The sequence below is a fragment of the Rhizobium sp. 2MFCol3.1 genome, from assembly GCF_000377565.1.
In the GTDB taxonomy this organism is placed as follows: Bacteria; Pseudomonadota; Alphaproteobacteria; order Rhizobiales; family Rhizobiaceae; genus Rhizobium.
Window position 1 is genome coordinate 57,672 of sequence record NZ_KB898364.1, and the last position, 54,966, is coordinate 112,637.

Annotated in this window: 58 protein-coding genes; 23 read left to right on the plus strand and 35 right to left on the minus strand. The window is 62.2% G+C overall.

What is annotated here, in order from left to right:
- The first annotated feature begins 243 nt into the window (after nt 1-243).
- The 6 genes from D460_RS0121090 (at nt 244) to D460_RS0121115 (ending at nt 4,864) form a co-directional block, all read left to right on the plus strand.
- Complete coding sequence (locus tag D460_RS0121090; protein ID WP_018900578.1) at nt 244-1,020, plus strand: transporter substrate-binding domain-containing protein; 777 nt, start codon at nt 244-246, stop codon at nt 1,018-1,020.
- A 108-nt stretch (nt 1,021-1,128) separates the two neighbouring features.
- Nucleotides 1,129-1,932, plus strand: coding sequence for an ABC transporter permease (locus tag D460_RS0121095; RefSeq protein ID WP_018900579.1), 804 nt, complete (start codon nt 1,129-1,131; stop codon nt 1,930-1,932).
- Entirely contained in the window at nt 1,929-2,759 is an 831-nt protein-coding gene (locus tag D460_RS0121100) for an ABC transporter permease (RefSeq protein WP_018900580.1), read from the plus strand. Before D460_RS0121095 ends, D460_RS0121100 begins: the two co-directional genes overlap by 4 nt.
- A gap of 158 nt (nt 2,760-2,917) precedes the next feature.
- The gene (locus D460_RS0121105) at nt 2,918-3,184 is read left to right on the plus strand and encodes a USG protein (RefSeq protein ID WP_018900581.1); all 267 of its coding nucleotides are present in this window, start codon (nt 2,918-2,920) and stop codon (nt 3,182-3,184) included.
- An 82-nt stretch (nt 3,185-3,266) separates the two neighbouring features.
- Nucleotides 3,267-4,082 carry a methyltransferase gene (locus tag D460_RS0121110; RefSeq protein ID WP_018900582.1) on the plus strand — a complete coding sequence of 272 codons (816 nt, stop codon included), beginning with the start codon at nt 3,267-3,269 and terminating at the stop codon, nt 4,080-4,082.
- A 95-nt stretch (nt 4,083-4,177) separates the two neighbouring features.
- On the plus strand, nt 4,178-4,864 hold the full coding sequence (locus tag D460_RS0121115; protein WP_018900583.1) for a glutathione S-transferase family protein: 687 nt from the start codon (nt 4,178-4,180) through the stop codon (nt 4,862-4,864).
- Nucleotides 4,865-4,881: 17 nt separating this feature from the next.
- Here D460_RS0121115 and D460_RS0121120 read toward each other — a convergent pair whose 3' ends face one another.
- From D460_RS0121120 to D460_RS0121140, 5 genes are all read right to left on the minus strand, one after another.
- A complete protein-coding gene (locus D460_RS0121120; RefSeq protein WP_018900584.1) occupies nt 4,882-5,700 on the minus strand; it encodes an ATP-binding cassette domain-containing protein in 819 nt (272 codons plus the stop codon).
- 10 nt (nt 5,701-5,710) lie between these two features.
- Complete coding sequence (locus D460_RS0121125; protein WP_018900585.1) at nt 5,711-6,559, minus strand: ABC transporter permease subunit; 849 nt, start codon at nt 6,557-6,559, stop codon at nt 5,711-5,713.
- A gap of 102 nt (nt 6,560-6,661) precedes the next feature.
- A complete protein-coding gene (gene ssuD / locus D460_RS0121130; protein ID WP_018900586.1) occupies nt 6,662-7,837 on the minus strand; it encodes an FMNH2-dependent alkanesulfonate monooxygenase in 1,176 nt (391 codons plus the stop codon).
- A 32-nt stretch (nt 7,838-7,869) separates the two neighbouring features.
- On the minus strand, nt 7,870-8,832 hold the full coding sequence (locus D460_RS0121135; protein WP_018900587.1) for an aliphatic sulfonate ABC transporter substrate-binding protein: 963 nt from the start codon (nt 8,830-8,832) through the stop codon (nt 7,870-7,872).
- Nucleotides 8,833-9,026: 194 nt separating this feature from the next.
- Complete coding sequence (locus D460_RS0121140) at nt 9,027-9,992, minus strand: aliphatic sulfonate ABC transporter substrate-binding protein (RefSeq protein ID WP_018900588.1); 966 nt, start codon at nt 9,990-9,992, stop codon at nt 9,027-9,029.
- A gap of 260 nt (nt 9,993-10,252) precedes the next feature.
- On the opposite strand from D460_RS0121140, the gene D460_RS0121145 reads away from it, so the two are divergent.
- A complete protein-coding gene (locus tag D460_RS0121145; protein WP_018900589.1) occupies nt 10,253-11,122 on the plus strand; it encodes an NAD(P)-dependent oxidoreductase in 870 nt (289 codons plus the stop codon).
- Entirely contained in the window at nt 11,119-11,811 is a 693-nt protein-coding gene (locus D460_RS0121150; protein ID WP_018900590.1) for a DNA alkylation repair protein, read from the plus strand. Before D460_RS0121145 ends, D460_RS0121150 begins: the two co-directional genes overlap by 4 nt.
- A gap of 2 nt (nt 11,812-11,813) precedes the next feature.
- On the opposite strand, the gene D460_RS0121155 is transcribed toward D460_RS0121150, so the two are convergent.
- The 3 genes from D460_RS0121155 to D460_RS0121165 form a co-directional block, all read right to left on the minus strand.
- Nucleotides 11,814-12,302: an Lrp/AsnC family transcriptional regulator gene (locus D460_RS0121155; RefSeq protein WP_018900591.1), complete on the minus strand. Its 489-nt coding sequence runs from the start codon at nt 12,300-12,302 to the stop codon at nt 11,814-11,816.
- Between the two features lie 65 nt (nt 12,303-12,367).
- On the minus strand, nt 12,368-13,003 hold the full coding sequence (locus D460_RS0121160; RefSeq protein ID WP_026283367.1) for a uracil-DNA glycosylase family protein: 636 nt from the start codon (nt 13,001-13,003) through the stop codon (nt 12,368-12,370).
- Nucleotides 12,997-13,536, minus strand: coding sequence for a thermonuclease family protein (locus tag D460_RS0121165; protein ID WP_018900593.1), 540 nt, complete (start codon nt 13,534-13,536; stop codon nt 12,997-12,999). Before D460_RS0121165 ends, D460_RS0121160 begins: the two co-directional genes overlap by 7 nt.
- Before the next feature lie 105 nt (nt 13,537-13,641).
- On the opposite strand from D460_RS0121165, the gene D460_RS0121170 reads away from it, so the two are divergent.
- Entirely contained in the window at nt 13,642-15,177 is a 1,536-nt protein-coding gene (locus D460_RS0121170; protein WP_026283368.1) for a HAMP domain-containing sensor histidine kinase, read from the plus strand.
- Between the two features lie 6 nt (nt 15,178-15,183).
- Here the strand turns inward: D460_RS0121170 and D460_RS0121175 are convergent, their stop codons facing one another.
- The 3 genes from D460_RS0121175 to cobT form a co-directional block, all read right to left on the minus strand.
- The gene (locus D460_RS0121175; RefSeq protein ID WP_018900595.1) at nt 15,184-16,284 is read right to left on the minus strand and encodes a hypothetical protein; all 1,101 of its coding nucleotides are present in this window, start codon (nt 16,282-16,284) and stop codon (nt 15,184-15,186) included.
- A gap of 115 nt (nt 16,285-16,399) precedes the next feature.
- Nucleotides 16,400-16,780, minus strand: coding sequence for a diacylglycerol kinase (locus D460_RS0121180; protein ID WP_018900596.1), 381 nt, complete (start codon nt 16,778-16,780; stop codon nt 16,400-16,402).
- A gap of 135 nt (nt 16,781-16,915) precedes the next feature.
- Nucleotides 16,916-17,938, minus strand: a complete 1,023-nt coding sequence (gene cobT, locus D460_RS0121185) for a nicotinate-nucleotide--dimethylbenzimidazole phosphoribosyltransferase (protein WP_018900597.1) — start codon at nt 17,936-17,938, stop codon at nt 16,916-16,918.
- 138 nt (nt 17,939-18,076) lie between these two features.
- Between cobT and D460_RS0121190 the strand changes: the two genes are divergently transcribed.
- The 4 genes from D460_RS0121190 to D460_RS37100 all read left to right on the plus strand — a co-directional run bounded on the left by D460_RS0121190 (nt 18,077) and on the right by D460_RS37100 (nt 20,078).
- Nucleotides 18,077-18,859, plus strand: a complete 783-nt coding sequence (locus D460_RS0121190; RefSeq protein ID WP_018900598.1) for an adenosylcobinamide-GDP ribazoletransferase — start codon at nt 18,077-18,079, stop codon at nt 18,857-18,859.
- A gap of 19 nt (nt 18,860-18,878) precedes the next feature.
- Nucleotides 18,879-19,088, plus strand: a complete 210-nt coding sequence (locus D460_RS0121195) for a DUF1289 domain-containing protein (protein ID WP_018900599.1) — start codon at nt 18,879-18,881, stop codon at nt 19,086-19,088.
- Nucleotides 19,085-19,786, plus strand: a complete 702-nt coding sequence (locus D460_RS0121200; RefSeq protein WP_018900600.1) for a TIGR02281 family clan AA aspartic protease — start codon at nt 19,085-19,087, stop codon at nt 19,784-19,786. The genes D460_RS0121195 and D460_RS0121200 overlap by 4 nt, the downstream gene beginning before the upstream one ends.
- Nucleotides 19,787-19,946: 160 nt before the next feature.
- Nucleotides 19,947-20,078 carry a hypothetical protein gene (locus tag D460_RS37100; RefSeq protein WP_280741331.1) on the plus strand — a complete coding sequence of 44 codons (132 nt, stop codon included), beginning with the start codon at nt 19,947-19,949 and terminating at the stop codon, nt 20,076-20,078.
- Here the strand turns inward: D460_RS37100 and D460_RS0121205 are convergent.
- The 9 genes from D460_RS0121205 to D460_RS0121245 form a co-directional block, all read right to left on the minus strand.
- Nucleotides 20,060-20,821 (minus strand): ABC transporter permease, encoded by a 762-nt coding sequence (locus D460_RS0121205; RefSeq protein WP_018900601.1) that lies wholly within the window; start codon nt 20,819-20,821, stop codon nt 20,060-20,062. The two genes, D460_RS37100 and D460_RS0121205, sit on opposite strands and share 19 nt — an antisense overlap.
- Complete coding sequence (locus D460_RS0121210) at nt 20,818-21,744, minus strand: ABC transporter ATP-binding protein (protein WP_018900602.1); 927 nt, start codon at nt 21,742-21,744, stop codon at nt 20,818-20,820. The genes D460_RS0121205 and D460_RS0121210 overlap by 4 nt, the downstream gene beginning before the upstream one ends.
- Nucleotides 21,745-21,907: 163 nt before the next feature.
- Entirely contained in the window at nt 21,908-22,156 is a 249-nt protein-coding gene (locus tag D460_RS0121215; protein ID WP_018900603.1) for a hypothetical protein, read from the minus strand.
- A 77-nt stretch (nt 22,157-22,233) separates the two neighbouring features.
- The gene (locus D460_RS0121220; protein WP_018900604.1) at nt 22,234-23,514 is read right to left on the minus strand and encodes an extensin family protein; all 1,281 of its coding nucleotides are present in this window, start codon (nt 23,512-23,514) and stop codon (nt 22,234-22,236) included.
- Between the two features lie 287 nt (nt 23,515-23,801).
- The gene (locus D460_RS0121225; protein WP_026283371.1) at nt 23,802-24,038 is read right to left on the minus strand and encodes a hypothetical protein; all 237 of its coding nucleotides are present in this window, start codon (nt 24,036-24,038) and stop codon (nt 23,802-23,804) included.
- Nucleotides 24,039-24,209: 171 nt separating this feature from the next.
- Nucleotides 24,210-24,383 (minus strand): hypothetical protein, encoded by a 174-nt coding sequence (locus D460_RS36040; RefSeq protein WP_155947803.1) that lies wholly within the window; start codon nt 24,381-24,383, stop codon nt 24,210-24,212.
- A 138-nt stretch (nt 24,384-24,521) separates the two neighbouring features.
- Nucleotides 24,522-26,180, minus strand: coding sequence for an alpha/beta-hydrolase family protein (locus tag D460_RS0121235; protein WP_018900607.1), 1,659 nt, complete (start codon nt 26,178-26,180; stop codon nt 24,522-24,524).
- 70 nt (nt 26,181-26,250) lie between these two features.
- Nucleotides 26,251-27,279 carry a linear amide C-N hydrolase gene (locus tag D460_RS0121240; protein ID WP_051110815.1) on the minus strand — a complete coding sequence of 343 codons (1,029 nt, stop codon included), beginning with the start codon at nt 27,277-27,279 and terminating at the stop codon, nt 26,251-26,253.
- Nucleotides 27,280-27,367: 88 nt separating this feature from the next.
- Nucleotides 27,368-28,192, minus strand: coding sequence for a hypothetical protein (locus D460_RS0121245; RefSeq protein WP_245267776.1), 825 nt, complete (start codon nt 28,190-28,192; stop codon nt 27,368-27,370).
- A 237-nt stretch (nt 28,193-28,429) separates the two neighbouring features.
- Between D460_RS0121245 and D460_RS0121250 the strand changes: the two genes are divergently transcribed.
- The 3 genes from D460_RS0121250 (at nt 28,430) to D460_RS33445 (ending at nt 29,687) form a co-directional block, all read left to right on the plus strand.
- Nucleotides 28,430-28,816: an acyl-CoA thioesterase gene (locus D460_RS0121250; RefSeq protein ID WP_026283372.1), complete on the plus strand. Its 387-nt coding sequence runs from the start codon at nt 28,430-28,432 to the stop codon at nt 28,814-28,816.
- Nucleotides 28,817-28,897: 81 nt separating this feature from the next.
- Nucleotides 28,898-29,344, plus strand: coding sequence for an SRPBCC family protein (locus D460_RS0121255; protein ID WP_018900611.1), 447 nt, complete (start codon nt 28,898-28,900; stop codon nt 29,342-29,344).
- Between the two features lie 4 nt (nt 29,345-29,348).
- Nucleotides 29,349-29,687 carry a metalloregulator ArsR/SmtB family transcription factor gene (locus D460_RS33445; protein ID WP_018900612.1) on the plus strand — a complete coding sequence of 113 codons (339 nt, stop codon included), beginning with the start codon at nt 29,349-29,351 and terminating at the stop codon, nt 29,685-29,687.
- Nucleotides 29,688-29,705: 18 nt separating this feature from the next.
- On the opposite strand, the gene D460_RS0121265 is transcribed toward D460_RS33445, so the two are convergent.
- The 3 genes from D460_RS0121265 to D460_RS0121275 all read right to left on the minus strand — a co-directional run bounded on the left by D460_RS0121265 (nt 29,706) and on the right by D460_RS0121275 (nt 32,948).
- Nucleotides 29,706-30,878 carry a DUF1501 domain-containing protein gene (locus D460_RS0121265; protein ID WP_018900613.1) on the minus strand — a complete coding sequence of 391 codons (1,173 nt, stop codon included), beginning with the start codon at nt 30,876-30,878 and terminating at the stop codon, nt 29,706-29,708.
- A gap of 10 nt (nt 30,879-30,888) precedes the next feature.
- Nucleotides 30,889-32,466 carry a DUF1800 domain-containing protein gene (locus D460_RS0121270; protein WP_018900614.1) on the minus strand — a complete coding sequence of 526 codons (1,578 nt, stop codon included), beginning with the start codon at nt 32,464-32,466 and terminating at the stop codon, nt 30,889-30,891.
- A 128-nt stretch (nt 32,467-32,594) separates the two neighbouring features.
- Nucleotides 32,595-32,948 (minus strand): DMT family protein, encoded by a 354-nt coding sequence (locus D460_RS0121275; protein ID WP_018900615.1) that lies wholly within the window; start codon nt 32,946-32,948, stop codon nt 32,595-32,597.
- A 226-nt stretch (nt 32,949-33,174) separates the two neighbouring features.
- Between D460_RS0121275 and D460_RS0121280 the strand changes: the two genes are divergently transcribed.
- Nucleotides 33,175-34,461: an MFS transporter gene (locus D460_RS0121280; RefSeq protein WP_018900616.1), complete on the plus strand. Its 1,287-nt coding sequence runs from the start codon at nt 33,175-33,177 to the stop codon at nt 34,459-34,461.
- Here D460_RS0121280 and D460_RS0121285 read toward each other — a convergent pair.
- The gene (locus D460_RS0121285) at nt 34,458-35,621 is read right to left on the minus strand and encodes a GGDEF domain-containing protein (protein ID WP_245267777.1); all 1,164 of its coding nucleotides are present in this window, start codon (nt 35,619-35,621) and stop codon (nt 34,458-34,460) included. The genes D460_RS0121280 and D460_RS0121285 overlap by 4 nt on opposite strands.
- Before the next feature lie 166 nt (nt 35,622-35,787).
- Nucleotides 35,788-37,038: an MFS transporter gene (locus tag D460_RS0121290; protein ID WP_018900618.1), complete on the minus strand. Its 1,251-nt coding sequence runs from the start codon at nt 37,036-37,038 to the stop codon at nt 35,788-35,790.
- 525 nt (nt 37,039-37,563) lie between these two features.
- Between D460_RS0121290 and D460_RS0121295 the strand changes: the two genes are divergently transcribed.
- The gene (locus D460_RS0121295) at nt 37,564-38,988 is read left to right on the plus strand and encodes a hypothetical protein (protein WP_018900619.1); all 1,425 of its coding nucleotides are present in this window, start codon (nt 37,564-37,566) and stop codon (nt 38,986-38,988) included.
- Between the two features lie 516 nt (nt 38,989-39,504).
- Here D460_RS0121295 and dusA read toward each other — a convergent pair.
- Nucleotides 39,505-40,536 (minus strand): tRNA dihydrouridine(20/20a) synthase DusA, encoded by a 1,032-nt coding sequence (dusA, locus tag D460_RS0121300; RefSeq protein ID WP_037111803.1) that lies wholly within the window; start codon nt 40,534-40,536, stop codon nt 39,505-39,507.
- Between the two features lie 317 nt (nt 40,537-40,853).
- Between dusA and D460_RS0121305 the strand changes: the two genes are divergently transcribed.
- The gene (locus D460_RS0121305; RefSeq protein WP_018900621.1) at nt 40,854-41,567 is read left to right on the plus strand and encodes a fumarylacetoacetate hydrolase family protein; all 714 of its coding nucleotides are present in this window, start codon (nt 40,854-40,856) and stop codon (nt 41,565-41,567) included.
- Between the two features lie 113 nt (nt 41,568-41,680).
- On the plus strand, nt 41,681-42,211 hold the full coding sequence (locus tag D460_RS0121310; RefSeq protein ID WP_018900622.1) for a gamma carbonic anhydrase family protein: 531 nt from the start codon (nt 41,681-41,683) through the stop codon (nt 42,209-42,211).
- On the opposite strand, the gene D460_RS0121315 is transcribed toward D460_RS0121310, so the two are convergent.
- From D460_RS0121315 to D460_RS0121325, 3 genes are read right to left on the minus strand one after another with little or no spacing between them, the layout of a single operon-like run.
- Nucleotides 42,212-42,610 (minus strand): Fur family transcriptional regulator, encoded by a 399-nt coding sequence (locus tag D460_RS0121315; protein WP_018900623.1) that lies wholly within the window; start codon nt 42,608-42,610, stop codon nt 42,212-42,214.
- A complete protein-coding gene (locus tag D460_RS0121320; RefSeq protein WP_018900624.1) occupies nt 42,607-43,425 on the minus strand; it encodes an iron chelate uptake ABC transporter family permease subunit in 819 nt (272 codons plus the stop codon). The genes D460_RS0121315 and D460_RS0121320 overlap by 4 nt, the downstream gene beginning before the upstream one ends.
- Nucleotides 43,418-44,395, minus strand: a complete 978-nt coding sequence (locus tag D460_RS0121325; RefSeq protein WP_018900625.1) for a metal ABC transporter ATP-binding protein — start codon at nt 44,393-44,395, stop codon at nt 43,418-43,420. The genes D460_RS0121320 and D460_RS0121325 overlap by 8 nt, the downstream gene beginning before the upstream one ends.
- A 101-nt stretch (nt 44,396-44,496) precedes the next feature.
- On the opposite strand from D460_RS0121325, the gene znuA reads away from it, so the two are divergent.
- From znuA to D460_RS36455, 3 genes are all read left to right on the plus strand, one after another.
- A complete protein-coding gene (gene znuA, locus D460_RS0121330) occupies nt 44,497-45,540 on the plus strand; it encodes a zinc ABC transporter substrate-binding protein ZnuA (RefSeq protein ID WP_018900626.1) in 1,044 nt (347 codons plus the stop codon).
- A gap of 93 nt (nt 45,541-45,633) precedes the next feature.
- Entirely contained in the window at nt 45,634-46,839 is a 1,206-nt protein-coding gene (locus tag D460_RS0121335; protein WP_018900627.1) for a GTP-binding protein, read from the plus strand.
- Nucleotides 46,836-47,009, plus strand: a complete 174-nt coding sequence (locus tag D460_RS36455; RefSeq protein WP_018900628.1) for a hypothetical protein — start codon at nt 46,836-46,838, stop codon at nt 47,007-47,009. The genes D460_RS0121335 and D460_RS36455 overlap by 4 nt, the downstream gene beginning before the upstream one ends.
- Before the next feature lie 47 nt (nt 47,010-47,056).
- Here the strand turns inward: D460_RS36455 and D460_RS0121345 are convergent, their stop codons facing one another.
- From D460_RS0121345 to D460_RS0121370, 6 genes are all read right to left on the minus strand, one after another.
- Nucleotides 47,057-47,374 carry an RcnB family protein gene (locus D460_RS0121345; protein WP_018900629.1) on the minus strand — a complete coding sequence of 106 codons (318 nt, stop codon included), beginning with the start codon at nt 47,372-47,374 and terminating at the stop codon, nt 47,057-47,059.
- A 160-nt stretch (nt 47,375-47,534) separates the two neighbouring features.
- Nucleotides 47,535-49,148, minus strand: a complete 1,614-nt coding sequence (locus tag D460_RS0121350) for a glycoside hydrolase family 43 protein (protein WP_018900630.1) — start codon at nt 49,146-49,148, stop codon at nt 47,535-47,537.
- Between the two features lie 228 nt (nt 49,149-49,376).
- Nucleotides 49,377-50,408 (minus strand): L-glyceraldehyde 3-phosphate reductase, encoded by a 1,032-nt coding sequence (mgrA, locus tag D460_RS0121355; RefSeq protein WP_018900631.1) that lies wholly within the window; start codon nt 50,406-50,408, stop codon nt 49,377-49,379.
- A gap of 104 nt (nt 50,409-50,512) precedes the next feature.
- Nucleotides 50,513-51,646, minus strand: a complete 1,134-nt coding sequence (locus D460_RS0121360) for a Gfo/Idh/MocA family oxidoreductase (protein WP_018900632.1) — start codon at nt 51,644-51,646, stop codon at nt 50,513-50,515.
- Between the two features lie 8 nt (nt 51,647-51,654).
- A complete protein-coding gene (locus D460_RS0121365) occupies nt 51,655-52,416 on the minus strand; it encodes a sugar phosphate isomerase/epimerase (RefSeq protein WP_018900633.1) in 762 nt (253 codons plus the stop codon).
- Between the two features lie 41 nt (nt 52,417-52,457).
- The gene (locus D460_RS0121370) at nt 52,458-54,923 is read right to left on the minus strand and encodes a glycoside hydrolase family 2 protein (protein WP_018900634.1); all 2,466 of its coding nucleotides are present in this window, start codon (nt 54,921-54,923) and stop codon (nt 52,458-52,460) included.
- Nucleotides 54,924-54,966: the final 43 nt, after the last annotated feature.

The following is a 54,966-nucleotide window of genomic DNA, read 5'->3' on the forward strand; positions in this document are numbered from 1 at the left end:
AACTGAGCACGCCAGGATTCGTTCCATGGTCTTAAGAATTGCCGCATTAACCCGGTATGAATATGACGGTCTGCAAACGTTCAGCTTCGCCATAGTTGCGATGCACGACAAGGCAGTGAAAGCAGTTGCAATCCGCGTAAAAAAGGTTTGATTATCGCGGCAAGGCGTTGCAAAGCAGCGTCCTGCTTCATGCCACCAAAAAAACAAAGGGATGGCATGCGGTAACCAACAGAGAGGACTCACATGCATATCTCCACCCGTTTTCTCGCAGCCGCCTCGATCGCCGCGATGTCTCTTTTCGCGGGCTCGGCAATGGCCGATGGCGAGAAGTATGTCATCGGCACGGACTCGACCTACCCGCCCTTCGAATATGTTGACGCAAGCGGCCAGTTCCTCGGCTTCGACATGGACATCGCCCGTGCGCTCTGCACCCAGATGAAGGCAGACTGCACCATCGTCAGCAGCGACTGGGACGGCATCATCCCCGGCCTCAACGCCAAGAAGTTCGACATGATCATCTCGTCGATGTCGATCACGCCGGAGCGTTCGAAGCTCGTCGACTTCACCAACAAGTACTACAACACCCCGCCGGCAATCGCCGTGCCGAAGGACTCCACCGTCACCGACGTTGCTGGCCTGAAGGGCAAGACGATCGGCGCGCAGACCTCGACCACGCACGCCAACTACGCTGAAAAGCACCTCGCCGACACCGAACTGAAGCTCTACCCGACGGCTGACGAGTACAAGCTCGACATCTCGAACGGCCGCGTCGATGCCGTCATCGACGACGTCGTCGTTCTGTCGCAGTGGGTCAAGTCGGATGCCGGCGCATGCTGCAAGATCCTCACGACCCTGCCGGTCGACAAGGAAATCAACGGCGTTGGCGCTGGTATCGCAGTTCGCCAGGGCGATCCGCTCCGCGAAAAGCTGAACGCAGCGATCGTGGCGATCCGTGCCGACGGCACCTACAAGAAGATCCAGGACAAGTATTTCGATTTCGACGTCTACGGCGCCGAATAAGCTGTAGTCCTGAAACAAATGCGATGGCGGGAGGCTTGCCCTTCCGCCATTTTTGTTTGACAAAGAGTGCAATATCAAGGCGGCAAAAGCCGCGAGGGGAAACTTGGCATGGGCGGATTGTCCTCCGCACTGGGTTCGCTCTGGACCTGGATTGGATATGTGTTTGACCCGCTATGCGGACCCGTCGGCATTTTCACATGGCTCGGCCAATCGACGATTCTGGCCTGTGGCGACACGGGCTGGGGCGATGAGATCGCCGCCGGCCTGAAGGTCACGGTCGCCGTCGCCCTCGTGACGCTCCCAATCGGCCTTCTGATTGGCTTCATGGTGGCGCTTGGCCAGCAATCGGAAGAAAAGGCGGTACGCCTTGCCGCCGGCATCTACACCACGATTTTTCGCGGCCTGCCCGAACTGCTGACGCTGTTCATCATCTATTACGGCATGCAGATCCTGCTCCAATCGCTGCTTGCCTGGTTCGGCTATGACGGCCGCATCGAGATCAACGCCTTCGTCTCCGGCGTCATCGCTCTATCTGTCGTGTTCTCGTCCTATTGCTCGGAAGTGCTCCTGTCGGCCTTCCGCGCCATCCCCAAGGGCCAGTACGAAGCCGGCGACGCGCTCGGCCTGCATCGCGGCCGCACGATGGTGCTGATCATCCTGCCACAGCTGGTGCGCATCGCCCTGCCCGGCCTCGTCAATCTCTGGATGATCCTCTTGAAGGACACGTCCTACGTCTCGATCATCGGCCTTGCCGACGTGCTGCGCCAGACGGGCGTTGCGGTGAAGGTCACCAAGGAGGCGTTTCTGTTTTACACACTGGCCTGCGGCATCTATCTCGGGCTTGCCATCATTTCCTCGTTCGGCCTGCGCTATATCGAACGTTGGGCGAAGCGCTCGGAGATTAGCCGATGAGCCACGCAGAGGTCCTGATCCCCCCGCAGCCGGCCCCGAAAAACCTCGATAAGCCGCTGACGCTTGCCCGCGTCATGGGTTGCCTCGTCGTCGGCCTGTGGATCATTCTCGCCATCGCGCTGATCGGCATGATCATCGAGGGCTGGGATGTCGAGAAATTCACCCGCTACGGCCCGCGCTATCTGCACGGATTGATGACGACGATCGTGCTGGTTGCAGTCTCCGTCGTCTGCGGCGCAGTTCTCTCCGTTCCGCTCGCTTTCGCCCGCATGTCGAAGAACAAGGTCATCAACGGGCTCGCCTTCTGCTACGTCTACGTCTTCCGCGGCACGCCGCTGCTCGCACAGCTCTTCCTGATCTACTACGGCCTCGGCCAGTTCCGGCCGCAGTTGGAATCCGTTGGCCTCTGGTGGTTCTTCCGCGACGCCTGGTATTGCGGCCTGTTCTCGATGACCATCAACACCGCCGCCTATCAGGCCGAGATCCTGCGCGGCGCCATCGAGAGCGTACCGCGCGGCCAGCATGAGGCCGCTTCCTCGCTCGGCATCCACAAGATCATCGCCTTCCGCAAGATCGTGCTGCCGCAGGCGCTGATCGTCGCGCTGCGCCCCTATGGCAACGAGATCATTCTCCTGATCAAGGGATCGGCCGTCGTCGCCATCATTACCGTGCTCGATCTCATGGGCGAGACGCGCTACGCCTTCTCGCGCACCTTCGACTACCAGACCTATCTCTGGGCGGCGATCTTCTATCTTGCCATGGTCGAAAGCCTGAGGCACCTGTGGAACTGGATCGAGCGCCGCCTCACCCGCCACCTGAAGCGATAAGTATCTTGGCAGCACTCTCGACGGAGAGCTGCCAAGCTATTGAAAATAAATAGTGATGTCCATTTTCTTGTAGCCTTTTCGCAAGCTTCGCGTAACCATGTCATGTTCTCATTTAAACGGACGCTAATAAGCGCCGAATGGGAACAGCGAGGCATCAAATGCACAAGGACATGGAAAGACAGCTTCAGGGTTACGGCCTGACGACGGCCCAGATCCTCTACCGCATGCCGGATCATCACGCGATCCTGCAGACCTACATCTGGCAGGATTATGATCTTGCCCCCGACTTTCCTGAAATGCGCGGCTTCCTGAAGTTCTGGCAGGAGACGTTGGACGGACCGCTGCACTCGGTGCGCTACATTCACCGCAAGCTGATCTCGGCCACGGAGTGGCGCGCGCTGAAAGGCGAGTTCATCATCAACTGAGCAGCCGCCATCAACGTCGCCATTGCAAAACCGGGCTGCGCGCCTTAGAGGCAGGGCAACAAACGAACGATGGTGAGCAGACATGGCCCAGAAGATCGACGAAGAGGCACTCGCGGAAGCCTATAACCGCGCCCTTTCCCTGGAAAAGGCCGGCGACGTCGATGCCGCCGTGAAGGCCTACGAGGAAGTCCTGGCGATCGATCCCGAGGATCACGGTGGCGCTGCCGTCCGCATTGCCGCCATGGGCCGCGGCGAGACGCCGGCGAAGGCACCGGACGCCTATGTCGAAACCCTCTTCGACCAGCACGCCGAAGTCTTCGAGGACGTTCTCGTCGAGCAGCTCGGCTATCACGTGCCGATGCTGGTGCGCCAGCGGCTGCAGGCGCTGAACCTCGGCCCCTTCAAGCGGCTGCTCGATCTCGGCTGCGGCACCGGGCTGACCGGCGGCACGCTGCGCGATCTCTGCGAGGAGATGACCGGCATCGATCTCTCGGAGAACATGGTCGAGATCGCCCATGAGAAGGATCTCTACGAAACGCTGTTCGTCGCCGAGGTCGAGGACTTCCTCGACGACAATGACGAAGACCCCTTCGACATCATCACCGCCACCGACGTCCTGCCCTACCTGGGCGGCCTCGAGCCCCTGTTCTTCGGCGCCGCCGAGAACCTGACACCGGGCGGCCTCTTCATCTTCTCCTCGGAAACGCTTGCCCCGGAAAAGCTCGCCGGCCGCGCCTACATGGTCGGCCCTCACCAGCGCTTCGCGCACTCCGAGGCCTATGTCCGCGAACGCCTCGACGCCACAGGCTTCGAACTGATCGAGATCACCAACATCAACGTCCGCATGGAAGAAGGCCAGCCGACGCCAGGGCACCTGGTGATTGCGAAGCTGCGCTAAAGCGCCCGCAGGCGGATAATCGCTTGCCGCTTACATGACGACATGCTGATATCGCGCCATTCGAAATCTCCGAATGGCGCGAAGGATACGTTCTCATGACACTTGTCCTGCATCAGCATCCGCTTGCCTCCTTCTGCCACAAGGTGCTGATCGCGCTTTACGAAAGCGTCACGCCATTCGAGCGAGTGCTCGTCAATCTGGGCGACGAAGCCTCGCGCACGGCCTTTCTGGCGCTCTCGCCGCTCGGCAAGATGCCGGCGCTAGAGGATACGGGCCGCAACCGAACGGTTTTCGAGACCTCCATCATCATCGAATATCTCGACCGCTATCATCCCGGCAGCGCGCGGCTGATCCCCGACGATTTCGACGCGGCGCTCGATGTACGCCTATGGGATCGCTTCGCCGATCATTACATTCAAGAGCCGATGCAGCAGATCGTCAGCGAGCGGATGCGGGCGAACGGAAGCGAGGCCCGGGCGGAAGAGGCGCGTCAAGCGCTCAGGCGCGCTTATGCCGTGATCGAGGACAAGCTGGCGGGCGACGGCTGGATCACTGGTGCGAGCTTCACCATGGCCGATTGCGCAGCCGCACCCGGCCTGTTCTACGCCGAAACGCTGGTGCCATACGGCAGCGACTTGCCCAAGCTTGCAGCCTATCACGCGCGCCTGATGGAGCGCCCGTCAGTGGCCCGGGTGCTTGAGGAAGCCATGCCCTATTTCAAATATTATCCCTACAAGGAAAACCTGCCCGCCCGCTTCAGGCCGAGCGACTCCGAGGCCTGAAGCGCACCCGTCACCAATCAGTGACCGCCATCCGTTCCGAGAATGGCCGATAGCAGCCGCCCCTCGAGTTCCGCCAGATCGGCATTGCCGTGACGCCGCGGATGCGGATGGGGAATGGCGAGGTCGAGCGACACCCTGCCCTCATCGAGTACGATCACCCGGTCCGCCAGATGCACGGCCTCGCTGACATCATGCGTGACGAGCACGGCCGTGAAGCCCAGCTCGCGCCAGACCCGCGCCAAGAGCTCCTGCATGCTGATCCGGGTCAGCGCATCGAGCGCGCCGAGCGGCTCGTCGAGCGCCAAGACACCCGGACGGCTCACCAATGCGCGGGCAAGCGCCACGCGCTGCCGCTGTCCGCCAGATAGCCGCGCCGGCCACTCGCCGGCCTTCTCCGCCAGCTGCACTTCCGAAAGCACGGCCTCGACCTCCCGCGCCGCCACCCGCCGGTCGACCTTGTCGCCAAGCCCGACCGCGACGTTATCGGCAACATCAAGCCACGGCAGTAGCCGCGGCTCCTGGAAGACGATACGCGCATTGGCCTCGCCGCCATCAGGCGTGTCGAAATTAAGCTCGCCCGACGTCGGCGCGTCCAGGCCCATGAGAGTGCGCAAAAGCGTGCTCTTGCCGCAGCCGCTCTTGCCGATCACGGCAACGAACTGCCCGGCCGGAATGTGGAGGTTGATCCCCCGCAGCACTCTGTTGGCGCCGAAGCTCTTGTCCAGCCCTTTCAGGGTGATCGCGGCGGCACCGCTGCGCGCGGGCCTATGTGCGTCGTGCGAATATTCCGGCGCATCGGCAACGCCCTGGAAGCGCTCATGTGCGTTGAGGGTCATGGCCTCTCTCCTACTTCTGATAGACCGGGTTCCACCTGAGCGCCCGGCGCTCGAGCGAACGGGCCACCACATCGGCGAACTTGCCGAGCAGCGCGTAGATGACGAGCGCCAGCACGACGACATCGGTCATCATGAACTCGCGAGCATTATTGGCCATGTGGCCGATCCCTGACGACGCGGCGATCGATTCCGAGACGATCAGCGTCAGCCACATAATGCCAAGCGCATAGCGCAGCCCGACGAAGATCGACGGAAGCGCGCCGGGAAAGACCACCTTGCGAAACAGCGTCCAGTTGCTCATCCCATAGACCCGGCCCATCTCGATCAGATCGCGATCGACATTGCGCACGCCGTGATAGGTATTGAGATAGACCGGAAACAAAACGCCGAGCGAGGTCAGGAACAGTTTCGACTCTTCGCCGATACCGAACCACAGGATGACCAGCGGGATCATCGCCAGATGCGGAATGGTGCGCAGCATCTGCAGCGTCGTATCGGTCAGTTGCTCGGAGAGCTTGGAGACGCCATTGGCGATCCCGAGCAGAAAGCCGATCGCCCCACCGACGACGAGCCCGGCAAAGGCCCGGCCGGCGCTGACGAGGATATCATGCGGCAGCTGCCCTGAGAGCGTCGTCGACCAGAAAGCCACGGCGACGTCGGCTGGCGACGGCATGATGCGTGACGATATCCAGCCCAGCGAACAGCCAAGTTGCCATGCCGCGATGATGGCAAGCGGGACCAGATAGGGCAGCAACCGATCGCGCCCCGGCACCGGCAGCCGGAAACCTGGCTTCGGAGCCGTCCTGCCCGCTGTCCGCTCCGTCAGCGCGCGGCCGATCGGCGTATCGAATGTCGACATGAAGTTCTTCCTCGCCTCTGTGTTGCCGCGGCTTCAAGCCCGCTGGCAGCCATGCGTCCATTGAAGCGCTGCCAGCGTGTCGAGGGCAGCGCATCCGTTCGATCAGGATCCGGAGACCACCTTGAGATTGCCGCCATGGCTGCCGCCGCCGAAGACCTGGCGCTTGCCGAAGTCGCTATCGAACCCATGGCGCTGCTCCTTGCGGGTGATGCCGAGTTCAGGGAACAGCAGCTCGGCGACGCGATAGGCCTCTTCCAGATGCGGGTAGCCGGAGCCGATCACCGTATCGATGCCGACATCCTGGTATTCGCGGAGCCGCGCGGCCACCGTCTTCGGTGAACCGACCAGAGCCGTGCCGGCGCCGGCGCGCACCAGCCCGACACCGGCCCAGAGGTTCGGCGACACTTCGAGCTTGTCGCGGCGGCCGCCATGCAGCGCCGCCATGCGCTTCTGGCCGACGGAATCGGACTCGTTGACGAAGCGCTGCTGCGCCTCCTGGATCGTCTCGTCGTCGAGCTTGGAGATCAGCCGGTCGGCCGCGGCCCAGGCCTCCTCGTCGGTCTCGCGCACGATGAAATGCAGGCGGATGCCGAAGCTGACCTCGCGGCCCTTCTCTGCAGCGGCGGCGCGCACCTTCTGAACCTTTTCCGCCACCTGCGCCGGCGGCTCGCCCCATGTCAGGTACTTGTCGACGCGCCCGACCGAGAAATCGATACCGGCATCCGAGGAGCCGCCGAAATAAAGCGGAGGACGCGGGTTCTGCACGGAGGGGAAGCCGAGGCGCGCATTGGTCGCCTTGATGTACTTGCCGTCATAGCTGGCGACACCCTTCTCCAGCAGTTCCTCGAACACCGTGAAGAACTCGTCGGCATGAGCGTAGCGCTCGTCATGCGCCAGCGTGATACCGTCGCCCGCAAGCTCGCCCGGACTGCCGCCGACGACGATGTTGAGCAGCAACCGCCCGTTCGAGATGCGGTCGAGCGTTGTCGTCAACCGCGCGTAATAGGCGGGCGATGCCGTGCCGGGACGGATGGCGACGAGGAATTGCAGCTTCTCCGTCTTGGTGGCAAGTGCCGCAGCCGTCACGAAGGATTCCTCGCAGGAGACCCCGGTGGGCAGAAGCACGCCGGAATAGCCGAGACGATCGGCGGCTTGAGCGATCTGCGTGAGATAGTCGAATTCCGGCGCGCGGTTCAGATCGTTGGAGCCGAGATAGGCGCCGTCTCCCGATGTCGGGATGAACCAGAGAAAATTGATGGGATCGTGCTTGTTGCTCATGGAAATGATCCTCTTGATCTCGAAAATTCGGGTCAGCTAGCGGGATGCCAGACGATATCGCTGACGGTCAGTTGCTTCGGCACGACGCCGAGCTTGTAGAAGTCGTCGGCAAGCGCCTGCTGGTAGGTGAGTGCTTCGTCCGGAACGAGCGAAACCTTGCCGAGATCGGCCTGGCTGCGCGTCAGCGTCACACGGGTGATATCGGCGGGAACACCGGTGATTTCGGCCAGTGTCTTCACGGTCCCATCGAGGTCCGCCTGCGCCGCCGCGCCGACCTTGGCGAGTTCATCGATCACATCGGCAATGACGTCGGGATGCGCTTCGGTGAAGGTACCGTTGCCGAGGAAGTAGCCCCAATTGTCGAGCAGACCCTCGGATGTGGTGACCACGCGCGTCTGCGGATCGGCCTCGGCCACGGCGAAGAACGGATCCCAGATCGCCCAGGCGTCGATCGCCCCGTTCTTGAAGGCAGCACCCGCGTCAGGCGGCGGCAGGTCGATTTCGGTAATGTCGGAAAGCTGGAGCTCCGCCTTCGCGAGCACCTTCAGCGCGAAGTTATGGGCGCTGGAGCCGCGCTTGTAGGCGACCTTCTTGCCCTTGAGATCCTCGATCGTCTGGATCGGCGAATTCTTGTGAACCAGCAATCCATGAAACGCCGCCGGCCCGCGATAGGTGCCGACATAAAGCAGATTGCCGCCGGCGGCCTGCGCGAAGAGTGGCGGCACGTCGCCGGTCACGCCGAAATCCAGCGCATCGGCGCCAACGGCCTCGAGCAAAGGCGGCCCGGAGGTGAATTCGTTCCACTCGACGGTCACGCCCTTGGCGGCCAGCCGCTTTTCCAATGCGCCGGTGCGCCGCGCCAGTGCCAGCACGCCGAACTTCTGCCAGCCGATCCTGATCGTCGTGTCAGCGGCTTTTGCCGTCCGCACCTGAGGCAAAATCGTGGTCGCGGCAGCAGCCCCCAAAAGGCCGAATGTCTGTCTGCGGGTGAACATGCTGGGCTCTCTCCTCATGGCCGCGCTTTGCGCTCTCAGGCCGTTTTCATGAGGCAATGATTTCATAGACTACCAATTAGATCGACATTATAAATTTTTTAGTCTAAACCAATCTGAGGAATAATTTTCCATATTCGCGGCACGAACCAACAGCCCGTGCCGCGACGTCACGACGCCCGATTTCGCCTCGGTGATCAGCTCGCCTTCGGCCGCCAGACGATATCGCCCGTTTTCAGCTGCTTCGGCACGATGCCGAGATTGTAGAACTCGTCGGCCAGCGCCTGCTGGTATGCGGCCGCGTCGTCGCTGATGGTCGACACGCCGCCGAGATCGGCCCCCGCCCGCGTCAGAGTCACGCGGGTGATATCGACGGGAACGCCTGTTATCTCGGAAAGCTCCTTGATCGTATCGTCGAGCTTGCCCTGCGCGGACCGGCCGACCTTGGCGAGTTCATCGATGACGTTGCTGACGACCTGCCCATTCGCATCGGTGAAACCGGCATTGGCGAGGAAGTAGCTGTAGGAGGGCACGATCCCTTCGGCGGTGGACAGGATACGCGTCTGCGGGTCGGCCTCGACAATCGCGAGATAGGGATCCCAGATCGACCACGCGTCGATGCTGCCGTTCTTGAAAGCGGCGGCCGCGTCCGGCGGCGACAGGTCGATCGGCTCGACGTCATCGATCTTGAGGCCGGCCTTGCGGAGTATCTTGACGGTCACGTTATGCGCGCTCGATCCACGCTTGAAGGCGACCTTCTTGCCCTTGAGGTCTTCGACCGTCTTGATATCGGAATCCTTGCGAACAACGATCGCCGAGCCGGCGGCGCTGCCCCGATAAGTCCCGACATAATAAAGCTGCCCGCCGGCCGCCTGCGCAAACAGCGGCGGCACATCGCCCGTCGCCCCGAAATCGAGTGCACCGGCCCCGAGCGCCTCAAGTAGTGGCGGCCCGGAAGTGAATTCGGACCAGCTCACCGTAATGCCCTTGTCGGCAAGCCGCTTCTCCAGCGCCCCTCTGCGCTTGGCGAGCGCCAGCACGCCGTTCTTCTGCCAGCCGATCCGAAACTCGGTGGCGGCGGCGCGCGCCGGCCGGATGGTAGGCAGTATGGCGGTCGCGGCCGCGGCGCCGAAAAGCCCCAGTGTCTGTCGACGAGAAATCATGGCTGTCCCCTTTCGATCAGCGTGTTTCGGGTCCGATCTCCGAAGCCGCTGTGTTTGCGATGGGGAAATTCTGCTGAAATCTATAAATTAGATCGACAATTATGTTTGTGATTTTAGGCCCGCTCGAAATTATCCTGACCCGATTTCGGGCCTTGAGCGGAATTTTGTTCCAAGCCGGACGCCGCGCATCATTTCGGCGGCTTTTCGCCCCGCCCTATTTGGGCTACTCCTCATGCCGGCATTCATGAAAGGATAGGTACATGGCAAAAGTCGCATTCATCGGTCTCGGCGTCATGGGTTTTCCCATGGCAGGTCATCTGAAGGTGAAAGGCGGCCATGATGTCACTGTCTATAACCGCACCGCTGCCAAGGCGGCCGCATGGGCCGAGAAATTCGGCGGCAAATCGGCCCCGACGCCGGCAGAGGCCGCCCGCGACGCCGATTTCGTCTTCACCTGCGTCGGCAATGACGACGATCTCCGCTCGGTGACATCGGGTAAGGACGGCGTTCTGCGGACGATGAAGCCAGGCGCGATCCTGATCGACAACACCACCGCCAGCGCCGATGTCGCCCGCGAACTCTACGCCGCCGCAAAGGAAAAGGGCGTCGGCTTCATCGACGCTCCCGTATCGGGCGGCCAGGCAGGCGCAGAGAATGGCGTGCTGACGGTGATGTGCGGCGCCGAGGACGCCGTCTACGAGAAGGCCAAGCCCGTGATCGATGCCTTCGCCCGCATGGTCGGGCTGATGGGCGCGCCGGGTGCCGGACAGCTCACCAAGATGATCAACCAGATCTGCATCGCCGGCATCGTCCAGGGTCTCGCCGAGGGTATCCATTTCGGAAAGCGCGCCGGTCTCGATATCGAGAAGGTCGTCGACGTCATCTCCAAGGGTGCGGCCGGCTCCTGGCAGATGGAGAACCGCCACAAGACCATGAACGAAGGCAAGTACGACTTCGGCTTCGCCATCGACTGGATGCGCAAGGATCTCGGCATCGTCCTCGACGAAGCCCGCCACAACGGCGCCAAGCTGCCCCTCACCGCGCTCGTCGACCAGTTCTACGGCGACGTCCAGGCCATGGGCGGCAATCGCTGGGACACGTCCTCGCTGCTCGCCCGCCTCGAAAAATGATAGGCCCCTCCTCCAGCGCAGCGGATCTGATCGCGCATCTGCGCACGTTGCGCTCGGAGGAAGCGATCACAGGAATGCGCCGTTTCGGCATCGTGACCGATACGGCGCTCGGTATTTCCAATCCGGCCATGCAGGCGATCGCCCGCAAGGTGAAGAGAGACCACACGCGGGCGTTGGAACTTTGGAAAAGCGATATCAGGGAAGCGCGCCTGCTCGCGCTTTACACGGCCGACCCGAAGCAGCTGACGCAGACACAGGCCCGAAAATGGGCCGACGACTTCCGCTCCTGGGAGATCGTCGATACCGCGGCAGACCTCTTCGTCAAGGCAGGGCTGCTGCCGCTGATCCCGGATATGGCGGCTGATGATCGCGAGTTCGTCCGTCGCACTGCCTTCGCGATGATCGCCAGCGCCGCCGTTCACATGAAGACGGAGCCCGACGAGACGCTCATCGGATTCCTGCCGCTCATCGAACGCCACGCCAACGATCCGCGCAACTTCGTGCGCAAGGCCGTCAACTGGGCGCTCCGCAACATCGGCAAGCGCAACCAGCATTGCCACGCCCTTGCGTTTAAACTCGCAGAGCGGCTGGCCGCCGACGCGGACAAAACCGCCCGATGGATCGGCAAGGATGCTGCAAGAGAACTGACGAGCGAGAAAATCCTCGCCCGCGTTCAAAAGAAGGGCTGAACTCAGTCCTCGTTGGACTTCGATGTGTCGAGGATCATGTAGTCGAGCGGCAGCTGCGTCGAATACTTGATCTGCTCCATCGCGAAAGCCGAGGAGACGTCGCGGATTTCGATCTTTGCGATCATCCGCTTGTAGAAGGCGTCATAGGCCGCGATATCGGGCACGACGACGCGCAGCAGATAATCCACGTCGCCGCTCATGCGGTAGAACTCGACGACTTCAGGGAATTCCGCCACCACTTCCGAAAACCGCCGCAGCCATTCGATCGAATGCGTGGCGGTGCGGATGGAGACGAAAACCGTGACCTTGGTGTTGACCTTCTCGGGATCGAGAATGGCCACACGGCGCTTGATCACGCCGTCTTCTTCCATTTTCTGGATACGACGCCAGCAAGGGGTCGTGGAAAGGCCGACCTTCTTTGCGAGATCGGCAACCGCCAATGTGGAATCTTCCTGCAAAAGACGCAGAATCTTGCGGTCTAGACGGTCCATTTACCCACCCCTACGAATTATTTTCTATGTATAGCGCGATTCCGGCCAGTGGAAAGAAATTTGTTTCAGTTCACAAGCATTGTGATGCGCGTCCTCAGGGCTGGCAGCAATTCCTCTTCGAACCACGGATTGCGCCTGATCCAGCCCGTGTTGCGCCAGCTCGGATGCGGCAGCGGCAGGATGGCGGGCGCACGATTGGCAAACAGGATCTCCCGCCACATCATGACCGTCTCGGTCACGCTGCCGCGCCGCTCGCTCCCCAGATGCCAAGCTTGCGCATATTGCCCGATCACCAGCACAAGTTCGATCTGCGGCATGGCCGCGATTACAGGTGATCGCCAGCGAGGCGCGCATTCGCGCCGGGGCGGCAGATCGCTGCCCTTGGCGTCATAACCCGGAAAGCAGAAACCCATCGGCACGATGGCGAAACGGTCGCGATCATAGAAGGTGTCACGATCGACCTGTAGCCACTCGCGCAGCCGATCGCCCGATGCGTCGTTGAAGGGAATGCCGCTCTCATGCACCTTCAGCCCCGGCGCCTGCCCCGCGATCAGTATCCTCGCCTTGGTCGAAATCACCGCCACCGGCCGTGGCTCATGCGGCAATTGGTGGTCGGGCCCGCGCAACGGCTCGTCGCGACAGATCCGGCAGCCCGCGATCGCCTCGCGCATCTCCTCCAACCCATCCGTTGCGCTTACCATCCGAAAAACCCTCTGACGCCGCTAGGGCGCTCGGCATCCTGCCTGTGGTCGCGGAAATCACGCGGCCTCTCGAAAGCACCAGCCCAAAGACCGGCCTTCTCAGATCGCGCCTCGGCCTCCTCGTCACCATAAGCGCCGTAGGAAACCGCCATGCCCCGCCGCACCATCACCGCATTGATATCCGTACCGCCCGCATGACACACGACGAGCAACCGCTGAAAGCGATCCCTCTCGGTTCCCACGCAGCGCGCATCATCACCGGCAACAAGGCTCTGCAGCAAGCGCTTGGCTTCCTGCCCGCACGCCCATCGCGCCCCACCACGCTCGCAGGTCTGCGCAAGCTCGGGCGCATCGATTCCCTTCAGCCGCATCCTCTCCTCGCCGATCGCAAGGCTGTCTCCATCAGCCGCGTGGAAACGGCCGGCGTGGGAGATTTCGGGGACATCGTTCAGCTTGGCCGCGATCAGCCAGATGAATGCGAGCAGCGCAAATGCCGTCACACCGTCACGAACGGTTCTGAAACCCCGCGTCACGGTTTCGCCTCCTTCAAAAACAAACCCTTGGGAAAATTGGCAAACAACTTCTTAATATTTGAGCCCTAATGTTCACGTACCCGCAGATCAAGCGTCACGTGTATAATGAGTAACGGCGTAAGCACATCGACAGATAAGAATATCGTCGACAAATCACGGAGTCACCGCAACAAGCCTGTCGCAAAGGCTGTGCGGGTGACGCGTGAGCGCCTGCAATCGAGCCATGCGCCGAGCGGCGCCTTCGATCGCGATGTCCTGAACCTCTATATCAATGCCGTGCTGCAGGGCGCCTCGATCATCCCGCTGTTCGTGATCATCATCGCGATCCTCGGCATCTATTTCACCGGCGACACCCAGATCGTGCTCTGGGCCATACTGACGCTGACGGCCCATGCCGCCAACGTGTTTCTCGCCCGCCGCGCCCGCAAGCGCGAGATGACGGCGATCCGCACGCGCAAATGGCGCCGACTGCTCCTCCTCGGCCAGTTCCTGATCGGCTGCTGCTGGGCCTATTTCGCGATCCAGGACTGCGCCGCCTGCGAGCCGGCCAACCTCGTGCTCTACAAGGGCGCGACGCTCCTGATCGCGTTGTCGCTGACGGCGGTGTGGAACTACATGCTGACGCTGTGCGTGCTGGTGACCTTCTCGCCGGTCGTCTTCGCGCTCGTCGCCAAATCCGGCATTTCCCGCGAGATCCTCGAGATCAGCCTGACCGCCACGCTGACCACGACGGTCATCTTCTTCCATTACATCAGCGACCGCCTCTTCCGGCAGAACCTGCGCATCCTCTCCTACCAGGCGGAGAAGGACGACCTGATCGCCGAGCTCGAAGTCGCCAAATCCATGTCGGATGAAGCACGCCGTCGCGCCGAGGAAGCAAACCTCGCCAAGTCCCGCTTCCTCGCCTCCATGTCGCACGAGCTGCGAACGCCGCTGAACGCCATCCTCGGCTTCTCCGAGGTGATGTCGGCGGAGGTCATGGGACCGCTGAACAACGCGACCTACAAGGAATATACGAGCGACATCCACCGCTCGGGCCAGCACCTGTTGAACCTGATCAACGAAATCCTCGACCTATCCCGCATCGAGGCCGGCAAGTACGAGCTTAGCGAAGAAGCAATCTCGCTGCTCGATATCTCGGAAGACTGCATCGGCATGGTGCAGCTGCGCGCCCGCGGCAAGAACATCACCATTTCGCAGCAGTTCGAGCTCGAACTTCCGGCAGTCTGGGCCGACGAGAAATCGATGCGTCAGGTCATCCTCAATCTTCTGTCCAACGCCGTGAAATTCACGCCACAGGGCGGCGAGATCATGGTCAAGGTCGGATGGACGGCCGGCGGCGGCCAGTACATCTCGATCAAGGACAACGGACCGGGCATCCCCGAAGACGAAATACCGGTCGTGCTTTCCGCCTTCGGCCAGGGCTCGATCGCCATCAAGAGCGCCGAACAGGGCACCGGCCTCGGCCTGCCGATCGTTCAGGCGATCCTCGCCAAGCACGACGGCCAGTTCATCCTGAAATCGAAGCTCCGCGAAGGCACCGAAGTCATCGCCATCCTGCCGGCACGACGCGTGCTGCAATCGGTTCCGGCCGTCGAGGATGCCCAGGCGGTCTCCCGCAAGCGCCGCAGTTTTGCTTGAGGCGGGTTATCGAACGATCGCCTTGAAGTCCTTGTCATTGGCAAAGTCCTGCAGATCGTTGTCGTAGCTGGCTGCATCCGCGAGTTCGGCAAGTGCCGTCTTGAAGTGCGAATTCAAACGCACAGCCTTTCGAGCGGCATCAAGCACCGCCAGACGCGCTTGCCGTTGCTCGCCCTCCGGGGCTCCCGATTCTCGCAGCGCATGGAATTTCTGGCCGTAAGCGGCCGCCATCAAGTACCAGTAGTAGGCAATCTTGACCGCCGGTGTTTTCACGAGCTTGTTGCCGAGCGTGATTGCGTTCCGATAGCCCTGCGGTTGATAGAGCACATTCTTGATGATCTCGAGACTGTCGTTGATCGAGAGTTCGTCAGCAACCGACGTGTAGGTCATCGGCACACTCATTGACGCCTCCCCAATCATCGCCGCCGCGTCCTTGAAATCTGGGACATCCGTCTTCAGCGGCAGGTCGCCGATCTCCTCCGAGAGCCTGATCTCCACATATTGAAAGAGAGGCGACAGGTAGATGCGGGTGTAGATGTAAAAGAAAATGAAGCCACTAACGAGACCGCAGACGAGAAGAAACGGCCCCACGGCGGGAAGCGCGCCTGCGCTGGCTTGTCCGTCAATGATGAAGACTTGTGCCTTGCGGCTCAAGAAGTCGCTGAACTGGTTAAACGCGCGGTCCAGCGAGCCTATCTGCGTCAGCCCCACGCCGACCAACATCGTCGTCAACCACTCCGATATTCGCTCTAGGTTGGTATTCGATCCCAGCAGTCGTTCTCTCTTCAGGGCCGTATTGGCCACAGCGGCTTTCGTCCGAGATGTTGTCTCTTTGGCGGCAGGCGCCGGTGACGGATTGTCCTTTGCAAGTATCCGCGGAACGGAAAAGAGAAAGCCCAGCAATCCGCCGATAGAAATCCCGACAAACACGATCAGCCCGCCTATACCGATCGCTGCAAGCCAATCGCCGAGTTGCGCCAGGGCCATGAAGCCAAGCGTTGCAGTCGTTACGACAGCGCCGACAATCGCGAGCAAAACCGCATGTCGGTTTCGCTCAGCCTCTTCACGCTCGTTCCGCTCAGCTTCGTAAACGCTGCTTACAGCCACAACCGCCTCCCTCTCCCTGCTCTGGAAAGGGCAGCATGGCGGATATCGAAAACACTCAAAAGATGCACTTACGGAGTAAGTGCAACCGATTACATCATAGACTGGTAACCGGCCTTCAGCCGAACATCAAATGCTTGCCGATCGTAAACAGCATGAAGATGCCGCAAGCGGTCAACATGCAAAGCACGGCGAACGAGCCAAGATCCTTGGCGTGTTTGCCGACGCTCGAGATCTCCGGCGAAATGCGGTCGATGACTTCCTCGATCGCGGTGTTGAGCGCCTCGATGGCGAAGACGATCAGGAACAGGACGACTGCGATCATCAGTTCGACAAGCGTCGCGCCCACCGCCAGAAGCAGGATCAGCGCGACGGCGGCGAAAAGAAGCTCCTGCCGGAACGCGGCCTCCTTGATCAGTCGCTTGAAGCCGCCGAGCGAATAACTGGCGGCGGCAAAAAAGTGGCTGATGCCGGTGAGTTTGGTCACGGCAGGTTTCATCAGGCGTCCTCGTCGTCAGGTAGATGGCGGCAATGCCTGCCGCTTCATATCAGAAAAATGCGAATAGCGTGTACACGCTCGCGTCGCAAGCCATCTGTCATAAACCTGTCACGAACCTGAACGCAGGCACTGAGTTCAGTGTTCGTGCTTGTTTGTCACACCTGCCTGCGCAAACGTCGCCATGCCGGAATGGCAGGCAGCCGCCGCCTTGACGATGCCGGCGGCAAGCGCTGCCCCAGTGCCCTCGCCGAGCCGCATGCCGAGCGCGAGAAGCGGCGTCTTGCCGAGCATCTCGATCGCCTTCAGATGGCCCGGCTCGCCGGAGACATGGCCGATCAGGCAGTGATCGAGCGCAGAGGGGTTGGCGGCCTGCAGGATGGCAGCGGCGGCCGTCGCCACGTAGCCGTCAATCAGCACCGGAATGCGCTCGACGCGCGCGGCAAGGATCGCGCCCGCCATCGCGGCGATCTCGCGGCCGCCGAGGCGGCGCATGATCTCCAGCGGATCGTCGAGATGATCGCTGTGCAGCGCCACCGCCTTTTCGACGGCTGCGACCTTGCGCTCGAACATGTCGCCTTCAGAACCGGTGCCGGGACCGACCCAGTCGCGGGCATTGCCACCGTAGAGCGCGTAGTTGATCGATGCGGCGATCGTCGTGTTGCCGATGCCCATCTCACCGACGCAGAGCAGATCGGTGCCGCCGGCAATCGCTTCCATGCCGAAGGCCATGGTGGCGGCGCAATCGCGCTCGGAGAGCGCCGGCTCCTCGGTGATGTCGCCGGTCGGGTAATCGAGCGCCAGGTCGAACACCTTCAGCCCGAGATCATAGGCCACGCAGATCTGGTTGATCGCAGCGCCACCGGCCGCGAAGTTTTCGACCATCTGCTGCGTCACTGTCGGAGGAAATGGCGTGATGCCCTGCTTCACGACACCATGGTTGCCGGCAAAGATCGCCACCAGCGGCCGGTTGACGGCGGGCGTGCGGCCCGTCCAGGCGGCGAGCCAGAAAGCGATCTCCTCGAGGCGCCCGAGCGAGCCCGGCGGCTTGGTCAACTGGGCATCTCGTTCGCGGGCAGCGACAAGCGCCCGTGGATCCGGCCCCGGCAGATCGCGCAGAAGTGTCCGGAAATCGTCGAACGGCAGGCCTGAAACGCTCATGGATGCGGCTTCCTTGTCTCGTCTGTAAACTTGTCTTATGGCTGCAAATCAGCTTCTTTCGCGGCCACTCTTAAATCCAGCCGCGAAGCGGAACAACTCTAAAAAGCGCCAGACATCATCCCCGGGAGCGGACGCGCCATGAACATCGCAACCTATGTGGCGGATATCGCGCGCGCCGTCGCTTTTCTGAGCCGCATTCCGATGCCGAAGGCGGCCTTCGCGGGATATGACGGAAAGCTCGGTCGCGTCGCGCGCGCCTTTCCCGTTGCCGGCATCATCATCGGCCTGCTGCCCGCAATCGTTCTGCTCGTCATGCTCGGCCTGCGCGCCGACCGGCTGATGTCGGCGCTGGTGGCGCTGGCGGTACAGGCGATCATCTCCGGCGCATTGCACGAGGATGGCCTTGCCGATTGTGCTGATGGAATCGGTGGCGGCCGCGATCGCGCCCAGCGGCTGTCGATCATGAAGGACAGCCGCATCGGCACCTATGGCGCCATCGCGCTGATCCTCTCCTTCGCCATTCGCGCCGCCGCCATCGCCGCGATCGCGCGCGGCGTCGTGCCATTCGCGGCAGCCCTCGCCCTGCCCGCCATCGGCTGCATCAGCCGCGGCGCACTTGTCTGGCACTGGCACCGCCTGCCGCCGGCAAAGGCGGATGGCGTGGCCGCTGCCGTTGGCCAGCCCAGCGAAGGCGTCATGCAGATGGCGGTCGTCTCGGCCTGCGCGCTGGCAGCACTCCTGATCTGGCCAAGCCTCGGCCTCCTGCCGCTCATCTGCGCCCTGCTCGCCTGCGGCCTCAGCGCGATGATCTTCACCCGAGTGGCCCGTGTAACTCTTTCCGGCCATACCGGCGATACGCTGGGCGCGACCGCTCAAATTTCCGAGATGGCGGCATTGTGTGCTCTTGCCATGGCTTTGTGAAACAACGATATCATTTGTCATGATAAGCCCGTGCATCAACATCTGCTCCATTGATTCATCCAGCGGCTTTTGCGCGGGCTGCGGCCGAACGATCGAGGAGATTGTTGGCTGGGCGGCGTTTTCAGATGAAGAGAGGCGCGCGGTCATGCGCCTGCTGCCCGCCAGGATGAAAGCGATCCCATCAGCGGTATCGCGAGAGACGATGGCAAGCACGGAGCTCACCGCATGAACAGGCTGACGATTGGACTTGGCGGTCTCGGCATCGGCCTTCTCATTTTGCTCTTCAACCATGACAGCCCCAAGATCCTCGGCGTCAGGACCGACGATTTCGGCCGCATGCTCTATCTCCTGCCGATCGCGCTCATGCTGGCCGCCGGCATCTGGGGGCGGCGTATCAGCGTCGGCGAGACGATGCGCCACATGATGATCTGGCTGGTGCTGATCCTCGGCCTCGCCACCGTCTATCTCTATCGCTACGACGCGCTCAGCGTCGGCAATCGCCTGCTGGCTGGCCTCATTCCCGGCCGCGCCGTGGTCGTGACCACCAGCGAGGGCGGCAAGGAAGTCATCCTGCACAAGCTGCTGAACGGCCATTTCGAGGCCGATGTCGAGATCAATGGCCAGACCATCACGATGCTTGTCGATACCGGCGCCAGCATGATCGCGCTCTCGCGCGAAGACGCGGAGCGCGTCGGCATCATTCCCGACAACCTCACCTATTCGATGAGCGTGATGACCGCCAACGGCCGCGCCCAGGCAGCCCCCGTCACGCTGTCTGAAGTGGCGATCGGCCCGATCGTGCGCAACAACGTCGCCGGCAGCGTCGCCGAGGACGGGCGGCTGGACCAGAGCCTGCTCGGCATGAGCTTCCTCGAGACGTTGGGTTCGCTGCAGATGCAGACTGACGAACTCAGGATGCGCGACTAACCACGCGCGCCGCTCGAAGCCCTACACCCTCTGCAAGACCCTCTCCAAGCTTACGAAAGCGTATGCTCGCAGCAAGGCGGCCGTATGCCGCCATGGCTATTGTCCGCGGCACGGACCGGGCTGGGTGCCGTTTGACGACACTCGAACACAGGACTTCATCATGAAGACGATCGCCGTAGCCGGACTTGTAAATGTCATTGTCGCACTGGGCTTCATCCTGCTCTGCCTGCCGGCTCACGCTGCCGGATCAGGCATAGCAAGCGAAATGCCGCATCAGTTGCGCAGCTTGTAGCCGGTCCTGAACATCCAGCCGAGCGTTCCCAGGCAGATCGCCAGGAACAGCGAGATCATACCGAGGCTGATCAGCGGATTGACGTCGGCGATGCCGTAGAAGCTCCAGCGAAAACCGCTGACCAGATAGAGCACCGGATTGAAATGGCTGACCGCCTGCCAGAAGGGCGGCAGCATGTTGATCGAATAGAAGCTGCCACCAAGGAAGGTCAGCGGCGGCACGACCAGCATCGGGATCAGGTTCAGCTGCTCGAAATTGTTTGCCCACAGACCGATCATGAAGCCGAACAGGCTGAAGGTCACCGCCGTCAGCACGAAGAACAGCGCCATCATGAAGGGATGCTCGATCCTGACCTCGACGAAAAAATTCGCCGTCAGCAGGATGATCACCCCGATCATCAGCCCCTTGGTCGCCGCCGCCCCGACATAGCCGAGCAAGATCTCGGCCATCGCCACCGGCGCCGACAGCACTTCGTAGATCGTCCCGGTGAATTTCGGGAAGTAGATGCCGAAGGAGCCGTTGCCGATGCACTGCCCGAGCAGCGTCAGCATGATCAGACCCGGCGTGATGAACGCTCCATAGGAGATCCCCTCGACTTCCTGAATGCGCGACCCGACGGCCGCACCGAAGACGATGAAGTAGAGCGATGTCGAGATGACGGGCGAAACCACGCTCTGCAACAGGGTGCGGCGGGTACGTGCCATCTCGAAGAAATAGATGGATTTGACGGCTTCGAAATTCATTTTGCGCCTCCCACGAGCGCCACGAAGATGTCTTCGAGCGAACTCTGCTGCGTCGACAGGTCTTTGAAATGGATGTTGTGCTCGGCAAGCCGCGTAAGAAGCGCGGCGATGCTCTCCTGGTCGTTCTCGGCGTCGAACTCGTAGGTCAGCCGGTTGCCGCCCGCCGTGAGCGCAAGCCCGTTGCCGGCGAAGCTCGCGGGCAGCTCTTCGAGCGGCTCGGTCAGCTCCAGGATCAGCTGCTTGCGGCCGAGCTTGGCCATCAGCGCGGTCTTGTCCTCGACAAGCAGCAGCTCACCGCCATTGATCACGCCGACGCGGTCGGCGATCTCCTCGGCCTCTTCGATATAGTGAGTCGTCAGGATGATGGTGACGCCCGCCTCGCGCAGCTTCTCGACGACGTGCCACATGTCCTTGCGCAGCGCCACGTCGACGCCGGCCGTCGGCTCGTCGAGGAAGAGGATTTCAGGCTCGTGGCTCAGGGCCTTGGCAATCAGAACGCGCCGCTTCATGCCGCCGGAGAGCTGGCGCAGCGTATTGTCCTTCTTGTCCCATAGCGACAGGTCGCGCAGTACCTTTTCGATATGCGCGGGATTGGCCTTCTTTCCGTGCAGGCCGCGCGAGAAGCTGACCGTGTTCCACACCGTCTCGAACTGATCAGTGGTCAGCTCCTGCGGCACCAGCCCGATCATCGCCCGCGTCGCCCGGAAGTCCTTGACCACGTCGTGGCCGCCGACAAGCACGGTTCCCCCGCTCGGATTTGCAATGCCGCAGACGATCGAGATCATCGTCGTTTTCCCTGCGCCATTCGGGCCGAGAAGCGCGAGGATCTCGCCCTTCTCAACATCGAGATCGATGCCCTTCAGCGCTTGGAAGCCATTACCGTAGATTTTCGTGAGATTGCGGATGGAAATGATGGGGGCCATGAAGGGCTCTTGAAGACGAAAGGAAGGATTTCGCCGCTATATAGCCGCCCCGCGACAGTTTTACATCCCATTGACTGCGAACAGAGTATTCATTTGCTCGAAAACGATGCAATTGAAAACGCGGTTCCCCGATCGTCAGGACTTCAAGGCCCCCAGAGCCTTGTTACCAGGCGCCGTTCACGCTGCAGCCGGCCGGCGGCAAAGTCTTGCCTTCGAAGCGCGCCTTCAGCATCTCGCAGCCTTTGACGCGAATGAAGTCCGGCATCTTCATGTTGAGGCTGATGCCCACTTCATCGAACGGATCGCTCGCATAGGCCACATAGGCATACCAACGGCCGCCGAACACAGCGACGGCGGCGATCACCACGATCGCGATGAAAAACAGAATGTTCGGGCGCTTTTTCTCGGCCACGACGATCTCCTCTTACTGATAGGGAGCCCGTTTAAAGCGATTCCCGCAGCCGCGTCGATGCCGAGCCGCGAATGCCGTCAGTCGCAATAGACCTTGCCGCTCTTGCGCTCGCGCAGATCGAAGTGGAAGTGGTTCCAATGCTCCGGATTGCTGCCGGGACCGAGCACCGTGTTGAAATACTTGCAGCTGTCAGTCCGCACGGCCTTCAGCAGCTTGCCCTCGCGGAAGGAGAACAGCCCCTTCTTGCGCACATCGATCTCGTGACCGCTCTTCAGCACGAACTTGCCGACATCGATCGCGTTGCCGTGCGCATGCTCGGACATCGGATTGTAGCGCTGGCGGCTGTTGTTCATGCGGCGGCAGCTATAGCCGCCAAGCGGCTGGATCGTCTTGATGCCGGACCAGTAGCGAAACCGTGCCGATGGCGCGAGCTCGTTCTTCACCCACTTGGCAAAGGCGAGCGTCACCTGGCAGTTCAGCGTCACCGCCGGGCGAACGCCGATATTGCCTGACAGACCCTGCAGCGAGATCGGGTAAGGCACCTGGCACGCCGGCCCGTTGGAGATCGGCGGCTTGTCGGTGAAGACGACGCCCATACGTTTCAGTTCTCGCCGGCAGGAAAGCTCCGAGCTAGGCATCACGCCAGGCACCGCCGGTGCCGGCTGGCTCATCTGCGGCTCGCTATCCATCGGGTTGTTCGGCCGCAGCATCGCCACTTCCTGCGGCTCGCTCTCTTCAGGCACGCGCGCCGGCGCCACGACAGCACTGCCGTCGCCCCACACCTGCTGCTGTTGTCCCATCGCAGCTTGGCTCGCTGGCCGTGGCGGGCGCATGCGGTTCATCTGGGTTGGATTGTCCGTGCCGATGCCATCGACGACAGGCTGGTCCGATTGCCCCTCGGCGATCTGCTGTTGCTCTTCCTGCGCGAGACCCGTGACCGGCTCGGCTCCAAGCTCGGCATCCATGTTGACGCCCTCGGGCGGCACGGCAAGCGTCTGCGTCCCGCCCCAGGTGGCCGGCTGGCCGCTGAACTGGCCGGCAGCACCGCGCGCACCGGCCGACGCCTGATCGTTGGTCATAGGAGGCGCTGCGCTCGCCTGCCCGCGACCGGCAAGATTGGGCGTATTCATATAATCGACGGAACCCTGGACCGGCTGACTGCCGACGGGATAAGCCTGATCGATGGCGGTGGATGGCATGTTGACCGGCGCCTGGCGCCGTGGCGGCGAGATGGAGCCGACCTTCGTGCCGCTATCCACGCTGCCGGGCGGAACGAGCGCGTCCGTCGAGCACGTCGTCAGCGCTGTCGACAGCAGCACGGGCAGCACATAACGCCGCATGATGGAAACAAACGCCATACTCTCATCGCTTCCGAAGATCGGCAGTGACCAAAAAACTTCGGTCCAAATTTAATAAAAAGCGGTGAACGAAACCTTACCCCAAGCCAGAACAAGCCCGGACAAGGCCAGCGTGGCCGATCACGATTGCGGAAGCGTTTGAAACAAAAGCCCTAATCCGGGCGAAAAATCCGGGATCGGCGCGCAATAGTCACCGATCGGCGACGTGTACGCAGGCTTGTCTGTCAGGCTGGAAAGAGGTGCTGCGAACAGCAAGACGGGAACTGCAGAGCGGACGAACCGCAGCGTCAACTGACGTAACGCAGATCCTTGTCGTCGGACAAGTTGATCGCGGCGCGACGAACCGGGCGGCCGCTGCCATATATCTCGTTCATGATCTTGGCGACCTCGACGGCATGGCCTTCGGTCAATCCGTTGAGGATCTGGCCGCCAAAGCATGCGGGCTCTTCTGCCTGATGGTCCCAGACCATCCACATGTCGAGCGGATCGCAAATTACATCATAACGAGGTGTGGAGCTATTCATCGGGTAACGCCTTCAATACCCCACTCTCTTAGGTTGCCGTAAATTAATCGTTTACTTGCGCCACCGACAAAAACAAATGGGTGATTTATTGCAGTCGGGCCCTGTCGGACAGAGCAGGTCAAGACCGCATTGGCAAAGCCGCCCTAGGCGGCTTCGCGATGTCGCAGAGAATTACCGCGCCGGCACGCTTCCGGTGACGATACGATCGGTCTTCGTCAGTTCCATCTGCGGCCAGTTGGACGCGGTCTCGGACGCAGGACGACTGCCGATGGCAAGGATCGTGATCAGGCCGGCAACGACGGCGGAAAGAAGCAACCCGCTATAGGTCATCAGTTTGAACCTCAAAGATGTGGTTTCCCAGCCACTCCGGCGCAAACTGCTATCAGAGCCTAAACGAACCCATAAGAAACGTGGTTAATCACGATCATATTCCCGCTTATGAACAGCCGAAACCTGACAGACCGCCATCGCGGGAACGCGTTCTCAGTCGTTTCCGCCCGGAGCTGCCGCCTGCGCGAAACGCGTCTTCAGCGCCGCCACCTCGCCGGGATCGACCGTCAATCCGGCAACGGCGATCCAGGCGTCGATATAATGCTCGGGCGCATAGACATGGCCGTAGCCCATCGGCGACGTCGTCGCGATCATCAGATCGAACAACAGCTGGAACATCGTCAGCACGGGAAACCACCTGAGGCTCGGCGAAACATCCGGCCCGCGCGGCGCCTGCATCCATGCTGGCTCACGGTAGAAGGAGTGCGGATCGAAGAACGTCACCGCGTCGCTTGCATATTGCAGATAGACGATCCGCATCGGCCCCCATTGTGCGGCACCTGGAAGGTCCAGATGGTTCTCCTGGTTGGTGAAGCGGATCATCGAGCCGTCGCGGAAGGTCGGCAGCCAGGCCGGTGACTGCGGGTTGCGCCCTGCCGTCACCGCATTCCACATACGGCTCTCGAACGGCGGGCCGCTCCACAGAGCGCCCTGAAACGGGTCGGCGATCACATCGAAGATATCGGCCGAAAGCTGCGAGTTCAGCGCGCCGAGGCTCAAGCCATGCAGGTAGAGCTTCGGCCGCTTGTCGTGCGGCAGTGTCGTCCAGTAGCCGTAAACCTCGCGAAACAGCGCCTTGGCCGACTGCGCGCCATATTCCGATTCAACCAGCAGCGACAGCCAGCTCGAGAGATAGGAATATTGCAGCGCCACGCTCGCGACATCGCCCTGCTTCAGATATTCCAGCGTATCCATCGCCGCCGGATCGACCCAGCCGGTACCCGTCGGAGCGATGATGACGAGCATAGATCGCTCGAACGCCCCGTCCCGCTTCAATTCCTCGAGCGCAAGCTTGGCGCGCGCCTCGATCGTGTCGGCATTGTTGAGGCCGACATAGACGCGAATGGGCTCGCGCCCCTCGCGCTTCCAGAAGCCCCCGATATCCGAAGCGCTCGGCCCCGACGCCACGAAGTGCCGCCCCTGCCGCCCAAGCCCGTCCCAGGCGACCAGAGACGCCTTGCTTCCCGTCTTGGCCGGATCGGCGGGCATCGGAACGTTATCCTCGATCATCGCGTCCAGCCGCTGCATCGAGGAATCGATCGCATGCAGCGCCCCGCGCATCAGCACCCCTTCGGCCACCGACCAGAACACCGCCACCGCGATCGCGAAACCGATGACATTGGAAACACGTCGTGGCACGAAGCGATCGAGCCGCCGCGATGTCCACCGGAAGGTCAGCAGGAACAGACGGCCCAGTAGCACCGCGACGAGGAAGACCACGAAGGCAAGCGCTCCGAGCTTGAACGGCTCGGCGCTTTCGAGCGGCTCCATATGCCAGAGCTCGCGGATCGAATTCTGCCAGCCAGCCGCCTGCCAGAGGAAGACGACGGCCACGATCAGCCCGCAGATCAGCACGGCTATCCGCTGCGACAGAAGCGGTCCGCGATAAGGCAGTTCGAGATACTTCCACAGGCTGACGGCGGCGACCCCGATGAGATAGCCGACGGCCGCGCAGATACCCGACAGCGCCCCCTGCACGATGTAGGATCGCGGCATCAGCGTCGGCGTCAGCGACGCGGCGAAAAAGGCGAAGGCGAGCACCAGCCCGATCACCGACAGAGAGCGAAAAAGACCACCGAGCAGACGCCTCATGCAACTCCCCAACCTCTAGCCGCAACGACGACGGCGATCTTAGACGAAGATAAGCCTTGCCGCGCGCCTTCTACTCACCAAGGCCAAGAAACACGAAGGGCTTGGCATCCTTGAATTCCGATGTCGCGTTGCCGGAATAGGTATGGTCCTGGCTCTCGCCAAGGTCGAGCCGTTTCACCTTGCCGGTCTCCTTGGCGAAGTCGATCGTCTTCAAATCGACCCAGAAAGTATTCGGCGTCAGCGCCGACTCGAAGAAGTAGAGCTTGCGCTTGTGATCGAACACGGTGCGCCAGCGCGTCGACGAAATGTTCGGCTCCTCAGGCGTATTGAGGCCATAGGGCACCGAGACATTGCGGATGACGCTGAAAACGCTTGCGAGCGCCCGGTTGGGGCTCTCGTCCTTGGGGATCGCGTTGACATAGAAGGAGGCGCGCGCGAAGCGATCGGCCGCCCGGTTGGTGCCCGGCAGCATGACGGTTCCGCCGATCTGCTTCCAATAGGAGTTCAAGGCGAGCTGCTGGTCGAAGATCGGCGAGTTGGTCATCACCTGATATTTGCGATCGTGATGGATGACCTGCTTGCCGCCGATATATTCGACGATGGCGCTATCCCCTGTCGCATCGGACATCGACAGATGCAGCGTCGTCAGCCGGTTCTCGCCAGGCACATTGTCGGTGACGACAGTGAAAGGCTCCTGGCGGAGCGCCTCCACGGCCTCGTCAACGGTGGCGAAATTATCGAGCACATATTGCGCCCAGGCCGCGATGGTCAGACCGGGCTTGCTGGACTTGTCGAAGGGCGGATATTCGGATTCGACCAGCCACAAGAGGTTCGCGTTCAGCCCCGCCTCGTTCACCCCATCGGTGGTCGACACATCATAGCCGGTCGCGACAACGCTCCCGTATTTCGAGGTCCAATGAATGGAATTCGGCCCGGCCTTGCCGCTGCGCTCTGCGCCGCGTGGAAGGATGTAGAGATTGGTGGTGATATCGCTCTTCCAGTCCATCGACCGCGCGGTGATGACGTTCGCATCGGGGCCGAGATAGACAAGGCGGGTGCAGGCATCGGCAACATCGGCGAAAAGCAGCGCGGACGCGATGACGGCAGTCGCGACCGTGCGAGCGCGTGAACGAGATGGACGGCGGTTCGAAGACACGGGGCTTCTCCAATATCGGTGATCGCGGAAGCTAGAAGCGCATGGAAAACCCGATCGCAGGGCCGTGCTGGCTGACGTCCCATTTGAACTTGTTAGCGCCGGTGAAGTCGTCGTTTTCGTAATCCTGATAGAGAAGCCTGTACCCTGCCCTGAGCACGGTCGGATGACCGAGCATCATAGTGCGATAGCCGAGATAGGCCTGTGCGTTGACGCTCACCTTCGACCCTACGCCGAAGCCACCGACATCGGCCTCGGCAAACAGGTTCCAGCGTTCGGTGAGATCGGCATTCATCCGCAGGCCGACGAAGGGATCGGTCCAGTCGGAACTCTTCGACGCGCGAAGGCCGAACGCCGCGACATCGGCCTCGAGCTTCGTCCAGCGCACACCAGCGGTCGGCTCGATCGACAGCGTTCGCGGCTTGCCAAACACCGTGTCGCCGCCGAGCACCGCCTTATAGGCCTTGAAGAAGGCACCGGCCGCCAGGGTGGTCGTGGTGATGTCGAGACCGATCTCGCGTGAGAACACCTGCTCGTCCTGGCTTGTCTTCACATGCTGGCCGTCGAAATAGACGCCCCATTGGCCATTGGTGATCTCGATATTGCCCATGAGAGCGAAATCGAGATGGTCGAAGATATCGGAGAACGGAACGTCGACATCCGTATCAAAACCGGCCAGCGATCCGCTGCCATTCAGCGATGCGGCCCACACGTAGGGGCTGACGATGACGGCCCACTCGCGCTCCGGCGCGATCCGGCTGTTGTCGAAATCGGCAGCGACGGCCTGCCTTGAAATGAATGGAAGAGCGGAAAACAGCGCAAGGCTCACGGTCGCCACACCCATCGCGCAAAGCCGCATCGAAAGCCCCCATTTTCAATGTCCCACCGCGACCTTACTACCGGAGGGCGAAAACTCAAGCGAGATCAGCAGGATTGCTCGCTGACGGCGATCGAATGGCGATTGCGGAGCATGGAAGAGACGTGTGGCCGCAAGGCCGTGACACTTTTGTCGGAACGCTCCGATTTCGGTTTTTCGGCCGATACGCTAGGGTCCGCAGGAATCGACCTGAAAATCCGCCTTCAAAAAGGAGCGCCAATGACCGAAGCCCCCAAGCCGAGAGGCACGCTGACCCTGAGGACCATGGCGATGCCCGCCGATGCCAACCCGGCCGGTGACATTTTCGGCGGATGGGTCATGGCACAGATGGACCTTGCATCGGGCATCTCGGCCGCCGAGCGCGCCAAGGGCCGCGTCGTGACCGCCGCCGTCAAGGAAATGGCCTTCGCCCTGCCCGTCAAGATCGGCGATACGCTGTCCATCTATACCGAGATCGAGCGCGTCGGCCGCACCTCGATCACCCTCTGTATTGAGGCCTGGGCGACCCGGGCCCGCTACAACAAGATGGAAAAGGTCACCGCCGGCACCTTCATCATGGTGGCGCTCGACGAGAACGGCCAGCCCAAGCCGGTTCCGGCCGAATAGTTCAAAATTCGAGAAAGGCAACTTTTCGGTTGCCTTTCTCAACGAACCGCGCGACAAAAGGGCAACCAGGAGGTTGCCAATATGTCTGATCGCATCGAAAAGACCATTGAACTCAATGCCCCTGTTGCCCGCGTGTGGCAGGCCATCAGCGATTACCGTGAATTCGGCGAATGGTTCCGCGTGAAGATCGACGCGCCCTTCGTCGCCGGAGAGGAAGCCACGGGCAAGATCCTCTATCCCGGCTACGAGCACCTCCGCTGGACGGTCACCGTCAAGCGCATCGAGGAACCAACGCTGTTTTCCTTCACCTGGCTCCCCTATGCGGTCGATCCGGATAGAGACTATTCCGCCGAAATCCCGACGCTGGTCGAATTCCGTCTGGAGCCGATATCGAAGGGCACCCGGCTGACCATCACCGAATCCGGCTTCGACAAGGTGCCCAAATACCGCCGCGCCGAGGCCTTCCGCATGAACGACGGCGGATGGGCCGAGCAGATCAAGAACATCAAGGCCCATGTCGAACGCTGAGCAAATGTCGAACCCTGGCGCCACCACGGCCGGCCGAGACGCCGCCGCACTTTTCGCGGCGCTCGGCGACCCCACTCGTCTGTCGTTGCTGACAGCGCTGAGCGACGGCCATCCGTCCTCGATCGCCGGCCTCTCCGGCGGCACGGCGCTGACACGCCAGGCCATCACCAAGCACCTGACTGTCCTTGAAAAAGCCGGCCTCGTTGAAAGCATCAAGGTCGGTCGCGAAAGCCATTACAGTTTCCGCCGTGACCGCATCGATATCATGCGCGCCTATCTCGACGGCGTCTCCCGGCAGTGGGACGACGCGCTGGAACGCCTGCGCGCCTTCGTCGAGCGTTGATCACACCAGCTCGTCGGCTCAAGACCGCAGGAACTGCGATCCCTTGTCGAAGGTGACACCCGGAAATATCTTGGCCGTCAGATCATCCATACTCACGTCGAACTGCCGGTAAAGCATGGCGGCGGCGATCTCCCGCACATCGGCGGTCGGCGCCAGATCGCGCTCATCGAGCAGTTGCTGATCGCCAAGCCCCGGCCAGCGACCGAGGATGCGACCGCCATTGATCGCGCCACCCGCCAGCACGGCACAGCCGCCCGTGCCATGGTCGGTCCCTCCGGATCCATTCTCCCGAACCGTCCGGCCGAATTCGGTCATCGCAAGCACCACGGTCTTCGACCAGATATCCGGCCCCAGCGTCGATTTCAGTGTGGTGATGGCCTCCGTCAGATCCTGCACCGGGCGCTTGAACTGGCCGATCTGGCCGACATGCGTGTCCCAGCCAGTAATGGAGAAGCTGGCGATCCTGTAATCGCCCTTCAGCATGTTGCCGGCAAGGGCCGCCACATCTGCCACCTTCTGTCCGCGCGGCCCGCCGGGCTCGGCCACCATGGATGCGTTGTTGGCGCGCGTCGCCTCCTCCATCGCCTTGGCAAAAGCTGGGTCGCCGGCGTAAAGCCGCTGAAGGAACTGCGTCTCGTCGCGGGCCGGCCCAAGATTGGAATCCGACGCCCAGACGTCGACGTTGTTGGGCCCGGTGAGGATCAGCTCCGTCGAGGTGTTCACATCGATCGCCTTGCGCGCATCCGATCGCGGGATGACAGCAAGCGCGCGATTGAGCCACCCGGTCTTCTCCTCCGAAACGTGCTCGCCGCCCGATTCCAGCATGTCCTGCCCGTCGAAATGACTACGCTGGTCGCGATAGGGCGTCGACACCGCATGCACGAAGGCGAGTTCGCGGCTTCGCCACAGCGGCATCAGATCGGCGGCGGAAGGATGGAGACCGAAATGCCCGTCGAGATCGATGAGCCCGGTCTCCGGCGTCAGTGCCAGCGTCGGCCGGAACGCGGCAAAACCGGCATCGCCATAAGGCTGCACCAGCGCCAGCCCGTCCATCGCCCCGCGCAGAACGATGGTGACGAAGCGCTTGTCTCCCGGCATCGACGCGAAGGTGACGGGGGTAAGAATCGGGGCCGCCGCGAGGCAGCAGGCGGAAGCAAGGAAGCCGCGGCGCGATAGCGTGAAATCGGTCATTTCAAAGCTCCTATCGACGGTTGAACTCGGGAGACGCAAGCGCAAGCATCAGGCCGGTTGTCTTGTTGGGTGCCTGGCTGACGACGCGAATCGTGTCGTCGCGCGCGGCATCGCCAAGCGTTGCCTTCAGGAATTCACGGGGATCGAGCCCCTGCCCGAACTGCGCGGTCGCCCGCCGCGCCCAGCCGAGCCGTTCCGCCAGCTGGCTGGCCGTGATCCAGGCCGAGAAACTCTCCTCGAAGCCGGCGGGGCTCGGCGGCAACCAGATCGGCTGCCCCATTCGCCTGAGCGCGCCCTGCCCTAGCGCCCTTGCCGTCTGCATCGCCTTGCGGCGCTTCACCCTGTCCTCGTCGCCGGCATCGATCATCGATGTCCCGCCGCCAGCAGCGGTGTCTCCGCCCTTCATATCGCCCTTGGCGCCACCATTCATCGCGCCGCCCATATCAGGAGCGCCCGGAGCCATATTGCCCTGCGCGCCCATAGCCTGCGCGTCATCGTCCTGCTGGTTGTCCTTGAGAAAGACGACGACGTTGCCATCGCCGGCGCCGGCGTTCAGTGCCCTGAGACCGGCAACGACAAAATCGAATGGCTGGCGCGCCTTTGCGCCCTCGTTCGCCCAGGCGGCGGGATGGTCGAGCATGGCGCCGTAGACAGCCCTGAGATCGCCGTCGGTCTTCTTCCAGGCGCCGGTCATCGCGGCGATCAGCCCGGCATCCGGCTGATCGGCAACGAAATGCACCGCGAGCTTGCGACAGATATGCGCCGCCGTCTTCGGATTGGCGGCGAGATCGTCGAGCATCGCGAGATAATCGCCCGGCCGCCGCCTGTCGCCACCATAGCTGACGCCGAGAACCTCATGGCGGCCAGGCTCGGCGATGTTGGGACGAAACGCCATGTCCATCTCCTGCCGGTCGATCGTCAGCCCGGTCAAAACCATGGCGGCGGCCCGCACATCGGCCTGCGTATAGCCGCTGCCGGCGCCCAGCGTATGCAGTTCCAGCAACTCGCGCCCGAGGTTTTCGTTGAGCCCCTTCTTCTGCCGCATGCCGCCCTTGGAATCCGGCCCCAGCGATTCCGCCTGATCGAGATAGATCAGCATCGCCGGATGCTCGGTTGCGCTGCGCAACAGATCGGCGAAGCGTCCGCCGATACGCGGACGGATCGCTTCTGCCTCGTAGAGCGGCACGAGCATCCGCATCGACAGGCTCTTGTTAGCGCTGGTGGAGAAATGATTGGTCCAGAAGGTGGAAAGCCGCTCGTAAAAACCGTTGGGCGACATCACCGCCTGCAGCAGCCGCGCATTCGCATCCTGCTGGAAAGTCCGCTGCGCCTGCTTCTGCAGAACCTTGCGCCGCGCGCGACGCGTCTGGTCATCGTCGCCGCTTTGCCTGAGATCGCGCAGATTGGCCTGCAGGTCAGCGATCACCTGATGCCGTTGCTCGATACCGCCGACAGGAAACGCGACCGGTGCCCGCGCATCCGCGTTCACCTGCCGCAACAGGTCGTCGTTGTCTTGCGCCGCCACCTCGCCCGGCCGAAAACCGTAGCCGAAGCGGATCGCCGCCATCGTCGGAAAGGAAAGACTCATGACCTGTCACCTCCATATCCCTGGATGGTGACAGGCTGCGGTCAAAACCGTCGGAAATTGAGGCAGAGACGTGACATGGACAATTTGTAATTCAATGACTTACCCGGTCCCATCAGGCGGGATCGCAATCAGCCACGAAAGATGAAAGACGCTCCGACCGCGATCAGCGCAAATCCAATCGCATGGTTCCACGTCAGGCTCTCGCCCAGCCAGAACACCGAGAAGCCGGAGAATACGACAAGCGTGATCACCTCCTGCATCGTCTTCAGCTGCGCGGTCGAATAGACCGCCGAGCCGATACGATTGGCCGGCACCGCCAGGCAGTATTCGAAGAAGGCGATCGCCCAGCTGACGATGATGGCGACGAAAATCGCCGTCCCCTTGTGCTTGAGATGCCCGTACCAGGCAAATGTCATGAAGACGTTGGAGGCAAGCAGCATGACGATCGGCCAGATGGCCGCGGGGCTGAGGGCAAAGGGCATGTGTGATTCCCGAGAGTTGAAGTTGGCGGCAGCATGTACCGCTGAACGGAAAGGCTTCAAGAGGTCGGGGATCCTCCGCGAAATATATCGTCTCCGAGACATCAGAACGTCACGCGCACCGGAACATTTCACCGGACCGACCGTTTGAGGCAGCACCGGAAGCCAGGCAGCCCGAATGATGTCTCTGGCGATCTCGGGTCAATGGGCCCTTTGGCGGAGACATGGCGTGAACTCAGTTTCGAACAGTGGTCTGTCCGGTCGCTCGCTGGTGGCGCTCGCGGTACTCAATTTCTTCCTCGCCGATGCCCGCGACGGCCTCGGCCCCTTTCTCGATGGCTTCCTTGCAACGCACGGCTGGAGCCCGATGACATTGGGTATCGTGGCAACCCTTGGCGGTATTCTCGGCCTGATCGCCACGCCCCTATTCGGAGCCCTTGTCGATGCCTCGCCGCACAAGCGCCTGCTGATCATCATGCCGGTTATGCTGGTCACGGCAGCCGCACTCTGGACGCTTGCCAGCCCGGGAAATGCCTCGGTTTTCGGTGGCCAGTCGATGACCGCGATCGTCGGCGCGGTGATCGGCCCGGCGCTGATGGGCTTGACGCTCGGGCTCGTCGGCGAAAGTGCATTCTCAGCGCAGGTCGCCCGCAACGAATTCTGGAACCATGCGGGCAACGTCTTTTCGCTCGCCTGCGTCTATGCCGCGACCATCGTCTGGGGGCTGAACGGCGTGATCGGCCTGATGCTCATCACCGCGCTCGCCGCGATCGTCGCCACGCTGGCGATCCGCCCTGAGGATATCGACAACGACGTTGCCCGCGGCCTAACCAAGGACAAGGACCTCGGCAACGAACCGGACGATGGATCGGCCGCCGCAGCCAGTCCCTCCGGCTATGCGGTGCTGGTAAATTCGCGCGGTCTCGTGCTGCTGGCGCTGACCTTGCTGGTCTTCCACTTCGGCAATGCGCCGATGAGCCGGCTCATCGCCCAGAACTTCTCCATCCAGCTCGGCACGCCCTTTCGCACCACCGCGATCGTCACCGGCGTGTCGCAGCTGTCGATGATTGCAATGGCGCTGCTCGCTCCCGTCCTCATCAAGCGCTTCGGCCTGACATCCGTCTTCATCATCGCGCTCTGCGCTTTACCGTTGCGTGGCGCGATCGCCGGCAGCGTGCCGAGCTTCGGCTCGATCTATCCCGTGCAGTTTCTCGATGGAGTCGGCGCCGGCCTGATCGGGATCGCGACACCGATCGCGGCCGAACGGATTCTCGCCGGCACCGGCCGCTTCAACGTCGGCCTCGGCGCGGTGATGACCGTACAGGGAATCGGCGCATCGCTGAGCAACGTGGTCGCCGGATGGCTGACCGACCGGGGCGGCTATGGCCTCGCCTATTGGGTGCATGGCGGTGTCGCGCTCTTCGCGCTGGCGCTTTTCATGCTCGGCCGCGAGGCAATCGCGCCGCGCGCATCGGCAAAGCTCAACGACATCGAACCGAAGGCAACGCGAGCCTAGGACGCCACGTGAATGGCGGGCGCTTCCCGCGCCGGCGTGCCTTCCAGCATCACCCGGTTGCGCCCGGCATCCTTGGCCGCGTAGAGGGCCGCGTCCGCACGACCGATCGTTTCCGTCAGCGACGCGTCGCTTGATGCCACGCAGGCAACGCCGAAGCTTGCGGTGATCTTGCCGACGCCGGCGACATCGGGCTGTCCGGCAGCCGAGAAGGCGAGCCGGATCGCATTCGCGACCTTGCCGCCATCGGCGAGCTCCGCGCCCGGCAGGAACGCTACGAACTCCTCGCCGCCGAAACGCGCGGCAAAGGCTCCTTCAGGCAGGCGCGCCTTCAGGAGTTCGGCGAGACCCGCGATCACGCTGTCACCGGCGGCGTGGCCATACGTATCATTGATCCGCTTGAAATGGTCGATGTCGCACAGGAGTATCGCGCCCTTCAGCGCGCCCCGCGCCTTCAGCCTCCTCGCCGTTTCCTCGAAGCCGCGCCGGTTGAGCAGGCCGGTCAGGGAATCGCTCTCGGCCGCATCCCGGTAGCGCTCGATCGTGTCGAGCGTCGTCGCAGCCAGCGCCGAAAGCGCAAAGAGCAGCGCTATGACCGACGCGCCCGCCTGCATGACAAACGCGTAAGTGGAGGTGCCGAAGCTCTCCAAATCGCCCCCAGGCGCGAATATCACCAGCAGGATGGCATTGCGGACGATCGCTTCAAGCACGATCAACGAGGCGACGCCGAGCAGGATGCGGTCGATCGCTCGGCGCGTGCTGCGCAGTGAAGAACCGATCGCGAAAATCAGCAAGGCCGAGCAGGCGATATCGCTGATGAGAAGCTCGGCCGGCAGGCTCTCGAGCACCAGCACCGCATAGGCGAGCGCCGCATATGCCACGACGCAGACGCCGAGCCGCAAAACGATGCGCGGCGGCCGCCGAAAGCGCTTCAGGAGCGCGCCACTGTAGAAATAGAAAGCGGAGAGAAAGAGCGCGTCGGCGCTGAGCGCCTGAACGGGGATCGGCAGCCAGGCGAAAAACATCGGCACCGAGAAGGCGAAGGCAGCGGAGAGAAAACCCACCGCCCAAAGGCTGGCTTCGCGCGATCCGAACCTTGAAACGACGAGGAAGGTGCAGCCGAAGGTCAGCATCATGACCGGAAGCATAAAGGCAAAATTCACTGCGGCACCCATCGAACGATGATGACGAGGCCCGGTGCGCAAACACCGCCTCGATGAAAAGCGCTAGCCACTCAACGTTAACAAAAGCCTACCTGCGGTAGACTACATATCGATCGATACGGGTGCAAGGGGCAGCCCCAGATTGTCGGAGGCCGCCCCTTGCCGCTCACGCGCGCAGGGCGCGGTGCGGCTCTCCGGCATCCTCCGAGCCGAAGCGCACATCTTTTTTCTCGTAGCCGAACGCCGCCAGCACGGCCACGACAACAGCCACGATGCCGGCGACGATCAAAAGCGCATAGGCGTAGTCGCCATTCCAGTGAGCCGCGAGGCCGGACTGGATCGTGGCATTGCCCGACGCCAGCAAATTGCCGAGCTGGTAGGCAAACCCCGGAAAGGTGCTGCGGACCTCATCCGGCGAAAGCTCGTTGAGATGCACGGGCACGATGCCCCAGGCACCCTGCACGAAGAACTGCATCAGGAAGGCGCCGATCGCAAGCAGCACCGGACCCGGCGCGTAGACCCACAGCGGCGCCACCGGCACGGCGATCAGCGCGGCAATGACGATCGCCTTCTTGCGACCGATCCGCTGCGACAGCGCCCCAAAGAACAGCCCGCCGCAGATCGCGCCGATATTGTAAACGATGGCGATCGCACCGGTGGTATAGCTGTCGTAGTTGCGCTGCGTCTCGAGGAAGGTGGGATAAAGATCCTGCGTGCCGTGGCTGAAGAAATTGAACGCCGTCATTAGCAGCACCGACCAGATGAACAGCGGAATATTCTCCCTGAGCACCGTCAGGAACGGCCGGCGTCCCCGCTCCTGCTGCTTCAGGAAGGCCGGGCTCTCCTTGACGCTGCGGCGGATATAGAGCACCAAAAGCGCCGGTGCTGCGCCGACAAAGAACATGCCGCGCCAGCCGATGATGGGAAAGAGCAGGAAGAACACGATCGAGGCCAGGAGATAACCCGATGGATAGCCGGCCTGCAGGATGCCGGAGACGATGCCGCGGCTCTCCTCCGGCACGGTCTCCATCACCAGCGACGCGCCAACACCCCACTCGCCGCCCATGGCAATGCCATAGAGCGCGCGCAGCACGATGAAAATGGTGAGCCCGGTGGAGAAGCCGGTGAGGAATTCGAAGATCGAATAGAGCAGCACATTGACCATCAGCGTGATCCGCCGCCCGTATTTATCTGACGCCAGACCGAACAGCAGCGCGCCGACGGGGCGCATCGCGAGCGTCAAGAGGATCGCCACCGAGACGGCGGGAACGTCGGTTTTGAATTCCGCGGCGATGTATTTGAGAACGAAGACGAGTATGAAGAAATCGAAGGCATCGAGCGTCCAGCCGAGATAGCTGGCGATAACGGTATTGCGCTGCTGCGGCGTCAGCCGGCGCAGGCTTTCCAATGCGGACATAACGAATCCTCCGTCCGAAAGCGGCGGCGAAGCGGGGCAAATCCGGATGCCGTCGAAGAGAGGGATCGCCCTGATATGGGCGGGGTGGAGCTGTGACAGGCAGCGCTTTTGAAACGTCAGCAACGCTGCCCTTGTTCCATCACATTTGTCGTGATCGCGCCGTGCTTATGGATGGCCTTATCGTCGCCACACGCAACCTCTTGCTAAGCGACCACCAAAGGGCGAGCGTTTCATTCTGGCGCAAAAATTCCGGCCAAGTACCTGCTTCTAAATAGCTATTGCGATTATTAGCAAAATGTGAGATATAAATGTCAGGTTGCATATGCAACCATAAAAAGCAAGCACAGATAGATTGCATCCATGCCGTCAATGCGCCCGCCAGTCTCTGGCGGCGATGATACCGCTTGCGAAAAATCGATGATTTTAGACTTGAGCAAGACAACAGCAGATCAACCGTCGGTCTGAGCAGTTCCAGCCATGCGCATGAAGACATCCTAGGCCGACCAGCCCCGAGGAGGAGGAGCCATGCCTTTCGATCTGACCCAACCGCTTTCGTGGGAGAGCGCTGCGGGAGACGCCGCCGTGATGCTCGACGAACTTCAACCGAATATCGTCAAGGCCCACACCCGCGAATTCCTGACCATCCTGTTCCTGAAGTTTTCCGACCCCGCCGGCGGCCGCGCGCTTCTGAAGGCGCTGTCGCAGCCGCCGACAGGCACGCCACTCCTGAAATCGGCAAAGACCCATCTTCAGGAGGTCAAGGCCTTCAAGGCGACGGGCACCAAGGGCACGCCCTATGTCAGCGTCGGCCTCACCGGCGATGGCTACGCGGCGCTGCAGATTCCCGCTCCGAAAATCCCGTCGGACGCCTCGTTCCGCTCCGGCATGAAGAATGCCGGCCTGAACGACCCGGCGCCTGGCACCTGGGAACCGCATTTCCGTGACGTCATCCACGCCGTCATCCTCGTCGGCGACCAGATGTCCGGCCCGCGCAACAAGGCGCTGACGGCGGTGCGCCACCTGATCCAGGGATGCCACGGCGTCCATATTCTCGGGGAGGAAAAGGGCCACGGCCTGCACAACAGCAATGGCGACGGCATCGAGCACTTCGGCTATGTCGATGGCCGCAGCCAACCGCTGTTCCTGACCGAGGATATCGATGATGAGCGCCTGACGGCCGACGGCGCCACCAACTGGGACCCGGCCTTTGCGCTGAACCGCGTGATCGTGCCCGATACCGCTGCCCCCGATCCCGCAAGGCACTTCGGCAGCTACTTCGTGTTCCGCAAGCTCGAGCAGAACGTAAAGCAGTTCAAAAAGCAGGAAAAGGCCTTGGCCAAGCGGCTGCATCTGAAGGGCGACGATGCAGAACGGGCGGGCGCCATGCTGGTCGGCCGCTTCGAGGACGGCACGCCGCTCACCACCCAGTTCGCAGACGGCAACCACCACCCGGTGCCCAACGACTTCGACTATGACAGCGACCCCAGCGGCGCCAAGTGTCCGTTCTTCGCCCATATCCGCAAGGTCAACCCGCGCGGTTCCGGCGGCTTCGAGCCCGTCGATGGCGAACGCCTGCACATCATGGCGCGGCGCGGCCAGACCTATGGCGTGCGCACCGACCAGCCCAATGACGGCCGCATCGAAAACAAGCCGAGCAAGGATGTCGGCCTGCTGTTCATGGCCTTCAACGCCGATATCGCCGAGCAGTTCGAGTTCGCGCAATCGACCTGGGCCAACAACCCCGGCTTCCCCCGCGTCCCCCCAGGCGCCGGCGCGCCGGGCCTCGACCTCGTGATTGGCCAAAGCCCCAACCCGCGCCCCGACATCCACTGTCCGGTCGAATGGGGCGGCACGACCACCGCGACCACGACCGCGACACCGCAGGCGGTGACGATGAAGGGTGGGGAATATTTCTTCATGCCGTCGTTGGCGTTTTGTCGGAGTTTGTAGGGGGGTGTCGGTCAAGGGCGGCGGCGTGACCGCCGCTCTGTCGGCATGATGTAGCTTGCACATCAGCAATTCACGAAAAATCACCACCACAATTTTCCCCGCGCCGAAACCCCGCCCTACACTGTCGGCGTCCCGTCATTGGATACACCGGCAGGCGTGCCGGCGAGGCGGGATCGGCGCGGAGCGTGAGGGTAGGACGCAAAACCTCACGGTCCGGGTCCGCGGAAAATGATCTCCCTCCGGTGACGGCGGTTTCCCTCGCAAGAGGGTGCCGAGTTGAGCCCGGACGTGCCTGTGAGGCACACATGGTCTCGCCGCGAAGTTGGGCGAGAAGGCAGAGAGATCGAAGTCGCGGATAAAAACCGCCGAGCGGGGCGCTGGGAAGCGCCATATCTTACTTACTCAATCGAGGTGATTTCCAGCGCCCCGTCAGAGCGAAGTTTGGAATGGTGGAAACACGGGCTTCCGGGCGGCGTGCGGTTTTGGTGTGCCGTGGAGACGTTGTGCCTAGCCCCCTCAAGCGCTAACCGCATCCTCCACCACACCGGAAAAATCCACCGCCGCGAAAGCCGCCGCAATCACCTCTGGCCCGGCCCCAGCCTTCACCGCATCGGTGGACAGAATCTGCCGATACCGCCGCGCGCCCGGCAGGCCGGTGAATAGCCCCACCATATGCCGCGCCACCTGCTGCAGCCGGCCGCCATCGGCGATGTGCCGCGCCGCGTAGTCCATCATCCGATCGCGCAGAAGCTCCCAATCGAAGGCCTGAGCCTCCGCCCCAAAGAAGCGATGATCGACATCGGCAAGCACGCCGGCATTCTGATAGGCCGCCCGCCCGAGCATCACGCCATCGACATGCCGCAGATGCTCTTCAGCCTGATCGAGAGTCTGAATGCCGCCATTGATGCCGATGAACACATCCGGCCGCGCCTGCTTGGTGCGGTAGACGATGTCGTAATCGAGCGGCGGGATCTCGCGGTTTTCCTTCGGCGACAAGCCCTTCAGCCAGGCCTTGCGCGCATGGATCCAGATCGCGTCGGCGTCGGCATCGAGCACCCGGTCGAGAAGATCGGGCAGCGCCTTCTCCGGCTCCTGCTCGTCCACCCCGATCCGGCACTTCACGGTAACCGGCACCGAGGACACCTTCTTCATCGCCCGGATGCAATCCGCCACGACCTCAGGCGTCAGCATCAGGCAAGCCCCGAAGGTGCCCGATTGCACCCGGTCCGAGGGACAGCCGACATTGAGGTTGATCTCGTCGTAGCCATAGGGCGCCGCGATCTGCAGCGCTTTCACCAGCTTCTCCGGATCAGACCCGCCAAGCTGCAGCGCCACCGGATGCTCGGCGGCGTCGAAAGACAGCAACCGCTCGCGCGGCCCGTGGATGATCGCGTCGGCCACGACCATTTCCGTATAGAGCAGCGCGTTGCGCGTCAGCTGCCGGTGGAAAAACCTGCAAAAACGGTCAGTCCAGTCGATCATGGGTGCAACCGCAAAGATCGGCCGCCGTGTTTCAAGCGCCTGTATGTAGAAATGCGATGTTGTCATGCCGCGCTCATAGCGCAAAGCGCGCGAAAACGCCAGTTTCCCCGCGCAGGGCAGCAATGCCGGAACGCAAAGCACAATAGCATATGACAAAGATCCCCTCCCCACCCTCCCCACAAGGGGGAGGGCTTAACCCGGCCGCGCTGTCGAACCTCAAATTGCGCAGACGGTTCCACGGGTCCTCTCCCCCCCTTGTGGGGGAGATGGCCGGCAGGCCAGAGAGGGTTTTGGCTCACAAGCGATTGAGGTCTTCCACGCTTTCCCCACGCTTGCTTTTGCGGCTAAGATGATCGGAATCAAGGAAACTGTAAGAGCATTTCATGTCCCTCTCCTCTTCCACCCCGGCCGCCGGCACCGTCATCCCGCTTCCAGCACCCGTCCTCATCCCCGTCGAAGGCACGTCCGATCGCTTTCCGGTGCGTCGCGTCTATTGCGTCGGCCGCAACTATGCCGACCATGCCATCGAGATGGGTCATGATCCGAGCCGTGAGCCGCCCTTCTTCTTCCAGAAGAACGCCGACAACCTTCTCGCCGACGGCAAGGACTTCCCCTACCCGCCGCTGTCGAACGACGTCCATTTCGAGGTCGAATGCGTGCTGGCGCTGAAATCGGGCGGCAAGGATATCGCGCTCGAAAACGCGCTCGACTGCGTCTACGGCTATGCCGTCGGCATCGATTTCACACGCCGCGACCTGCAGGCCGAAGCCAAGAAGCTCGGCCGCCCGTGGGAACTGGCGAAAGCCTTCGAACATTCCGCACCGGTCTCTTCGATCATCCCGGCCGCAAAGCTCGGCCACCCCGATGCCGGCCGCGTCTGGCTCGATCTCAATGGCAAGCGCGTGCAGGATGGCGATCTCAACCAGATGATCTGGAAGGTGCCTGAAATCATCGCCGAACTCTCGAAGCTCTTCGAACTCGCCCCCGGCGACGTGATCATGACCGGCACGCCGGCTGGCGTCGGCGCGGTGAAGCGCGGCGACCATATCGATTGCGGCATCGACGGCATCGCCAAGCTGTCGATCAACGTCGCCTAGAGCAATTCCAGCAAAAGTGCAGCGCGGTTTTGCGTCCGGAATTGCGTAACAGAGAGATAGAGCATTTTTGCCTTTCGAAGAAAGGCGGAAACGCTCTGAAGGGAGAAACGACCATGCCGATCTATGCGCTCTCGGGCCACGAACCGGATCTGCCGCCATCGGGCACATACTGGATCGCGCCGGATGCGCATGTGATCGGCAAGGTCACCCTCGGCGCCGATGTCGGCGTCTGGTTCGGCGCCGTGCTGCGCGGGGACAACGAGCCGATTACGGTCGGCGCGGCGACCAATATCCAGGAAGGCGCCATGCTGCACACCGATCCCGGTTATCCCCTCACGATCGGCGAAGGCTGCACAATCGGTCATCATGCGATTGTCCATGGCTGCGTGATCGGAAACAATTCGCTTGTTGGCATGGGCGCCACGGTGCTGAACGGCGCGAAGATCGGCAACAACTGCCTCGTCGGCGCCAATGCGCTGGTAACGGAAGGCAAGGAATTCCCCGACAATTCCCTGATCGTCGGCTCCCCCGCCCGCGCCATCCGCACCCTTGACGACAAGGCGATCGAAGGCCTCAGGCGCTCGGCGGAAAAGTACGTCGGGAACTGGCAGCGTTTTGCGCGCGATTTGAAGCGGCTGGATTAATTACGCCGCGCAAGCCTCGCAAAGCCCGCGGATCTCGATCGTCGTCTTCTCGGCCTTGAACTTCTTGGACTTGGTCCAGTCCATCAGGCGATGGTCGACTTCGTGGTCGTGGAATTCCATCACCTGGCCGCAGCTCTCGCAGATGGCGAAGGCGACGATGCCGTGGCTGTGGCAATTCTCGCCGGGATGCGCGCAGGCGACGAAGGAGTTGATGCTTTCGAGCCGGTGCACGACGCCATATTCCAGCAGCTTCTCCAGCGCTCGATAGACCTGCAGCGGCGCGCGAAAGCCGTGGTCGCGCAGCTTGTCGAGGATCGTGTAGGCGCTGAGCGGGCCATCGGCCTTTTCGAGAACGTCGAAGACAAGCGCCTGGTTCTTGGTCAGTGCGGGTGCGCTCATGAGCCTTGTCCTTCCGTGGCGGCCTGACCCCGCCCGAATTTGGGCAGCAGGCTGAGAATGAAGAGAATGAGAGCCGCGACCACGATCGAAGGGCCCGACGGCGTGTCGTAGGTGAGCGAGCCGAACAGCCCGCCGACCACGGCAACCGCCCCGATCAGCGAGGCGAGTACCGCCATGATCTCGGGCGTCGACGAGAAACGACGTGCAGCGGCAGCCGGGATGATCAGCAGCGACGTGATCAGCATGATGCCGACGATCTTCATCGCGATCGCGATGACGACGGCCATCAGCAGCATGAAGAACAGCCGCGCGCGCTCCGGCTTTAGCCCTTCGGCTTCGGCAAGCTCGGGATTGACGGTCGAGGCGAGCAGCGGCCGCCACAGCCAGGCGATCGCACCGAGCACCAGAATGCCGCCGCCCCAGATGAAGGCGATATCGGCCTTGGAGACGGCGAGGATATCGCCGAACAGGAAGGCGATGAGGTCGATGCGCACCCACGTCATGAAGGCGACCATGACAAGCCCGATCGCCAGCGTCGCATGCGAGAGAATGCCGAGCAGCGCATCGGCCGACAGCGCCTGCCGCTTCTGCAACAGGAGCAGCAGGATCGAGACGGCGGCCGCCACGACGAAGACCGAGAGCGTCAGGTTGAACTGCATGAGCAGCGACAGAGCCACACCAAGCAGCGCCGAATGCGAGATCGTATCGCCGAAATAGGCCATGCGCCGCCAGATGATGAAGCAGCCGAGCGGCCCCGTGGTCAGCGCCAGACCGACGCCGGCGATGATGGCGCGGACGAAGAAATCGTCAAACATGGCGCCCTCCCGCCGGATGCTTGTGCCCGTGCCCGTCATCGGCCGTATGATGGTGGGCGTGGTCATGGCCAGCATGCCCGTGGTCATGGCCCGCATGTCCGTGGTCATGATGCGCATGATCATGAGAGTGCCCGGAATGATCATGAGAGCCATGATCGTGGCCGTGGTGGTGGCCATCATCAGGGTGGCAATGATCCGTCACCGAGCCATCCGCATGCAGAACGCGGCCATCGGGGAGATGCGTATGATCGTGATCGTGACTATAGACGGCAAGCGACTGCGCCGCGCGGCTGCCGAACAGGCGCACATATTCCGCACTCTGCGTCACCGCCTGCGGCGTACCCCGGCAGCAGACATGGCCGTTGAGGCAGATCACGGTATCGGTCGCCGCCATGACGACATGCAGGTCGTGCGAAATCAGCAGGATGCCGCAACCCGTCGTGTTGCGGATCGTCTTGATCAGCTCGTAGATCGCGATCTCGCCGGAGAAATCGACGCCCTGCACGGGCTCGTCGAGCACGAGCAGATCGGGCTTGCGGGCAATGGCGCGCGCCATCAGCGCCCGCTGGAATTCGCCGCCGGAGAGATGCTGAACCTCGGCATTGCGCATGTGGGAAAGGCCGACGGCATCGAGCGCCTCGTTCATGTCACTTGCCGAAAGCGGCCCCGTCAACGTCATCAGCCGGCGCACGGTGAGCGGCAGCGTCCAGTCGATGGCGAGCTTCTGCGGGACATAGCCGACCTTGAGACCGGAGGCGCGGGTTACCTTGCCCTCGTCGGCCTTCATCACTCCGATCGCCGTTTTCACTGTGGTCGATTTGCCGGAACCGTTGGGGCCGATCAGCGTCACGATCTCGCCGCGCGAGACTGAAAAATCGACGCCGCGAACCAGCCAGCGGCCGTTTCTGCGGACACCGACATTGGAAAGCGAAACGAGCGGCCTCGCCTCGGAATTTGCGGGTAATGGCATCATTTTTCCGAAAGTGCTGTTGTGCCCTGCTATCGCACACGTTATAGCATAACGCAATTGATGTAATAACATTACCTATGCAATTCAAGCGGAGCATGCACATGAAACTCGCGACCGGCCTTTCCCTGGCGCTACAAGGCCTCGCACTCCCGGCCCTCCTCCTTGCCGGCACGGCCCACGGCGCCGACGCCCCCGTCGTCGTCACCTCGATCAAGCCGGTGCACTCGCTGGTCTCCGCCATCATGCAGGGCGTCGGCACGCCGGAACTCATCGTCGATGGCGCCGCCTCCCCGCACACCTATTCGATGAAGCCCTCCAACGCCAAGGCGCTGCAGGATGCCAAGGTCGTCTTCTGGGTCGGCCCGGGCATGGAAGCCTTTTTGGAAAAGCCGCTGGAAGCGCTCGGAGAGGATGCTAGCGTCGCCGAACTCGACAAGGCGCCGGGCCTGACCAAGCTGAAGTTCCGCGAGGGCGGCGCCTTCGAGGCGCATGACGATGGCGACCATGATGGCGATGCGCACGAGGCAGGCCACGACCACGCCAAGGAAGCGGCCGGTCATGATCACGATCACACCGCCGAGGCACATGGCGATCACGACCATGACCATGACCACGGGCACGGCGCCTTCGACACCCACCTCTGGCTCGACCCGATGAACGCCAAGGCCATGGCCGCCGAGATCACCACCACGCTGGTGGCCGCCGACCCAGCCAACGCCCTTGCCTACCAGGCCAATGCCGAGACGCTGAACGCCAAGCTCGACGCGCTCGACAAGGAGATCTCCGGCATCGTGTCACCGGTCAAGGACAAGCCCTTCATCGTCTTCCACGACGCCTACCAATATTTCGAAAACCGGTACAAGGTGCGCGTCGCCGGCTCGATCACCGTCAGCCCGGAAACCATTCCCGGCGCAGAACGGATCGCCGAGATACACAAGAAGGTGGCGGACCTTGGCGCAACCTGCGTCTTCGCCGAACCGCAGTTCCAGCCGAAACTGGTCGATGTCGTGCTCGAGGGCACCAAGGCCAAGGCCGGAGTACTCGATCCCGAAGCAGCAACGCTCGATGCGGGCCCGGATCTCTATTTCAAGCTCATGCGCGGGATCGCCAACAATCTGAAGGACTGCCTGTCGCGCGAAAGCTGAGGCCAGCCCCACCGCATATCGAAAAAGGCGGGCACACAGTCCGCCTTTTTCAGGTCCATGAGTGTAATATAATAACATTAACTGGAGATCAAAATGAACAGGAAACTGCCGGTCACCGTCCTCTCCGGCTTCCTCGGCGCCGGCAAGACGACGCTTCTCAACCACATACTGGCAAACCGCGATGGCCTGCGCGTCGCCGTGATCGTCAACGACATGAGCGAGGTCAACATCGACGCCGCACTGGTGCGCGATGGCGGCGCCAACCTGTCGCGCACGGATGAGGCTTTGGTCGAGATGACCAATGGCTGCATCTGCTGCACGCTGCGCGACGACCTCCTGAAGGAAGTCCGCCAGCTCGCCGAGCAGAACCGCTTCGACTACTTGCTGATCGAATCCACAGGTATCGCCGAGCCCCTGCCCGTCGCCACCACCTTCGAGTTCCGCGATGAGGACGGCATGAGCCTGTCCGATGTCGCCGAGCTCGACACCATGGTCACCGTCGTCGACGCCGCCGGCCTGCTCGCCGACTACGCCTCCACCGATTTCCTCGGCGATCGCGGCGAGACGGCGGGCGACGGCGACGACCGCACTGTGATTGACTTGCTGGTCGAGCAGATCGAGTTCGCCGACGTCGTCATCCTCAACAAGGTCGGCACCGCGACCGCCGAGCAACTGCAGGCCGCCCGCCAGATCGTCGTCGGCCTGAACCCGGACGCCCGGCTGATCGAAGCCGATTTCGGCAAGGTCCGGCCGCAGGAGGTGCTCGGCACCGGCCTGTTCGACATCGACAAGGCCGAGACCCATCCGCTCTGGTACAAGGAGATGCATGGCTTCAACGACCATGTGCCGGAAACCGAGGAATACGGCATCCGCTCCTTCGTTTATCGCGAGAAGCGTCCTTTCGATCCGACGAAACTGCAGCGCTTCTTCGATACCGCCTGGCCGGGCGTGGTGCGCGCCAAGGGCTTCTTCTGGCTGGCCACCCGGCCGCATCATGTCGGCGAGGTCAGCCAGGCCGGCGCCATCCTGCGCACCAGCCGCATGGGCACATGGTGGTCGGCAGTGCCGAGGGAGCGTTGGCCGGACGATCCGCGCTTCATGACCGCGATCGGACCCTACCTGCACCCCGTCTGGGGCGACCGCCGCCAGGAGATCGTATTCATCGGCGCCGACCCGATGGACGAAGCCTGGATCCGCGAGCGTCTCGACGCATGTCTTGTCAGCGCCGAGGACTTCACCCCGGACAAATGGCGTAACATGCCCGACCCGTTCGCCCGCTGGGGAGATCAGGCCGCATGAAGGCCCAAGCGATCAGGAGATATCAATGCGTCTGCGAGGAATGCGACCCGCTGCCGCCGATCGAGGGGCTGGCAGCGCCACCCGAGGCAGAAGAGCGCAAGCCGGGTGCCGGCGTTCTCGGCCGGCTGGCAGCGCGGCTGGCGCGCAATACGCCCGAAAGGCAGACATGAAAAAGGGCGGCTAAAGCCGCCCTTTCAACATAACTCACGTCGAGCGATCAGCGGCCGGTGATGATGTTGGAGATCACATTGCTGGCAATGTTGATCATCAGGTAGTCGTTGTTGACCTGCACCCAGCGATAGCCGCGCGGCGGAGGCGCCAGGCGGTAGCGGCGATAATCGCGCACTTCGCGCATGTTGCGGCGCTCGGCAGGGCTCATGCGATGGCCGCGGCTCCACTTGTACTTTGTGACATGCACTTCACGCTCCACGTGAACGGGGCGGCGATGATGTTCCTGGGCGCTAGCTCCGGTTGCGGCAACCAGTGGCGCGGCCAGGAAGGAAGCGGAGAGAAGAACGGCAAACATCTTTTTCATCGGGGTTTCCTCGTGTTGAACACGCCCCATACCTAGCCCCGAAATGATGAACCGAATCTGAAAGTTTGATTAAATTTGAGTAATGAAAACACATGTTTAAAAGCATATATTAAATTAGCAGATTCGACATCACCTTGCGACAAGGCGATGTCGCTCCCCTTTACAGCTCGTCGTAATTGAACCAGTCGAAATCGGCCGTCTTCGCGCGGCCCGACGTATCGAAGGCAAAGACGCCGGCGAATGCGCCGGTAAACGAGCCATGCTCACCGCGCCCGCCTTCGTCTGAAACCACGCCGGCGTCGAGCACCGGACCGATCGCCCGCCACGCGCCCATGCCCTCTGCCTGCCAGAAAAACTGTAGGTCGTTATCGCGGATTTCCATGGAAAGCTGGACACGGCCGCTGGAGGGAAGCGCCTCGCCACTGCCGGCGGGAAAGCTCAGCCGGCCGTTCGGATAATCGCCGTCGCAGGAGAGGATCGTCACGCAGCGTCCAAGCTTTTCGTGCAGCGTCACGGCGACCGCGTGGAACTTGTGCCGGTTGTAATAATGTGTCAGCCCGGCCACCTGCTGGTAGGTGTCGGGATCGAATTCGACGACCGTCTCGGCCCGGAAGCTGTGATGCTCCTGCCGCCGCGCCACCAGCGCCTGCTCGAACCATGAACCGATGCTCTCACGGGCAATCAGCCTCAGGTGACCAGGCCGCTCCGTGAGGTTGAAGATCCGCTCCGGCTTCGGCGTCCGCAGCCACTGGAAGTCCGCTGGAAGCGTAGCACCATCGAAGCTGTATTCGCTGCGCATCGGCTTCTCGGCCTGCACAGCACCGCCAAGTCCCGGCACGGTGACGTCGGGCACCGTGGTGCCATTCTCAAGATAGAGCCAGCCATCGTCCTTCCAGACGCATTTCTGCAGGCTGGTTTCTCGGCCGAGCGTGCAACGCCGCTTCGGCGGCATCGGCCGGCCGCAGAGGTGCGTGTGATAGACCTGGCCGTCCGGGGTCTCGACATACTGCCCATGCCCTGCCCGCTGCAGGATGGCCTCCGGGTGGTCCTTCGAGGTGATGAGGTGCTTGTTCGGATGCATCTCGTAGGGACCGGCGATGTCGCGCGACCGCGCCATCGTTACCGCATGGTCGTAACCCGTGCCACCCTCGGCCGTCGTCAGATAATAATAGCCGTTGCGCTTGAAGAGATGCGGCCCCTCGACCAGCCCGAGCGAACTGCCGGCGAAGATGTTCCGGATCGGCCCCTTCAGCGATTTCGTTTCAGCGTCCCATTCCTGCAGCAGGATACCGTCGAAGGCCGGAGACTTCGGCGCGCCGCCAAAGCTCTCGGTGCGGTGGTTCCACTGCATGTTGAGAAACCACTTGCGGCCATCCTCATCATGAAAAAGCGACGGGTCGAAGCCGGACGAGTTCACATAGATGGGCTCCGACCACTCGCCCTCGATATCAGGCGAGGTCACGATGTAATTATGCGCATCCTTGAAGTTGCCGTCGATGCGCTTGACGTCGGTATAGACAAGCCAGAACAGCCCGTCGGCATAGGAGAGACAGGGCGCCCAGACGCCGCAGCTATCGGGATTGCCGCGCATGTCGAGCTGCGACGCCCGCTCCAGAGGCCGCCGTACCAGCGTCCAGTTCACCAGATCGCGCGAATGGTGAATCTGCACACCAGGATACCATTCGAAGGTCGAGGTCGCGATATAGTAATCCTCGCCGACACGGCAGATCGACGGGTCCGGATTGAAACCCGGCAGGATTGGATTGCGGATCATCAGGGCCACCTCCTCCGAATGGCGATTTTGGGCGATAGCGCACCGCCCTCATCCCTGTGCCCAGGCTTCGCCCGGGCGATGTCACAGGGATCCAGTCAGCCCAAGTCCTTGGGCTGAAAAGACATTTCTCACCGTGCGGACGCGCGGTTGCTGGATTCCTGTGACGAGCACAGGAATGAGGGAAAAATAGAGGGCGGCGCCAGCAGGAAGCGAGCGCCACCCAAAACCCTACTCCCGCTCCGCTGACTTCGCCCAGAGATTGATGTCCGCCTCGCGGGCGTAACCATCGATCTCCTTGAGCTCCTCGGCCGTGAACTGCAGATTGTCGAGCGCCTTGACGCAGTCGACGATCTGCGACGAGCGGCTGGCGCCGATCAGCGCGGAAGTCACGCGGTCGCCGCGCAGCACCCAGGCGATCGCCATCTGCGCCAGCGTCTGGCCACGACGTTCCGCGATCTCGTTGAGCTTGCGGATGTTATCGATGATCTGAGGGCGGATGAAGTCCTTCTTCAGGAAGTGGTTCTGCGCCGCGCGGCTGTCCTGAGGGATGCCGCCGAGATACTTCGTCGTCAGCATGCCCTGCGCCAGCGGCGAGAACACGATTGAGCCCATGCCCACCTCATCAAGCGCGTCGAGCAGCTTGTCGTCCTCGACCCAGCGGTTGAGCATCGAATAGCTCGGCTGGTGGATGAGGCATGGCGTGCCGAGATCCTTGAGGATGGCGGCCGCTTCGCGGGTACGCTGCGCGTTGTAGGACGAAATGCCGACATAGAGCGCGCGGCCGGAGCGCACGATATGGTCGAGCGCGCTGCAGGTTTCTTCCAGCGGCGTATCGGGGTCGAAGCGGTGCGAATAGAAGATGTCGACATAGTCGAGACCCATGCGCTTCAGGCTCTGGTCGCAGGAGGCGATCAGATACTTGCGGCTGCCCCACTCGCCGTAAGGGCCCGGCCACATGTCGTAGCCGGCCTTGGACGAGATGATCAGCTCATCGCGCAGGCCAGAAAATTCGGTGCGCATGATCTCGCCGAAGGCGGTCTCGGCGCTGCCCGGAGGCGGGCCGTAATTGTTGGCGAGGTCGAAATGGGTGATGCCGAGATCGAATGCCGTGCGGCACATGTCGATCTTGCGGTCATGCGGCGTGTCGCCGCCGAAATTGTGCCAGAGGCCGAGCGAAACGGCCGGCAGCTTCAGGCCGGAACGGCCCGTGCGGTTGTACTTCATCTTCGAATAGCGGTCGGAAGCCGGTTGCCAGCTCATAATCCTCATCCCTCATGTAGAAACGGCGCGGGCTCCTCGCCCGCGCCGGACCATAGACCTTTAGGCACGTACTTCAAGAGTGCCAATCACTTCAGAAGCGCCAATCACTTCAGAAGCGCTTGGGCCTCTTCGATGCCGAGTGCGGCCGGCTGCGTGCAGGTCGTCGTCAATTCGATGAAGCGGCCTTCCTCGCCCGACTTCAGGATCGAGGTCATGACGTCGACGCCGTGCAGCGTGCGATCGAGCGAGCAACGCGCATCGCGGCCCTCGATGATCGCCATCGCCATGTCGGCGAGACCGGCCGTACGATAGTTGGCGCGCGGTCCCTGCGGGCTCTCCTGGTTGGAGATGCCGAAGGGGTGCTCCCAGCCGTCGAGCGGCTTGATGTCCTTGTCCTTGCCGCTTGCCTCGACCACGCCGCCGAAGAAGTTCGGATCCGGCACGTAGAGCGAACCGTCGGTGCCGTAGAGCTCCATGTTGGCATGGCGGTGGGACCAGACGTCCCAGCTTGCGGTCAGCGTCACGGTCGCGCCGCTTACGAATTCCAGGATCGCCTGGATCGTCGTCGGCGTCTTCACCGGGATCGTCTCACCGTTGCGGGGCTCGCTGGTGATCGTGCGGGTCGGCGACGCCATCGAGGTCATCGCTCCCACACGCTTCACCGGACCGATCAGGTTGATCAGGTTGGCGATGTAGTAGGGGCCGAGATCGAGGATCGGGCCGCCGCCGGGCAGGAAGAAGAAGTCCGGGTTCGGATGCCACATCTCCATGCCCGGGCTCATGACATAGCATGCGCCCGAGGTGACACGGCCGATGCCGCCCTCGTCGATATACTTGCGGGCAAGCTGATGCGCACCGCCGAGGAAGGTGTCGGGCGCGCAACCGACGGAGAGGTTCTTTTCCTTGGCGATGCGGCGCAGTTCCTCACCCTGCTCGAGGGTGAGAACCAGCGGCTTTTCCGAATAGACGTGCTTGCCGGAGAGCAGGATCGCCTTCGACACGGGGAAGTGCGCGTCCGGGATCGTCAGGTTGACGACGACGTCGACCTCCTCATTGGTGAGCAGGTCCTCGATCGTCTGCGCCTTGACGCCATATTCGGCGGCACGGGCTTCGGCGGCCTGCATGTTGAGGTCGGCGCAAGCGACGACCTTGAGGCCCTTGAACAGCGGGGCCAGCGAAAAATAGGTGGTGGAGATGTTGCCGCATCCGATGATGCCGACGCCAAGTTCCTTGGTCATGATGGTCCTCAGTAGGTCTTGAAGGATGCGATCGAGCGGGTGATCAGGCGATCGATATCGGCGGGATTGTCATGCTCGACGACGTAGTGCTTGGTCTTGGTGCCCTTCAGCGCCGCAACGAGCTTCGACCAATCAAGCGTGCCGTGGCCGACATCGGCCCAGCCGTCTTCATTCTTGTTCTCGCCAGCTGGCGCGATGTCCTTGACGTGCGCCGAAGTGATGCGGGAACCGAGCTTCTCGATCCATGCGAAGGGATCGGCACCGCCACGAACGACCCAGGCTATATCCGCTTCCCAGGAAATGTCGGGCGCGCCTTCGAAGATGCGCTCGATCGGCAGCGAGCCGTCGGCGAGCTTCACGAATTCGAAGTCGTGGTTGTGCCAGCCGAACTCGTAGCCCGCGTCCTTGTAGGGCTTGCTCATTTCCTGCAGGCGCTTGCCGAAGGCCAGCCAACCGGCGCCGTCGGTCGGGCGCTCATCGGCAGCCAGATGCGGCGCATAGATGGAATCCATGCCGAGGATCTTGGCAATGTTCAGCGACTTCTTGACTTCACCATCGAGGAAATCGGGGCTGAAGTGGCCGCTCGCCATGGTGAGGCCGTTCTTGTCGAGTTCGGCACGCAGGCCCTTCAGACCGGCATCGTCGAGATCGGCATAAATGCCGCCGAAGCCTTCGACTTCCTGATAGCCGGCCTTGCCGAGCTTTTCGAAGATCGCCGAATAGGGCTGGAAGTTGCGGGCGCTATAAAGCTGGAAACTCAGTTTCGTCATAATATCCTCCTCGGGCCTCGTGCCCATTCATTTAATCAGGATCAATCCACGGACTGACAGGACTGCAGGTCGTAGAAACGGAAGTCCGGCAAGGCGCCATCAGCAAGCGGCGTGGCCGGGGTAAAGGTGATGCGGCGCGTCTCGCCCGCCGCCAGATCGAAGGCATTGTCGGAGTATTTGCCGTCGGTCTCGGTTTCGATCATCACGAAGAGCGCAAGTCCCTTCGCGGTGACGTTGAGGCAGACGGAGCCGTCCTCCTCGACATATTCGTGCGTGACCATCAGGCCGGCGGGCTCGAGTTCTAGCGCCTTGTAGGTGCCGTGCACATAGTGCCCCTCGCCGCCCATGCCGTTCGACGCCGTGAAGCGCCAGGCAAGCAGCGTGCCCGAGGGGATCTCGGTAACGTCGATGCTGGCAGCCGTCACCGCCGCGTCGGGCGTGCAGACCGCCTGCACATCCTTGAGGTGCTTGCGCTCGCCCTTCATGTCGATCACCGAGATCGACAGGTCGACGCTGACGTCATCGAGCGTATCGTTGACCAGCGAGAAGCGGATCTGCTTGCCGTCGTCTGATGGGATGGCGGCGACAGCGACCGGCTGGAAGAAGCGCTTGACCAGATAGTGCATCGCCTTCCAGCGACCGCCGTAATCAAGGCTCGACCACGAGGCCACCGGCCATGTGTCGTTGAGCTGCCAGTAGATCGTGCCCATGCAATGCGGCTTCAGCGACCGCCAGTATTCCACCGCCGTCTTGATCGCGAGCCCCTGCTGGATCTGGCTGAGATAGACGAAGTTCGGGAAATCCTTCGGGAAGCGGAAGTAGCGGAACATCGTGCCGGCGATGCGCTCGTTGCCGCCGGCATTCTTCTGGTGCAGCTCCATGACCGGAGATGCGACGTTCATGTCCTTGGCCTCGGCATAGGTCTTGATGACGGGCAGCGAGGTGTAGGACTGGAAGCCGAATTCCGAGCAAAAGCGCGGGCGAACGGAACGGTAATTGTCGAACGACTTGTTCTCGTGCCAGACCGACCAGTAGTGCATATCGCCGGAGCCATCGGCATGCCAGGCATCGCCGAAGTCGAGATAGCCGGAAGCCGGGCTCGACGGCCACCAGATCGCATCCGGCGCCGCCTTCTTCATCGCCTGCTCGATCACCCGGTTGAGGCGGTCGTAGGAGACCAGATAGCGGTCGCGGTCCTTGCGCGATTCCTCGAACCATGTGAGCGCGCCCACCAGCTCGTTGTCGCCGCACCAGAGCGCGATCGACGGATGCGAGTTCAGGCGGCGAACCTGGTAATCGACCTCGAGCGCGACATTGTCGAGGAAGTCCTCGGTCGAGGGATAGAGATTGCAGGCGAACATGAAGTCCTGCCAGACCATGAGACCGAGACGGTCGCAGAGATCGTAAAAATGGTCATGCTCGTAGAACCCGCCGCCCCAGACGCGGATCATGTTCATGTTGGCCGACTTGGCCGATTGCAGCAGGTCCTCGGTCTTCTCCGGCGACGACAGCGAAAACAGCGCGTCGGCCGGGATCCAGTTGGCGCCACGGCAGAAGATCTCGCGGCCGTTTACCTTCAGCGCGAAACGGGCGCCGGCAGCATCAGGCGTGGTGATGAGCTCGACGGTGCGAAGACCGATCTGCTTGGTGACAGCATCCGCAGGCAGATCGACGGTCAGCGCATAAAGCGCCTGCTCGCCGCTTCCCGCCGGCCACCAGAGCCGCGGCTTGGCGATCTCGAACACATGATTGACGACAGTCTCGCCGGCGCCGACGCCGACATCGAGCCGCACCCGCTCGCCATCAAGCGAGAAATGCACCGGCACGATGCCTGGGTTCTTAGAGAACAGCGTCGCCGTGACCTTGAGATCGACGGAACCGTCGAGATTGTGCACCTGCTGCGTCGTCACATGCTCGATGCGCGCGGTGTCGAGACGGCGCAGCGCGATCGTGCCGTAAAGACCGAGCGGCGCGATCGCGATGTTCCAGTCCCAGCCGAAATGGCACTGCGGCTTGCGCAGCATGTTGCCGTTGGGGATCGGCGAATTGCCGGTCGAATAGGGAATGTAGAAGGGCTGCTTGCCCTGCCGGTCGGCACCCGCCGCGATGCTCGAATGCAGCACGATGCGGATGACATTCTCGCCGGATTTCAGGTGGCTGCTGACATCCGGCCGATAGCGGCGGAAGCTGTTGTCGGCCACGAGCGTCGGCGAGCCATTGATGAAGACGGCGGCCACTGTATCGAGATAATCGATATCGAGATACCAGTCGCCATCGGGCTCCGACACCGTGAAGCTGCGCTCGATCGACCAGTCGCGATGCGCCACCCACTGCACGACCTCTTCGTTGCGGCCGAAATAGGGATCGGGGATGAGCTTGGCGGCATGAAGCGCCGAATGCACGTCGCCAGGAAGCGTGATCGGCGCGGTGATTTCACCATCCGTGGAGGTGAGCTTCCACGAGCCTGAGAGGTCGAGGTTGAACCCGTTGGTGGGCAAGGATGTCATAGCACTGTCCGATCAGGTCGCTCTTGGGAAAACCCGTCACCGG

What these genes read in the sequence shown, in the direction of transcription:
- D460_RS0121365 (WP_018900633.1), bottom strand. Translation starts at nt 52,416, where the DNA reads ATGACGAAACTGAGTTTCCAGCTTTATAGCGCCCGCAACTTCCAGCCC.
- cobT (WP_018900597.1), bottom strand. Translation starts at nt 17,938, where the DNA reads ATGAGCGTTTCAGGCCTGCCGTTCGACGATTTCCGGACACTTCTGCGC.
- D460_RS0121370 (WP_018900634.1), bottom strand. Translation starts at nt 54,923, where the DNA reads ATGACATCCTTGCCCACCAACGGGTTCAACCTCGACCTCTCAGGCTCG.
- D460_RS0121135 (WP_018900587.1), bottom strand. Translation starts at nt 8,832, where the DNA reads ATGTTCACCCGCAGACAGACATTCGGCCTTTTGGGGGCTGCTGCCGCG.
- D460_RS0121210 (WP_018900602.1), bottom strand. Translation starts at nt 21,744, where the DNA reads ATGGCCCCCATCATTTCCATCCGCAATCTCACGAAAATCTACGGTAAT.
- D460_RS0121105 (WP_018900581.1), top strand. Translation starts at nt 2,918, where the DNA reads ATGCACAAGGACATGGAAAGACAGCTTCAGGGTTACGGCCTGACGACG.
- D460_RS0121245 (WP_245267776.1), bottom strand. Translation starts at nt 28,192, where the DNA reads ATGCGGCTTTGCGCGATGGGTGTGGCGACCGTGAGCCTTGCGCTGTTT.
- D460_RS0121255 (WP_018900611.1), top strand. Translation starts at nt 28,898, where the DNA reads ATGTCTGATCGCATCGAAAAGACCATTGAACTCAATGCCCCTGTTGCC.
- D460_RS0121325 (WP_018900625.1), bottom strand. Translation starts at nt 44,395, where the DNA reads ATGCCATTACCCGCAAATTCCGAGGCGAGGCCGCTCGTTTCGCTTTCC.
- D460_RS0121180 (WP_018900596.1), bottom strand. Translation starts at nt 16,780, where the DNA reads ATGAAACCTGCCGTGACCAAACTCACCGGCATCAGCCACTTTTTTGCC.
- D460_RS0121250 (WP_026283372.1), top strand. Translation starts at nt 28,430, where the DNA reads ATGACCGAAGCCCCCAAGCCGAGAGGCACGCTGACCCTGAGGACCATG.
- D460_RS36455 (WP_018900628.1), top strand. Translation starts at nt 46,836, where the DNA reads ATGAAGGCCCAAGCGATCAGGAGATATCAATGCGTCTGCGAGGAATGC.
- D460_RS0121190 (WP_018900598.1), top strand. Translation starts at nt 18,077, where the DNA reads ATGAACATCGCAACCTATGTGGCGGATATCGCGCGCGCCGTCGCTTTT.
- ssuD (WP_018900586.1), bottom strand. Translation starts at nt 7,837, where the DNA reads ATGAGCAACAAGCACGATCCCATCAATTTTCTCTGGTTCATCCCGACA.
- D460_RS0121275 (WP_018900615.1), bottom strand. Translation starts at nt 32,948, where the DNA reads ATGCCCTTTGCCCTCAGCCCCGCGGCCATCTGGCCGATCGTCATGCTG.
- D460_RS0121145 (WP_018900589.1), top strand. Translation starts at nt 10,253, where the DNA reads ATGGCAAAAGTCGCATTCATCGGTCTCGGCGTCATGGGTTTTCCCATG.
- D460_RS0121110 (WP_018900582.1), top strand. Translation starts at nt 3,267, where the DNA reads ATGGCCCAGAAGATCGACGAAGAGGCACTCGCGGAAGCCTATAACCGC.
- D460_RS0121140 (WP_018900588.1), bottom strand. Translation starts at nt 9,992, where the DNA reads ATGATTTCTCGTCGACAGACACTGGGGCTTTTCGGCGCCGCGGCCGCG.
- D460_RS0121310 (WP_018900622.1), top strand. Translation starts at nt 41,681, where the DNA reads ATGCCGATCTATGCGCTCTCGGGCCACGAACCGGATCTGCCGCCATCG.
- D460_RS0121120 (WP_018900584.1), bottom strand. Translation starts at nt 5,700, where the DNA reads ATGACCCTCAACGCACATGAGCGCTTCCAGGGCGTTGCCGATGCGCCG.
- D460_RS0121220 (WP_018900604.1), bottom strand. Translation starts at nt 23,514, where the DNA reads ATGGCGTTTGTTTCCATCATGCGGCGTTATGTGCTGCCCGTGCTGCTG.
- D460_RS0121115 (WP_018900583.1), top strand. Translation starts at nt 4,178, where the DNA reads ATGACACTTGTCCTGCATCAGCATCCGCTTGCCTCCTTCTGCCACAAG.
- D460_RS0121335 (WP_018900627.1), top strand. Translation starts at nt 45,634, where the DNA reads ATGAACAGGAAACTGCCGGTCACCGTCCTCTCCGGCTTCCTCGGCGCC.
- D460_RS0121200 (WP_018900600.1), top strand. Translation starts at nt 19,085, where the DNA reads ATGAACAGGCTGACGATTGGACTTGGCGGTCTCGGCATCGGCCTTCTC.
- D460_RS0121150 (WP_018900590.1), top strand. Translation starts at nt 11,119, where the DNA reads ATGATAGGCCCCTCCTCCAGCGCAGCGGATCTGATCGCGCATCTGCGC.
- D460_RS0121095 (WP_018900579.1), top strand. Translation starts at nt 1,129, where the DNA reads ATGGGCGGATTGTCCTCCGCACTGGGTTCGCTCTGGACCTGGATTGGA.
- D460_RS0121320 (WP_018900624.1), bottom strand. Translation starts at nt 43,425, where the DNA reads ATGTTTGACGATTTCTTCGTCCGCGCCATCATCGCCGGCGTCGGTCTG.
- D460_RS33445 (WP_018900612.1), top strand. Translation starts at nt 29,349, where the DNA reads ATGTCGAACCCTGGCGCCACCACGGCCGGCCGAGACGCCGCCGCACTT.
- D460_RS0121360 (WP_018900632.1), bottom strand. Translation starts at nt 51,646, where the DNA reads ATGACCAAGGAACTTGGCGTCGGCATCATCGGATGCGGCAACATCTCC.
- D460_RS0121345 (WP_018900629.1), bottom strand. Translation starts at nt 47,374, where the DNA reads ATGAAAAAGATGTTTGCCGTTCTTCTCTCCGCTTCCTTCCTGGCCGCG.
- D460_RS0121290 (WP_018900618.1), bottom strand. Translation starts at nt 37,038, where the DNA reads ATGTCCGCATTGGAAAGCCTGCGCCGGCTGACGCCGCAGCAGCGCAAT.
- D460_RS0121205 (WP_018900601.1), bottom strand. Translation starts at nt 20,821, where the DNA reads ATGAATTTCGAAGCCGTCAAATCCATCTATTTCTTCGAGATGGCACGT.
- D460_RS0121160 (WP_026283367.1), bottom strand. Translation starts at nt 13,003, where the DNA reads ATGGTAAGCGCAACGGATGGGTTGGAGGAGATGCGCGAGGCGATCGCG.
- D460_RS0121350 (WP_018900630.1), bottom strand. Translation starts at nt 49,148, where the DNA reads ATGATCCGCAATCCAATCCTGCCGGGTTTCAATCCGGACCCGTCGATC.
- D460_RS0121090 (WP_018900578.1), top strand. Translation starts at nt 244, where the DNA reads ATGCATATCTCCACCCGTTTTCTCGCAGCCGCCTCGATCGCCGCGATG.
- D460_RS0121100 (WP_018900580.1), top strand. Translation starts at nt 1,929, where the DNA reads ATGAGCCACGCAGAGGTCCTGATCCCCCCGCAGCCGGCCCCGAAAAAC.
- D460_RS37100 (WP_280741331.1), top strand. Translation starts at nt 19,947, where the DNA reads ATGAAGACGATCGCCGTAGCCGGACTTGTAAATGTCATTGTCGCACTG.
- D460_RS0121170 (WP_026283368.1), top strand. Translation starts at nt 13,642, where the DNA reads ATGAGTAACGGCGTAAGCACATCGACAGATAAGAATATCGTCGACAAA.
- D460_RS0121270 (WP_018900614.1), bottom strand. Translation starts at nt 32,466, where the DNA reads ATGAGTCTTTCCTTTCCGACGATGGCGGCGATCCGCTTCGGCTACGGT.
- D460_RS0121195 (WP_018900599.1), top strand. Translation starts at nt 18,879, where the DNA reads ATGATAAGCCCGTGCATCAACATCTGCTCCATTGATTCATCCAGCGGC.
- D460_RS0121155 (WP_018900591.1), bottom strand. Translation starts at nt 12,302, where the DNA reads ATGGACCGTCTAGACCGCAAGATTCTGCGTCTTTTGCAGGAAGATTCC.
- dusA (WP_037111803.1), bottom strand. Translation starts at nt 40,536, where the DNA reads ATGACAACATCGCATTTCTACATACAGGCGCTTGAAACACGGCGGCCG.
- D460_RS0121305 (WP_018900621.1), top strand. Translation starts at nt 40,854, where the DNA reads ATGTCCCTCTCCTCTTCCACCCCGGCCGCCGGCACCGTCATCCCGCTT.
- D460_RS0121265 (WP_018900613.1), bottom strand. Translation starts at nt 30,878, where the DNA reads ATGACCGATTTCACGCTATCGCGCCGCGGCTTCCTTGCTTCCGCCTGC.
- D460_RS0121225 (WP_026283371.1), bottom strand. Translation starts at nt 24,038, where the DNA reads ATGAATAGCTCCACACCTCGTTATGATGTAATTTGCGATCCGCTCGAC.
- D460_RS0121125 (WP_018900585.1), bottom strand. Translation starts at nt 6,559, where the DNA reads ATGTCGACATTCGATACGCCGATCGGCCGCGCGCTGACGGAGCGGACA.
- mgrA (WP_018900631.1), bottom strand. Translation starts at nt 50,408, where the DNA reads ATGAGCTGGCAACCGGCTTCCGACCGCTATTCGAAGATGAAGTACAAC.
- D460_RS0121295 (WP_018900619.1), top strand. Translation starts at nt 37,564, where the DNA reads ATGCCTTTCGATCTGACCCAACCGCTTTCGTGGGAGAGCGCTGCGGGA.
- D460_RS0121315 (WP_018900623.1), bottom strand. Translation starts at nt 42,610, where the DNA reads ATGAGCGCACCCGCACTGACCAAGAACCAGGCGCTTGTCTTCGACGTT.
- znuA (WP_018900626.1), top strand. Translation starts at nt 44,497, where the DNA reads ATGAAACTCGCGACCGGCCTTTCCCTGGCGCTACAAGGCCTCGCACTC.
- D460_RS0121235 (WP_018900607.1), bottom strand. Translation starts at nt 26,180, where the DNA reads ATGAGGCGTCTGCTCGGTGGTCTTTTTCGCTCTCTGTCGGTGATCGGG.